The organism is Candidatus Phytoplasma crotalariae (assembly GCF_030586865.1).
Lineage (GTDB): Bacteria > Bacillota_I > Bacilli_A > Acholeplasmatales > Acholeplasmataceae > Phytoplasma > Phytoplasma citri.
On sequence record NZ_JAOSIR010000001.1, the window covers coordinates 1 to 40,516 of the forward strand.

Sequence of the window (40,516 nt, forward strand, 5' to 3'; positions counted from 1 at the left end):
TTAGATGCGTGCGACCTTGGAATATAAATCTATTAATAGTAATATCCGGATTCCCTTTATAGTTACGCATTTTTTTAATTTTATCCCAAGAGTAGACTTCCCATGGTTCGTATTGAGTCTTTCCTTTGTTAATATAGGAGATACCCCAAGTTTAAGTTTCTTTCGAACTCTGGCAATCGACGTTTTTCGTTTTCTTGCCAGCGTTTTCAAACAGCTATCTTCAGCTAGATAGTTTAGATAGGTTAAAACACCGAGATTGTTAGCCAAACAAAAGTATTGGATAATTCCTCTAACGATTGCTTTGTAGGTCCGGATTATCTCTAATTCGTCTCTATTCGCTAATGTTTCGTCGTGTTTTACCTTTCCCTCTTTTAACCAATTATATTCGTGTCCATATTCTTTGGCTCTCATTTTGGGAACTTGGATTTGAACTTTACCGTTTAAGGAATTCTTTGTAGATTTCCTTATACGAGTTTTATTGGTGGGATTCACCTTTATCATGTAGGATAAAAACCTTGTGCCTTTATTGGCTTTGACAATTTTTGATTTGTTCTTACTAATGGTAAGTTTCAAATCTTGTTTTAGCCATTGTGTTACTTGATTCTTAATCCTTTCGGCTTTGTCATACTCGCCCTTAACACCAATGATAAAATCATCAGCGTAGCGGATGTACTCAACTCTTGTCTTTGGGTTCAAATTAATACGACTATCGATCCCTAGTTGATGGTGATGGTTTTTAAGCCATGCTTTCCGATATTCTGGGTTGTTCTTCCTAATCGGCTTCCTTTCTTTGATCAGTTCCTCCATTTTTAGGTCGATGTCATGTAAATATACATTCGCCAACAGAGGAGAGATTATTCCCCCTTGAGGAGAACCTGATAAGGATTCGTATTTGATCCCATCTTTCATGAAGCCGACTTTCAACCATTTGTTAACGGTTGAGAGGACTTTATTCTTTCTGATGAATCGATTTAAGGTTCTTATGAGAATCTCATGATTGATGGTATCAAAGTAGCCTTTTAAGTCGATTTTGATAATGTAATCAATTCCTTTAAATCTTTGTTTGACGCGTTTGATGGCGTCATGACCAGATTTTTTGGTTCTGAATCCAAAGCTCCATTCTGAAAAAATATTTTCAAAATAGGGAGTTAAGAGTTGTTCGAGGCATTTTTGTATTAGTCGGTCTTTGATAGTAGGTAGCCCTAAGGGTCTGGTTCCTTTATTATCACTAGGAATGAGAATTCTTTTAACTGGTTTGGGGGTTATAACCATTATTGACGTATTCCTGATGGTACCTTTCTAGTTTTTCTAGATTAATTCCATCGATGGTTTCGTTGTTAATTCCGGGTGTTCCCACCCCTTTATTAGCAGCAATTTTATTGAACGCTGTTAACGTGTTATAGAAGTTATTCATTCCCTGCTGTAATTCTCTTTTTAGGGAGCAACCATTTGATGAACGATATTCTATGTTCGCGAAAGTTTAGTTTCGAGTGAAACAGTTGTTGACATAATATATCAACCCCTCTCTTGATACCATTGAATAAATAATAAATTACTATCTTCTTTCGCCCTATAAGAGTCGTTAACTCTCTTCTCGGTAAGGCGATTAACTAAATTATTCCAAATTTAGGTTTACCCTTACGACTACTAAAAAGATTCTTTATCCTTGACCATCCGGGCTTTTATCTCCGGATTAGTAAATTTAATTACTTCGTTTTAGGATTCTCCAAGTTACACTAGATTTCTACCTTAATTCCTTAGGGGAAGTACCCTCTTATGGAGGCTGATTCCAGGCTTCTTTGATAAACTACCCAATACATCCTTTTTATATTAGTAGACTCTGGACTGTCCGTTTAAGCAACTTCCGAAACAGGTCATGCTATTACATCAATTTTCCTTCTTAGGCCATCTCAGGCTTCTCCATGGAATTATTTGGTGGCGAGGTCTTCTTGACTAATTTGCTTTCATCGCAACCCGCTTTTATGGTCTGCTGTAATCTGACATTCTTTCGTTTGTTAGACCGACCATCTCCTTTCAGGGTTTATCGACCCTGGCTATTGGTTAAATAGCACGAAATTTAGGCTTCTTTTGGCGCCCAAGGATTAGCATTCATAATGATAGCAGATATATTATACGGATAGATTATTTGCGTTTCTTTGAAAGCTATCAAATATTACAAACAGCCCCCGTCCAAACGGTGCGAGCCAGTTTCCCAGCACACCGCTTTCCCTAATTTATCCCTTTTCCGGGTTTAACTTCATGTCACCACTAGTTAAATGTTTATTCTTGACCTAACCGGTTTCAGATTGTCTTGGTTATGAACATATTTTTGGTGATCCTTATTTAATGTCATTAAATTAATGTCACTTGTGGTTCTCCCATCAAATCCGACTGTTTCTTCCCCTTAGTTGACAGAACCCCCCCATTAAACATGAGGTAGGTGTTTATCTCTCACTTGAGTTCTTATTTTGTTGATGGACGTTGTTTTAAAGATTGGTCGTGAATCTTATTCATAGTTCGCGGAAGCTTAACTCCAAATCATCCCTAGCTTCCGCGGTCCCAATGCATAAACAATAAATTACTATCTTCTTTCGCCCTATAAGAGTCATTAACTCTCTTCTCGGTAAGCCGATTAACTAAATTATTCCAAATTTAGGTTTACCCTTACGACTACTAAAAAGACTCTTTATCCTTGACCATCCGGGCTTTTATTTTCGGATTAGTAAATTTCATTACTTGGTGTTAGGATTCTCCAAGTTACGCTAAATTTCGACCTTAATTCTTTAGGGGAAGTATCCTCTTTGGGAGGCTGATTCCAGGTTTCTTATCTGATAAACTACTCCGTGCTTCTGATATACACTAGTAGACTCTGGACTGTCCGTTGTAAGCAACTTCCGGAACAGGTCTCATTATTACCTCAATTTTCCTTCTTAGGCCATCTCAGGCTTCTCCCTAGAATTATTCGGTGGCGAAGTCTTTTTGACTAATTTGCTTTCGTCGCAACTCGCTTTTATGGTCTGCTCTAATCTGACATTCTTTCGTCTGCCAAACCGACCATCTCCTTGCAGGGTTTATCGGCCCTGGCTATTGGTTAGATAGCACGAAATTTAGGCCTCTTTGGCGCCCTCAGAAAAAACATAATGTTTTAAAATAATAAAATCATTCTTTTTTAACCAATCAAACAATAAATGTATTTTACTTTGGCAACCTAACAAACATGGTTTAGTAATTGGAGCATTTTTTAATATATTTATAATTGTATAAGCTCCTAAACCACAAATAACTGCTAAATCAAAATCTACAGAAATATTTTGAAAACCATCACTAACAAAAAATTGAACAGGATAATTTTCTAAATTTTTACGAGCTCGAGATAAAGCTTTAGCACTGATATCTACAGCAATTCCTTTACGAATATATCCTAAATCTAATGCTTTTTTTAATACTAATCCATGATCTGTACCGATATCAGCAACTGTATTATAATTTTTAATTAACGAAGCTATAAATAAAATTCTATTCATATTTATTTTCTATTGATATTTTTATATAAAATTTTTAATTTATTTTGCCTTGAAGGAGATCTTAAACGTCTTAAAGCTTTGGCTTCTATTTGGCGAATACGTTCACGTGTAACACCTAGTTTAGCTCCAACTTCTTCTAAAGTGTGTACTCTGTTATCTCCTTCTAAAATTCCATACCTCATTTTTAAAACAAGTTGTTCTCTAGGAGTTAAAGCTTCTTCTAATGATTCTTCTAAAGTTTTTTTTAAAGTTTCTTGTAACATATAATCATGAGGAGAAATAGCATTAGGATCGCTAATAAAATCCCCTAAAGAAGAATCATCTTCATCACGAATAGATGTTTCTAAAGAAATAGTTTCTTTTTCAATCATTTGCAAATCATTAATTTTTTTTGTTTCTAAGTTCATAGCTTTAGCTATTTCATGATTTTCTGCCTTTCGAGCTAAATCTTGAGTTAATTTCCCTCTTAAACGTGAAATTTTATTTAAAATATCTGAAACATGAACTGGGCACCTAATAGTACGAGATTGATCGGCAACAGCTCTAGTAATAGCTTGTCGAATCCACCAAGTTGCATAAGTAGAAAATTTAAAACCTTTGGTATAATCAAATTTATCTACAGCCCTCATCAATCCCATATTACCTTCTTGAATTAAATCTAAAAATTTAATTTTTCTGCCTATATATAATTTAGCTACTGATACTACTAAGCGATAATTAGCTTCAATTAATTTATTTTTTGCTATAACAGCTTTATTAATGGATAATTGAAGTTGTTCTAATTCTTCGTTAGTTAGAGATATTAATTTATTTTTAAAATCTTCTAATTTTTGTTTAGCTTTTACGCCTTCGTAAACTAATTTAGAATTTTCTTTTTCTTTTTCTAAAGTTAATAAGGGTATTTGTCCGATTTCTTTCAAATACATTCTTACCGGATCATCAACTTTAATCGAATTAGCAATTTTTTTTAAATTAAGATCTTCTTGTATATCTTCGGAACGAATAGTTTCAATATTAATATTTTCATCTTCTAAATCTTCTATGTCTATTGTATTATAATCAGAATTTTCTAAATAACTTTGAGATTTTATTGGTCTCATACTTTTAGATATTTTTTTATTTATTAACTTACTATTAATTAAAAAAAATTTAACCATTTTTTTATAAATATTATTTATATCTTTTATATTACAATTAAACCATTTTAATTCTCTTTTGAAAATATCAGCGAGAACTGTTTCACCTATTTTTTCAAATTGCAAAATTTTTTGTTTGTAGATTTTTTTAATTGTCATTTTTAGATTCATCACAAACTCCTATATTTTTCAACTTTAATAACTCTCTTTGTTTACGGGCTATTTCTAATAATATTAATTTTTTTAGATCATCATCTGTTTTGTTATTAGTTTTTATAATTTGTTCTGATAAATTTTGCAATTTATTTTTAAGAATTTTTAATTCTTGTCTCATTTGATCCATTAAATGCCTTTTTAAATAACAATAAAATTCAGTTAAATTTTCGGATTTTTGGATACGTATTTTTTTTTTAAATAAATAACTATTTTTAATTTCTAAAAATAAACCATAAATATCAATTTCTTTTGATAATTCTGATATAAAATCACCATAAATTTCCATAAAACGTTCTAAATCAATACCATCTTTTATTTCATTTTCTGTCGCATCCTTTTGATAATAAATATCAATTTGGTCTATTAATTTTAAAATATTTATATCCGAAACTACATAATCATAAATATCATGTTTAATTGATTTTAAATGTTCTGGATTTAATAAAATTTCAATTAAAATTTCTTTTTCTACAAGACTTACAATACTTTTAGTTGGTTTGGGAATTTCTTGAAAATAATTTTGACACATAAGTGTTTTATAATCTTGTAAATTCATAATTTTTGTATTATAAATATCATTAGCTATAAAAAGAGAATATTTTTTATAAATAATTTGAAAATAATCATTTTTAGTTTGTTCATCATAATATTGAATTAAATTTAAGATATTTTTATTTAAAATGGTTGTATCCAAACCTTTTTCTAAATATTTTTCGATCATATAAAAAACATAATCTTGAGAGTTTTGTAATAATTTTTCATAATTAAAATATTTTTGATTATCCGGATTAGACCAAAATTCATCTGGATCTTGATTATTGGGCGGATGCCAAATAAAAACACGCATTTTATATTTAATTAATAATTCAGCTGCTTTATATGTAGCTTCTATTCCCGGTTCATCGCCATCGAATGCAATTGTAATTTTATTGGTATTTTTTTTTAATAAAGTAATGTGTTCTAAAGTTAATTTAGTTCCTAGAGTAGCAATAGTATTATAAATATTAACCTTATAAAAAGCTATAACATCAAAAATACCTTCGCATAAAATAACATTTTGTTTTTGCTTAATAAATTCAAGACTTTCAAATAAATTATATAATACATTAGTTTTTTTGAACAAAATAGTATTGTTATTGAATAAATATTTAATAATATTTGGATTATCTTTTAATGAACGACCAGTAAAACCTATAATTTTACCATTTGAATTCGTCAAAGGAAACATAATACGATCACGAAAAAAACTATAATATTCTTCGGAACTATTTTGCGATTTGCTAACTAAACCTAACGTTAACAAATCTTCTATTTTAAAACCTTTATGTAATAAATGATTTTGAAGAGCCTGAGGATGAACATGTGCGTAACCTAAATGAAATTTATTAATTAATTCTAAAGTTAATTTGCGTTTTTTTAATAAATAATCAGAAGCATAATGATTTTCAATATTATGTAAAATATATTGTAAAGCGCTTGTAAAAAAATCTTGAGCATATTCCAAAATACTTATCAATTTATTTTGTACATAATCTTGAGGTGTATTTAATATTTTTAAATTAAATTTATAATTTAATTCATGCGCAGCTGATTCTAAAGTTATTTTTTTTAATTTAGCCCAAAAAGCTGTCGGACTTCCTCCTTCATGACAAGCCATACAAACAGCAATATTTTTTTCCGGAGACACAGAAAAAGAAGGAGTTTTTTCTTCATGAAAAGGACATAAACTCATAAAATTTTTACCTTTTTTTTTTAAAGAAAGGCCTGCTTGACTAACTAATTCGTAAATAGAAATTTTTTGATTAATTTGGTCAATAAATGATATTTTTTTTTTAATCTGATCCATATTTATTTTTATTTATTGTTATCCAATCGAGATTAATTTAATAATTTATTAAGTTATTAAAAAGATATTTTATCAATTAAGTAATTTTTAAGATTTTTCAAAGGTATAAATTCTTGTTTTAAAGAATCTCGATCTCTTATAGAAACAATATCTTGTTCTAAAGTTTGATGATCTATTGTACAACAATAAGGGGTGCCGATAGCATCTTGCCTTCTATATCTTTTACCAATACTTTTAGTTTCATCATAAATAACTTCAAAATAATTACACAAAAAACGTTGTATTTGTTTTGCTTTTTCTCGATGAATATTCTTAATTAAAGGCAAAACTGCTATTTTATAAGGAGCTAAAAATGGATGTATTTTGAATAAAATTCTTTCTGTTTGGTTTTCTAAATTCTCTTTTTGTAAACAATTCAACATAATAGCTAATAATAATCTTTCAACTCCTACAGAAGGTTCTATAACAAAAGGATAAAATTTATTACCTGTTTGTGGATCTAAATATCTTAAATCTATACCTGAATATTTATGGTGTTGTTTTAAATCAAAATCATTACGTACAGAAATACCCCATAATTCATCAAAACCCCAAGGAAAATTAAATAAAATATCAGTAGTATTACTAGCGTAATGACTTAATTCCGCATGATGATAATCTTTAAATTTTAAATTTTCTTTTTTTAAACCTAAATTAAGTAAAAAATCATAAGTATACTTTTTCCAAAATTCAAACCACTTTAGAGTTTCTTCGGGATGATAAAAAAATTCTAATTCCATTTGTTCGAATTCACAAGTTCTAAAAATAAAATTTCCCGGAGTAATTTCATTCCGAAATGATTTACCAATCTGACCTATACCAAAAGGTATTTTTTTTCTAAAAGTATTTAAAATATTTTTAAAATTCACAAAAATGCCCTGACAAGTTTCTGGTCTCAAAAAAATTATATTATTTTGAGATGGGACTGAACCTTGATGACTTTGAAATAATAAATTAAACTGTTTAACATGAGACCAATTGGAAGTACCTAAAAGACGATGGGTAATTAAATATTGTGTCATAGTTTCTAAAGACATTTCGTTAATATTTACATTCGGATTATGTTCTTTAATTAACTGATCCGCTCTATAACGTTTATTAGTATCCTTGTTTTCTGATAAAGGATCAGTAAAATTTTTAATATGTCCAGATGATTCCCAAATTTTCGGATTTAATATTATACAACTATCTAATAATAATGTATCTTCTCTCTCTTGAAAAAATTTTTTTTGCCAAGCTTTTTTAATATTTTGTTTTAACAAACACCCTAAAGGTCCGTAATCAAAAGTATTAGCTAAACCTCCATAAATTTCGCTTCCTGGGAAAATAAAACCATTTTGTTTTGCAAAACTAATTAACTCTTGTAAAGAAAACATTTACTTATCCTTTGCTATTTTTAATTAAAATTTAATGATATTCCGATTTTCCTTAAATAATGAATATTATTACGCCATTTTTTTTCAACTTTAACCCATAAATTTAAATAAATTTTTTTATTCAAAATATATTCAATATCTTTACGAGCTTCAATTCCTATTTTTTTTAACATATGACCTTGATTACCTATTAATATTTTTTTTTGATTATTTTTTTCGATTAAAATAAGGGCATAAATATTCATAATAGAAGAAGAATTAATAGGAAAAATATTTTCAATTAAAACAGTGGAAGCGTGAGGGATTTCTTGATGCAAATAGTAAAGAATTTTTTCTCTAATAATTTCAGATATTAACTTATTTTGGTTTATATTTGTTTTAATATCAGGTGGATAATAAATTTTTCCTTCAGGCAAAAATTCTAAAATATGTTTTTTCAAAATATTTATATTATTATTATGAATAGCTGATATAGGAATAACAGCATCAAAATGAAATTTTCGAACATAACTTAAGATAATTTTATCAATAATTATATTTTTATATAAATCCATTTTATTAACGACCAAAATAATTTTTTTATTATATTTTTTTATAATATCCAAAAAATTTTGTTCTTGATTATATTCTTGATCAACTATCAATAAAATAACATCGGCTTCATTTAAACTTCTCAAAGTAACTTGATGCATCATTTTATTTAATAAATATTTGCGATTAAAATGGAAACCAGGAGTATCAATAAAAATAAATTGATAAGAAGATGAAGTATCAATACCAATAATAGCATCACGTGTAGTTTGAGATTTAGAACTAGTTATCGATATTTTTTGATTAATTAAATGATTAATAAGAGTAGATTTGCCTACATTAGCATTGCCAATGATAGAAATAAATCCTGATTTAAACAAAAGATCCTCCTTTTTATTAATAAAATAGTTTAAAAATTTTTTTAATTTTAATAATCAAAATGTAAATTATGCTTTTTTAAAATTTTTTGTTGTAAATCGATCATTTCACACAATGATTCTTCCGTTTTATCATCATAACCTTTTAAATGTAAATAACCATGTAAAGCTAAAAAACTAACTTCTTGTATATCGGTAATATTATGTTGAATAGCTTGTTTAAAAGCTTTAGGTAAAGAAATTAAAATATCTCCTAATGAAATATCTTCGGTATAATCATTAAAAGCTAAAACATCAGTGGTATAGTTTTTTTTTAAATAAAAATTATTAACTTTTTTCATATAATCATCGTTAACAAAAATAATATTTATTTTTTTTCCTATATCCAAATCTTGAAATATTTTAATTAAAACAAGAATTAAATAATCAATTGCAAAATTAGTATTGTTTTCTATTTTAATATCCATAATTTAAATCTTATCTAAAATTAAAATTTGATAAATTTGTATAACAAAAAAGAAATTTTCAGAATTTACTTTTATTTATTATCGCAAATTATATTTATTGCAATTTTAATAAATAAAAATAAAAACTGAAAAAATTTTTAATTTATTTAAATTTAATATAAAAAAACATTTTTATCAAAATAAATATTTAATTTATTAACGTTTTTTTAATTGAAATTTTTTAGCACGCATTTTTCTCGCTACACTAGGTTTAATAAAAAATGCTCTTTGTCTAACTATAGCAGTAATACCAGATTTAGAAACTTCTCTTCTAAAACGTTTATATGCATCTTCAATTTGTTCATTTTCTCTCGTAATAACTTTTGGCATATATACCTCCTTTACATTTTTTTAGATTTAATTATATTCATAATTCATTTATTAAATTTTTTATTGTTTAAGTAAATCGTTTCATGTATACATGTTTATTAAAACAATTAAAATCATCCAATTAATATGTTGTCTTATTATAACATAAATTATAACAAAAAGATATAAAAATATAATAAAATCAATATTTTTTGTACATATCTATATTTATTTTATTTTTATTAAAATATAATTTTTCAATTATCATTAAAATGATTGTTGAATAAAAAATTGCAAAAAGATAATTAAAACTAAAATACTAATGAAACGATTAAATTTATCAATACTTTGATTGCTTTTATAAGTGCCATATTGTTCTGCAAATGCATCAGTGACATCTGTTTCAGATGAAAACAAAACACTAACAAGAATAATAACACAAATAATATAAATAACATAATTAGGTAATGCGAACATATTATCACCTTTTTATTAATTTTTAATTAAATACATTCATTGAAATTATGATAGATTAATGAATTTTCAATAGATTTTTTATTTATGATTTTATAATTTGATATTAATTATTTATAGAACCGGAAAAAATATTTTTTCCGGCATAAAAACTTTAATATCTTTGAAAGAGATTCTATTTAAACTATTTCAAATTAAAATTTAAATTAAATTTTTCTTTATCTTATTACTAATATCTTACCAAAATATTTCAAAATTAAATTCATTATTTGCCTTAAATTATTTTTGATAATAAAAATACTAACTATATATGCAAATTAATCTAATCTTTTTGGTATTTTTTTATTGTTAAAATAATTTTTAAATTAGTTTTAAAATTATAATTTTGAAAAAATTTTCAAATCAATAAATATTAAATATCCAAATTATTTTCATCTATTTGAAATTAAGAAGAAATAAAAGCTTCAGCAAAGATATCTTTAACATTTTGAATAGTTATAATTTTTAATTTACTACGAACTTCTTCAGGAATATCATCGATATCCTTAGAATTAGCTTTCGGAATAAAAACGATGTTTATACCTATTCTATCAGCGGCTAAAACTTTTTCTTTTAATCCGCCTATAGCTACTACATCTCCAGTTAATCTAATTTCTCCAGTCATTGCTATATTTTCTTTAACCTTTTGACTAGTCATTACAGAAAATAAAGATGTAGCTATAGTTACACCAGCAGAAGGTCCATCTTTAGGAACCGCGCTTTCGACAAAATTAATATGAAAATCTTTTTGTTTAAACATGTCGTAATCGATTCCTAATTTGTGAGCATTAGCTTTTAAAAAACTAAAAGCAGTAATGGCACTTTCTTCAATAACCTTTCCTAAATGACCAGTTAAAACTAACTTACCTTTGCCAGGATAACAAGTAGTTTCAATAGATAATACATCTCCTCCTACTGTGGTATAAGCTAATCCGTTAACAACACCTATTTGAGGTTTTTTTTCGGTTAATAAATCATAATAAATTATTTTTCCTAAAAACTCTTCCAAATTATTTTCGTTAATATTAGCGGAAATTATTTTTTTAATTAAAATATTTTTTATTGTTTTGCGAATTAAAGTAGCTATTTTTTGACTTAAATTTCTAATTCCAGCTTCTTTAGTATAATTCCTAATAATTTTAATTAAAGCAGAATCACTAACAGAAAATTTTGTTGCTTTTAAACCATGTTCTTTTAAAAGTTTCGGAATCAAATGTTGTTTAGCAATATTTAACTTATCTTTTTCTGTATAAGAATTTAATTCGATAATTTCTAATCTATCTCTTAAAGGAGCAGAAATATTACTAATATCATTAGCAGTAGTTATAAATAATACTTGCGACAAATCAAAAGGTTCAGATAAATAAAGATCTACAAAAGTTTTATTCTGATTCGGATCCAAAATTTCTAATAAAGAAGATTCCGGATTATGATGAAAATTATTTACTAATTTATCTATTTCATCTAACAAAAATACAGGATTTATAACTCCTACATTTTTAATACCATCCAAAATACGGCCAGGCATAGCTCCAACATAAGTTCTTCTGTGACCTTTAAATTCGCTTTCCTCTTGCAAACCTCCTAAAGATTGTTTAACAAATTTACGTCCTAAAGCTTCCGCTATAGAAATAGCTAAAGTAGTTTTACCTACACCTGGAGGACCTACTAAACATAATATCGTTTGAGCGTTATGTTTAGTCATAATTCTAACAGCAGCATATTCTAAAATTCGTTCTTTGGCTTCTTGTAAACCATAATGATTTTTTTCTAAAACCATACGAATTTTTTCTAAATCATTAACATCTTTACTTTTTTTACCCCAAGGCAAAGCTATTAAAAAATCCAAATAATTTCTAATCACAAAAGAATCAGCTACCGCTGAAGAAATTGATTGATAACGAGACAATTCTTGTAATGCTTTTTCTTTAATATTTATCGGCATTTTAGAATTTTTAATTTGTGCTCGTAAAGTTTCTATTTCTTCTTCTTTTTTAGCCCTATCACCTAATTCATTTTGAATAGCACGTATTTTTTCTCTAAGATAAAATTCTTTTTGATTTTCGTCAATACTACGTTTAACTTCTTCATTTATTTTATTTTCTAATTCGATAATATCAATCTTTTTATGAATATCTTGTAAAATATAAAATAATCTATTATTTAAATTTGTTTCTTGTAAATACTTATATTTTTCTTTTTCATCAATTTTTAAAGCAAAAATAATTAAATCAGCTATTTTTTCGGTATTAATACCATTTTGAATTTGTTCTAACAAATTATTTTCAGATATAAATAAAAATTGACTTGTATTAGAAGTTATTTGTTCCATAACTAATTTAATCAAAGCTTCTTCTTTTTTAATATCATCACTTAATTCAGTAGTTACTGGAACATATGTGGCATTAAAAAAATTATCTTTTTTCAAAATTGAAGTTGTTTTAATTCTTTTTAATAAACGGAATTTAACTTTATAAATAGAACTATTAAGAATTTTAACTGAAGCGATAATTCGAGCTAATACCCCATATTCTGCAATATCTATTATTTCAGGATCTTCTAGAGCAAATATTTTTTGAGGCAAAATAACTACATAAGGAAATTTACTTTTTTCGGCATGTTTTAAAGCGTTTATTGAAAAATCACGTCCTATTTCTATCCTAAAATCATTATTAGGAATAGGTATCACATCACGTACAATAATTGCAGGCAATTCATAAGGAACCTCAACACCTTCAATATATTCGAATTTATTATCGCCTTCTATTTGAGTTAATTTATTTTTTTTATTCATTATTCGCCTCTCTCTTGAAAATAAAATTAAACTTATTAATAATATAAAAATTAGCTAATATTTAATTTCTAATTTTTATAAAATAATTGAAATATTAAAAATAATTAAGAATTTTTATTAAAAGAGGAATTATTCCATAAAAAATCTATAACTTTATTATGTAATAAAGTTGTTTTAATATAGTTAAAGTCATATTTTTTTTGAAAATCTTCCAAATTATTAAAATTCGAACTATGAAATAAATTTTGATAAAAATTTTTAATTTCATCATCTAAAATACGAATATTCTCTTTAATAGCAATTTCTTCTAACAAAAAGGCTATCTTTATTTTTTTCACATTCTCTTCAATCATTTGTTTTTTAAAATCTGATTCTGACAAATTATTTTTTTGAAAATATTCGATTAAATTAGGATCTTTGTTTTTTAATTGTTGTTGAATTTTATTTTCTGTTATTGAAATATGATTTTGTAATAAATGTTGAGGTATATCAATACTTGAATTTTTTAACAAATATTCCACAATTTGTTGTATTTCTTGTTTTTTTAAAACTTCTTTTTTATTAAATTGCAATTGTTTTCGGAAATAATCGATTAAATTTTCAATTTTAGGAAAATTTTCAGATAAATGCAATTGATTAATTATATCCGCGTTCAAATCAATATCCGATATAACATTAATTTTATTTAAAAATAATTTTATTTTAACATTATTACCAGATAATTTTGAATTTGAAAATGTATTAGGAAATTTAATTTTTAAATTACGATATTCTTTTTCTTTCATTCCTAATATGCGAGAAGATAAATGTTCAATAATATAATTAAAATTGCCATTATTAAAATCAAAACAGATATTATTTTCTGTCAAAATAACTACATTTTTATGTCGTATTTCTAAATTAAAAAAGTATTGACAATATTTATTTTTTAATATAAAACCTTGTTCTCTAAATGCTATATTTAACCATTGTCGGATAGATTTATTGATTTCCTCTTCTGTTACTAAAACATCTTGATTTTTTTTGTTAATAGGGATGTTAATATTTTTATAATCACACAAATCAATTTTTGGCTTTAATGCAAATTTAATTATTAAAGAAAAATTATGATTTCGTTCTATTTTATTTAAATCAAAATCAACAATCTCGGGTTTTCCCATAATTTTATTTTCATCTTTTGTCAAAATTTCATTAATTTTTGATTCAACTAAAAATGTAATAGCTTTTTGATATAAAAATCTTTCGCCAAAATGTTTTTCAAATAATAATCTATTCACAAAACCTTTGCGAAAACCCTTAATTTTAATATCGTTTTTAATATTATCAAAAGATTTTTGTAAAAAAAATTCAAATTCTTGAGGATTAATATCAAAATTATATTTCACAAAATCATTTTTTATATATTCAATTTTCATTATTTTATCACCTAGTAAATCACTTTTTTAAAAAATTCATAGTAATATAAAGAAAAATTTTTTTAATCTTATTCATATAACAATAAATAATCAAAATTAAAATTGTAAATGTATTTTTTTAATATAATAAAAAAATTTATATAATTACAAATATAAATAGTATTTTTAAAAACCTTTTTATCTAATAATTATAATTAAAATATAAAAAGATTCAATAATTTAAAAAACATTTTTACATATTATTATTTTAATAATAAAGATTAATACATACTAAATTTTATCAAAAAAAATAATAATTCCTATTTTTTTTGATTCAATTACTTTTTGGTATTAAAAAATTTTGAAAAAAAATTAAATAACTTAAAAATAATTATTAATACACAATAATTTAAATTAATATTCAATTTATATAGCAATAATAAAATTTTTAATTTCTTTAAATCATTATAATATATAAGCGTAAATTAATTTTAATTTTTAAACATTAATTTACATAAATCTAGAGAAAAAATGAAATTCTCAAAAATAATTTTCACTAAATATATAAGTATGTTATATATTTATTAAAATTTAAGAAAGGATTCGAATAATAAATAATGCAAAATTCTATAGAAAATTTAGAGAAATTAATTGTTAAAAATAAAAATAAATTATTGTTAATTGATTTTTTTCTAACACATTGTCCTCCTTGTCAAAAATTAATGCCTCATCTGGAACAAATTAAAAAAGAAAACCCCAATATTGAAATTATCAAAATTAATGGGCACGAAAACTTTGCTTTAGCTAAAAAATATAATATTACAAGTTATCCTAGTTTACTATTATATAAAAATACTAAATTAATTAAAAAAAATGTAGGTTATTTATCTTTATCAGAATTATTCGCTTTTATAACAGATGATATAGAAGATTAAATAATATTTTTGAATTTTTAATATTGAATAAAAATAGGAAACAAAATATGATTTGTAGCAAAATGGAGGGATTTTTTTTAATAAATAAAACTTCTGGTATTTCATCACATGATGTTGTTAAATTTATCAAAAAAAAATTAAATTTAGAAAAAGCAGGACATACAGGAACTTTAGATCCTTTAGCAGAAGGTTTGTTAATTGTAATAATTAATAAAGCAACAAAATTAGCATTTTTATTTAACGATTTAGATAAACAATATCAAGGAACTGCCATTTTTAATAAAAATTATGATACCTTAGATGTTAATGGAAAATTAATGGACACTAAAAACATAATTTTATCTGAATCTATGATAAAAAAAAATTTTGATTTTTTTAATAACAAACAATATTGGCAAACTCCTCCGATTTTCTCTGCTGTCAAGATTAAAGGTAAAAAAATGTATAATTTAGCTAGAAAACAAAAATATCTAGAAATTCCTCCGCGACAAGTAACCATTTCAAATTTGAAATTAATTTCATATGATAATAAAGAACAAGAAGCTAAATTTCAAGTAGATGTATCTAAAGGAACTTATATAAGAAGTTTAATCAGAGATATTGGAAAAAATATGAATACTTACGGAGCATTAAAACAATTAAAAAGAACTAAAATTGGTTTATATGAACTAAAAAATGCTACTTTAATGAATCAAATTTCTTTATCTAATTTAATAGATATTAAAATTTTATTTCAAAATTGTAAAAAAATAATTTTAAACGATTATATGATTAAATTAATTCAAAATGGTATTTATTTAGATCAAAGACACATTATAACCCAAGAACCTTTTATAGTAATGAATAATAATAATAAATGGATTGCATATTATCAACCTATTCGGTTGGGCGCCAAAGAGGCCTAAATATCAAGTGAAATAACCATTCACCAGGAAGATAAATCCTGAAAGGATAAGAATGGTTTCTGAAAGGAAACAATCAGGAATTATAGCAGTTCTTAAAAGCGGGTTGCGATGAAGTAGTTAGTTAAAATGACGCCGCTACCGAATGGTTCTAAGGATAAACCTGAAATGGTCTAAGAAAAATAAGAAGATGAAATTGTATAACCTATCTCGTAAACTACTATCAGAGTAGTCCAGAAACTATCAATATATAACCGATTATTGGATATTTTATCAACAAAAAAATCTGGAATCTCACCGTTAATCTAATGGTCATTTCACCTAAGGAACCAAGGTTGATATTTAGAGTAACTTGGAGAATCCTAAAGGCAGAGTTATTAAATTAACCGATAATGAAATAAAAGTCATTAGGCCCAAGGATAAAGCGACTTTTTAGTAGTCGGAGGAGTAAAACTTAATTTGGAATCATTAAGTCAATCGTCCTCTCAGGAAGAAGGTTAATGACCTTTATAGGGCGAAAGAAGTCAGTAATTTATTGTTTATTCCCAAGAATTATTATGTTTATGCGGGCGCCAAAGAGGCCTAAATTTCGTGCTATCTAACCAATATCCAGGATATAAACTCTGAAAGGAGATGGTCGGTCTAACAAATGAAAGAATGCGAGATTACAGCAGACCATAAAAGTGGGTTGCGACGAAAGCAAATTATTCAAAAAGACTTCGCCACCGAATAATTCTAGGGAGAAGCCTGCAATGGCCTAAGAATAATTTAGCGTAACTTGGAGAATCCTAAAACGAAGTAATTAAATTTACTAATCCGGAAATAAAAGCCCGGAGGGTCAAGGATAAAGCATCTTTTTGGTAGTCGTAAGGATAAACCTAAATTTGAAATAATTTAGTTAATCGTCTTACTCAAAAGAGAGTTAATGACTCTTATAGGGCGAAAGAAGATAGTAATTTATTATTTATTCAATGGCAAGTTGATAACGATTTCACCAGCAACTAAACTTTTGCGAACAAAATTGTTCTTCCAATAGTTACTCTTTAAAAAGAGAATTCCAGCAGGGAATGAATAACTTTTATAACATGTTGAAAAATCACCGTTAACAAAAGGGGGCAGGTACTACTGGAATTGACAACAAAACCATCGATGGGATTAATCTTGGAAAATTAGAAAGATACCATCAGGAATATGTCAATAATGGTTATCATCCAAAACCAGTTCAAAGAATCCGCATTCTTAATAGATAATAAAAAAACCAGACCTCTGGGTCTACCCACCATCAAAAATCTGCTGATACAAAAAGGTCTGGAAAAATTCTTAACTCCTTATTTTGAGAAAATCTTTTCAGCATGAAGCTTGGGATTTAGAACCAAAAAATCTGGTCATGACGCCATCCAACGTGTCCAACCAAGATTAAAGGAATTAATTACCTTGTCAAAATCAACCTAACAGGCTACTTTGAGACAATCGACCTCAGTTTATCAAAAAGAATAAAACCCTCTTAACCATTCACAAATGGCTAAAGTCTGGTTTCATGAAGGATGGCATCAAATACGAATCTTTATCAGGTTCTCCGCAAAAAGGGATTATTTCCTCTTTGTTGGCAAATGTTATTTACATTACATCGACCTGATCAAATATAATAAAACATGATAATAAAATAAACAACTAACAAGTGGTGACATAAAGTTAGTCTTCGCAAGAAGATAAATTATGGCAAGCCGGATGCTGGGAAACTTGCTTGTCCGGTTTAGAGGGGGGCTGTTTGTAATAGATATCAGAAAGATAAAATCAATCTTGAAATCGAAACGCAAATAATCTATCCCTATATACCAATATGTACCAAAATATTTTTTTTAATATTATTTAATAAAAAAATTGAACTAATGATTTTAAAATTTTTAAAAAAAAGAAGTTAAATTTGCTAATCCTGTTAAATCATAATTATATAATTTTGTAGGTTTTTGAAATTTATATTGATAATAAGCCGCAATACCAATCATGGCAGCTTGATCTGTGCAAAAATTTAAGCTTGGAATTAATAATCTTAAATTAGGAAACTCTCGCAAAAATTGTTTTTTTAAACTTGAATTAGAAGCAACACCTCCTACTAAAATTAAATTTTTAGTAGGAAATTTTTTTAAAGCTCTTTTTATTTTAATTAATAAAACTTCAATAACTATTTTTTGAAAAGAAGCACATATATCAAAAACTAATTTATTTGACATATTATGACGATTTTTATTAATTAAATTAATAATTTGACTTTTTAATCCTGAAAAACTAAAATCTAGATTATTGTTTTTAACATAAGGTAAATTAAAATTAAAAACAGCTTCACCCTGGAGAGCAAGTTTTTCTATAATAGGTCCTCCTGGATAATTTAAATTTAAATTTTTAGCAATTTTATCATAAACTTCGCCAACAGCATCATCTAAAGTAGTTCCTAATTTTTGTATATCAAAGTGATCATTTAAATAAAGTAATTCGGTATGACCTCCCGAAACAATCAAAGCTAAAGCGGGAAATTCTATTTCATTTTCTATTTGAACAGAATAAATATGACCTATTAAATGATTAATGCCTATCAAAGGCTTTTGATAAATATAAGACCAGGTATTAGCAGCATTAACTCCCAATAATAATGATCCTATTAATCCCGGACCATGAGTTACAGCAACTAAATCTATATCTTTTGGTTTAATTTTTGTCTTAATAAAAGCTTTTTTTAAAAAATATGTTATAACTTCTAAATGTTTACGTGAAGCTATTTCAGGAACTACACCGCCATACTTTTGGTGACATTTAATTTGTGAAAAAGTTTCATTTGCTAATACTTCTTTTCCATCCCGAGTAATAGCAACACTAGTCTCATCACAACTAGTTTCGATAGATAAAATAATCATAATTAATAACCTTTTATATTTCTTTATAAACTTTTATTTTATTAACAACAAATAACAAATAAATAATCTCATTGTATTTAAAAAAATACATATCTAAATTATTTTTTTAATTTACAATGAGAAATTTTATTGATTTGTATTGAAAAATATATTACTATATTTTGATTTTACTTAAAATTAATTTCATTTACAAAAAAGATCTCGGAGTATTTAATCAAATTAAAACTAAAAACATTATTCTAAAAATAAAAAAATTCAAAAAAGCACTATTTAAAAGATTTATATAATTAATATTTTGATTTAAAAACTATTAAATTCTTAATTATTAAATTTATATAGTTTTTTTAATAATTAAGTAGAGTAAATAATTTAGCATTTGCAATTTTATATTCAAAAATTACTCTCAAATAAAAAATACTCAAATTTTCTCCATATTTTATATTTCATATTCAGAAATAAAATATGAAATTTTTTTAAATTATATCGAATTTGATATAACCTTTTATCTTGCACAATTTTGATTTCAATATTTTATAGGGATAGATTATTTGCGTTTCGATTTCAAGATTGATTTTATCTTTCTGATATCTATTACAAACAGCCCCCCTCTAAACCGGACAAGCAAGTTTCCCAGCATCCGGCTTGCCATAATTTATCTTCTTGCGAAGACTAACTTTATGTCACCACTTGTTAGTTTTTTATTTTATTATCATGTTTTATTATATTTGATTAAATAAATAGTCAAATTATTTCTATCTTTTAAAACCAACTAGAACAACAATAATTCGGAGACAATTCATGAGGATTATCAACAATATCCAAATAATTCAATATTTTAAACAAAGAAATTTTATAATTTAAAGAACTTAATAAAATATGATTGGGATAATTAAAAAGAAAATCCGAAGAATATCTTGATTCTTGTAAAATAATTTTGTTATTTCGGAAACTAATAGCATAAAAATGATCTAAATTAATTTTAATTTTCGGAGTCAAACAATTTCGATCAAAACCACTAGATAACAACAATAAACTACTAATCTTAAATAAAGGAATTTTTAATTCTAAAGCTAATAATTTCGAGGTTAAAACCCCTATTTTAGTACCAGTATAAGAACCAGGACCACAACCTACTATAATTTTCTTTATGTTAAATAAGTGTATAGAATTAGTTTGTAAAATCTTATTAATTAAGGGTATCATACAAGATACAAAACTTTTAGGTTTAATATTAATACTTATATCTAGAATTTCTTGTTCGCGCGTCAAAATAACTATTTGCATATCTGTTGAAGTATCTATAATTAAAATATTTTCTTTAAAGAATAATGGATAATTATATATTTTTTTTTCTATTTTATTCATCATAATCTTTTTTTATTAATTTTCAACATTTTTTTGTTCTATTGTGATTAACCTACTATTATATTTTAAAAATTTAATTTCAATTTTGAAATCACATAATTTTTCGATTTCATTATTTAAATAAGTCGATTCTATTAAAAGAATATCTCCTATACTTAAATATTCGAAGACTTCTTCTAATAAAAAAAATAATTTACTATTATTTTCAAAACGAAAAAGATCCATATGAAACAATTTATTGTTATTAAAGTTATAAATTTTAAAAAAATTAAAACTCGGACTATTAATCCTTAAAATTCCTAATTTTTGAGCAAAACCTTTGACAAAAATAGTCTTACCTATTCCCATTGATCCTTGAATGAGTAAAATATTTTTTTTTCTTTTATATAAGTTCGTAAATATAATTTTTTGGGCTAAAAAAATACCAGCCATTTTAGTTTGTATCGATTTTAAACATATTTTATTATAAATAATTTTCATTTTTAATTCCATTTTGTAAATTACGGTAGTATATTATCCAAGTTAACTTTAAAATAAAATTTATATTGTGATTTTAAAAAATATTTCCTTATAAAAACATATAAAAAATTTTTTCAAAATCCGATTTCTATCTTTAAACTAAATAAAAATTTTTTTAACTCTGATTCTAATTTTGTAATATTATATTTTTTAAAAATTGTATTAACTTATTTAAAAAATAAAAAAATATTAATCTAATTAAGCGATTATAAATGTTTAACCTATTTGTTGAACATCTTCTTGTTTTTGCACTACTACTACATTAATTAATTTATCATCTTCTTTTAATTTAAATAACCTATTGCCTTGAGTATTTTTGGATTTAGTAGTCGAAACTTTATTAGCTTCAATACGAATAACTTGACCTAAATGAGAAATTAAAATTAATTCTTCATTTGGAAAAATAGTTTTTAAAGTTACTAATTTTCCTTTTTTATCAGTAATTTTTAAAGTTTTAACACCTTTTCCGCCTCGTTTTTGAGGTTTATAAAAACTTGCTTGAGTTTTTTTACCATAACCAAATTCTGTTACTACCAAAATATCTTGTTCCGGATGAGAAACAACAGCTGCACCTACAATTTGCTCATTTTTATCCATACGCATACCGATAACTCCAGTACCTCTACGATGGGTAGTTCGAATAAAATTTTCTTTTAAACGAATAGATTTACCACCAGAACTAGCTAAAATAATATCTTGATGACCAGAAGTTTTCAATACTGCTAAAACTTCATCATCTTCTTTTAAAGCGAAAGCTATTTTACCATTAGATCGGATATTAGCATATTCTTGAATAAGGTTTCTTTTAATAAATCCTTTTTTAGTCACTAATACCAAATAATCTTTATTATTAGTAAATTCTGTTACGCTTGTTAAAGTAGTTAAAAATTCGCCTTTAGCCATAGGAATTAAATTAACCAAAGGGATACCTTTAGCATGACGAGAATAAGACGCTATTTCATAACCTTTAATCTGATATACTTTACCTTTATTAGTAAAAAACAATTGATAATCATGTGTGGAAGTTATAGCAAAATGCTCTACAAAATCATTTTGATTCATAGTAATCCCTATAACACCCTTACCACCTTTATTTTGTTTTTTATAAGTATTCAAACTTAAACGTTTAATATATCCTTTATGAGTAATAGTAATTAAAATCTTTTCTTTTTCGATTAATGATGCTTCATCTATATCTAAATTATTATTTTCTGTATTAATAACAGTTCTACGCGGATCTTGAAAAATTTTTTGTAAATTTAATAAATCTTGTTTTAAAATTTGTTCTTTTAAAGAAATAGAATTAATAATATTTTCGCATTCTGTAATTTTTAATGATAATTCTGTATTTTCTTGTTTAATTTTCTCTATTTCTAAATTAGTAATTCTTTGTAAACTCATTTCTAAAATAACTTTACTTTGCGGTTCATCCAATTGATATTTTTCCATTAATTGAATTTGTGCTGATTTGGCATTAGATGAAGCTTTAATCAATTCAACTACTTGATCAATATCATTTAAAGCAATAATTAAAGCTTTTACTAAATGTTGTTTTTTAAGAGCTTTAGATAATTCAAATTGTTTTTGACGTTGAATAACATTAATACGAAAATCAAAAAACTCTTTTAACATTTGTTTTAAATTAACTATTTTAGGAACCCCTTTTACCAAAGCAATCATATTAAAATTAAAGGAAACTTGTACTTGAGAATTTTTATATAAATTATTCAGAACTACATGAGGATTAATATCTCTTTTCAAATCAATAACAAGTTTAATACCTTTACGATTAGATTCATCCCTTAAATCTGTAATTCCATCTATAATTTTTTCTTTAGCCAATACAACAATAGATTCAATTAAACTACTTTTTTTAATTTGAAAAGGTATTTCAGTAATAATAATAGAATTTTTATTTTTATCATTTTGAATTATTTGCGCTTTAGATCTAATAAAAATACGTCCTTTACCAGTATCATAAATATGTTTTAAATTATCAGCACCTAAAATTTCACCTCCTGTAGGGAAATCTGGTCCTTTTATATATTTCATTAATTCCTTTACTTCTATATCCTTGTTATTAATAAAAGCAATTAAAGCATTAACAACTTCTTTAAAATTATGAGGTGGTATATTGGTAGCCATGCCTACAGCAATACCAGTAGAACCATTCACTAAAAGATTAGGAAATAAAGTTGGTAAAACAGTAGGTTCTTTTTCGTTACCATCATAAGTATCAATAAAATCCACAGTTTCTTGTTCGATATTACGAATTAATTCTAGAGCTATCTTAGACATTCTAGCTTCTGTGTAACGCATAGCTGCTGCTGAATCTCCATCAATAGAACCAAAATTACCATGACCTTTAATTAAAGGATAACGATAATTAAAATCCTGCGCCATACGAACCATAGCTTCATAAATACTATTATCTCCATGAGGATGACATCGACCCATAACGGCTCCCACTACAGCAGCAGATTTTTTAAAACGTTCTTGATTAGCTAATCCTAAATCGTTCATTATATACAAAATTCTTCTTTGTACCGGTTTCATACCATCTCTAATATCAGGAAGAGCTCTTCTAACGATAACACTCATAGCATAACTTAAAAAAGATTTTTTCACTTCTTCATTTATATCTACTATTTCAACACGATTAAGATTAATTTTAGAATCTAAGGGATTATATTCTTCATTTAAATGATCATTTTTTTTTATTTTTTTTAATATCATATTTTACGCCTTTTTTATTAATAATGGATTTGTTTTTTTATTTATTATTTTAAATCACCAGTAAATCTAATAATTACAAATATTAAATTAAATATCTATATCAGCATAAGTAGCATTTTCTTGAATAAAAATTTTCCTATTGCTAACCTCTTCGCCCATTAACATAGTAAAAATTCTATCAGCTTCTACCGCATCTTCTAATTTAACCTGTAATAACGTTCTAGTTGCGGGATCCATAGTAGTTTCCCAAAGTTGTTCTGCATTCATCTCACCTAATCCTTTATATCTTTGGACAACAATTCTTTGAGAATCATTTTTGCGATTTATAAAATTTTTTAATTCTTGTTCTGTATAAAAGTAAAAGATTTTTTTATTATTTTGTACCTTATATAAAGGGGGTTGAGCAAAATAAATATAATTATTTTCAATCAAAGGTCTGAATTGTCTAAACAAGAAAGTTAATAATAAAGTTCTTATATGAGCGCCATCAACATCAGCATCTGTCATAATAATAATTTTATGATAACGTGCTTTAGAAATATTAAATTCCTTGTCAAAACCTGTACCAAAAGATTGAATTAAAGAGAGAATTTCATTATTAACTAAAATTTTATTTAATCGAGCTTTTTCGACATTAATAATTTTACCTCTTAAAGGCAAAATTGCTTGAAAAGCAGAATCTCTGCCTTGTTTAGCAGAACCACCTGCAGAATCACCTTCAACAATATATAATTCTGCCAAAGCAGGATTTTTAGTGCGACAATCAGCTAATTTTGAAGCAAAACTTAAATTATCTAAAGGAGATTTTTTTCTAGTAATTTCACGAGCTTTTTTAGCTGCTACTCTGGCTTTAGCTGCTAATAAACATTTATCAATAATTTTTCTAGCTTCTTGTGGGTTCTCTAATAAATAATTTTCCAAAGCCAGACCAAAATTTTTAGAAACAAATTGTCTTATATCATAATTACCTAATCTAGATTTGGTTTGACCTTCAAATAAAGGATCATAATGTTTTAAAGCAATAATAGCTGTAATTCCTTCTAAAGTATCTTCGCCAATAAAACTAAAATCTTTTTTTAATAAATTTTTATCTTTAGCATATTTAGATAAAACTCTATTTAAAGCCATTTTAAAACCTTCCTCATGAGTTCCACCTTCATGCGTAGGTATATTATTTACAAAAGAATAAATATTAGAAATATAATTTTCATTATATTGAAAAGCAATTTCTAAAAAAATATTATTTTCCGAACTTTCTTGATAAAAAGGTTGATTTAAAACTTTTTTATTTTCATTTAAATATTGAAGATATTCTTGAATACCGCCTCTTGAATAAAAATTAATAATTTGAGAAGGTTGAAAGCGCAAATCTTCTAGAATTAATTTAACATTTTTATTTAAAAAAGATAATTGTTGTATTCTTTTTTTTAAAACATCTAAACTATAAGAAGTATCTTTAAGATCTTGAAAAATAGTTTCATCAGGTAAAAATGTAATAGTAGTTCCTCTTTTATTAGTATCTCCCATAATTTGTAAAGATGAAGTAGGGACACCTTTTTCATACTTTTGATAATATATTTTACCATTCAAAAAAATTTCAACAATAAACCAATTAGATAAAGCATTCACTACAGAAGCACCTACGCCATGTTGACCACCCGAATAACTGTAATTTTTAGAATTTGGAGTATTTTTAAATTTTCCGCCAGCATGTAAAGTAGTTAAAATAGTTTCTACGGCTGATTTGTTAGTTTTAGGATGAATGTCGACAGGAATACCTCTGCCATTATCAGAAACACTAACTACATTATTCGGAAAAATTTTTAAAATAATTTCTGTAGCATATCCTGCTAAAGCTTCATCTATAGAATTATCTATAATTTCCCAAATTAAATGATATGCTCCTTTCATAGTAACGGAATCAATATACATCCCTGGCTTTTTACGCACAGCTTCTAAACCTTCTAAAATTTCAATACTAGAAGCGCTATATTCATTTATATTTTCTTTATTTTTTTTATCATTTTTGCTCATTTTATGAAATTTAATTTTCTCCCTATTTATATTCATTTAATCCAATTAAAAAATATATTTAAAATTTATAGTTTGTATTTTTTGATCTCATACAAAATAATTTAAAATTTTTTTAATACTAAATTATTTTATTAATATTAATTTCCAAATTTTTAAATTAAAAAATGTGTTAATAATTATAACACATAACAATTAAAACTTATTAAAGCAGATATTTTTAGAAAATATAAAAAATATTTCCGATATAATCTTTTTTTAAAAAATTTAACATTTTACATTTACTTATTTTTCATACTTAAAATATAAAAACTAATCATTAATTATAATTATTTTTAAACCTAAAGACTCAAATTAATATTAAATAATATGAATTAAATTTAATTTAAAGAACTTAATTTATATTTTGTATCAAAATATCCTAAAATATTGAAACATTAATCGAAAAATGTTAAAATATTGATATAAAATTTATGATTTTTTAAATAAAAAAACATATAATTTTTGCATTTTATTTAAACAATTGAGGGAGAGAAAAAATGCTTAAAAAAATCCAATTAAAATTCATTATATTTTTGTTGTTAAATCTTGTAGTAGTTAATTTTTTCGGTTTATTTATAAATAAACAAGGTAATTTATCTAATTCTAAATTAAGTAATGTAAAAGCTCTTTTTAATATTGATATTAATTGGAATTTTTTTTCTAAACCAAAAACAATAACAAAATATCCGAAATTAATAACAGAACAAAGTTTACAAAAAAAAATAACTGAATACGAACAACATATTCAAAATCTAACTCAAACAATAAATGATACTTGTAATCAAACTAATTTATTTCTAGTCCAAATCAAATTAAAAGAAATACAAAAACAGATGAATGATTTAAATAATCCAAAAGAAAAATTTTCATTAACAACCAGTAATTATTCGAGTATTCTAGATAAGATAAATATAGATTTAGAAAATCTTAAGAACAGAATAAGTCGAATACAATTACAAGAAAATTCAAATCATCCAAACTCTGATTCTTCCGAAAAAGAATTTTTTATAAATACACAAAATAGATAATAAATAACCCTATTATCAAAAACCATTAACTAAATGTCTGATTATTATCAAAAAAACAGCATCTTATATTCATACAAAATAATTTTAATTAAACATATTTTTTTACTACTCAACGTTACCAAATTAATAAAATTTCAATAAATTGCTTCATTATTTTCGAAATTAACGCAATTAAATGATAAAAATAAATTCGAGATAACATTGTTAAAAACAATGATTATACAGAAGGTTGTGTCAATAATTTGATAATAAATATGATGATAAATATTAAAGAATGGTTAAATCGCTTTCCTTTTGAAAATTATTGGTGGATATATTTTTTAAGCATTTTTATGTTTTCAGAAATTATTAAAATAGTACTTAAAAAAATTTTAACTTTTCTATATCGTATTTTATTGTTAAATTTCAATTTTATTTTTAATATTCAAGAATATAAAAATAAAGATAATCAAAACTCTGAATTAAATTCAAAAACAGAAATTCCTCAATTTTCTATACAACATCCATTACCAAATGAATTATATCAAGATAAAAATTTAACCTTAATAGAATTAAAAATGCTAGAAATTAATCGAAAAGAAAACGAAAACAAAAATAAAGAACAAGCTTTTCGTCTTGAATTAAATCAATATAAAATGGAAACAAAAATAGAATTACAACAACAAAAAAACTATTTCGAACAAGAAATGCTTAAACAACAGATAAAAAATTTGGAAACAGAATTATTAAAAATTAATACAAAATCAAAAACTTATCATGAAAATTCATCAATACAAAAAGATTTAAAAAATAATAATTCAGAAAATAATAAAAATTTATCTCCAGATATATTAAAAAATATAGACTTAAAATTTATTGACGAGGCGCTTAAAAAACAAATACCCGAAAGCTTAAAAAAAATTTTTGACCAAATGGAAAATTTTTCTGAAATACAATTATTTATGTTAAATAATATGCCTATAGAAAATCGTAATAATTTTGCCAATGTATCTCATTCTTATTACGACTCGAAAAATAAAGCTTTATATATAGATCCCAAAGATTTAATATTTGTTAAATCATTATTAATAGAAAAACAATAGAAAAAGAAAACAGTTTAAAAAAATAAAACAATAATTTTAAAGTTATTTTGATTTATTTATTTCAATAAACATTAAATATATTTTTTTATTTATAATTCATGTATAATATGTAATGTTATTAACTTTTTTAATAATGAAAATTTTAATAATTTTTGTGGCGGTTGTGGCGAAATGGTTAACGCATCGGCTTGTGGCGCCGACATTCGTGGGTTCGATCCCCATCATCCGCCCCAAATTTAATTAAATTCTAAGTTAATCCAAAAATTAATCAAAATAATTTTGATTTTTTACATAGAAGGCCCATAGCCAAGTGGTAAGGCAACGGACTTTGACTCCGTCATTCGTTGGTTCAAATCCAGCTGGGCCTGCCATAATTTTTACTTTAATAATTAAGTTTATTAAAAAAATTTTTTTTATAAAAATAAATTACGATGTTGCGGGTGTGGCGAAATTGGTAAACGCACTAGACTTAGGAGGGCGCTAGTTCGAGCATAAATTAAAGAGGTTTTTTAGGCCCCTCACTTTTAATGGTAATAAAAGTACTTCGATGAATTAACCTGAATTCGAAAGAATAAAAGGGAAAATAGCATATTCATAAATGTTTAGTATATAAAAAGTAAAATCGTTAATTTTAATATTTATTAAAAAATATACACTAAACATAAGAAGAAGATAAAATAAGGTTGAATATTTAAGTGAAGAGCAAAGAATGGTGGTTTAGTTCTAAAGCTTTAGGAAGGTTAAACGATATATTCCAAAATACCTAAATAGATAATTAGATAATTACTCTCAAGATCCTAAAGTAATTATCATTACCAATAAAGAATAAAATATTTATTCAATTATCTACATCAAGGTAAATTTAATAATTTTACCTATTATAAGACTCCAACCGCTATTTATCATTAGCCTATAATTTATAGCTACCTAGGAAAACCTAAAATTATTTTTTTATTTTTTATAAAATAATTAAGGTTGCAGAGCTGACATAGTAGTCGGAGGTTTTTTTGGTCCTCTCAGGGAGAATAGGAAAACTATTTACAAGGCGAAGGGAAGCAGAAAGATTAAAAAATAATAAATATTTTTTTATCACTTTTTAAATGATAATTTTTATTTTGTTATGAAACAATTTATAAATGCGCAATATAAATTAAATAAAAAAAATATGTTTTTAATCTAAACAAATAAAAAAATTTATTATGTTGAATTCGGAAAGCCGGATGCATGGAAACATGCCTGTCCGGTTTGGATGGGGGCTAACCAAATATAATAAAGGTTTTCTATCCATATTCTAGCGCTTAAGCTTGCAGGTTCGAGTCCTGTCACCCGTACCAAATATTTTATTTAGGGATATGATGTTAATGGTAGCATAATGGTCTCCAAAACCATGAGTTCGGGTTCGAATCCTGATATCCCTGCCAAATTAAATAGCAAAATATTGAAAAAATAATCTAATTTAAATAAAAAAAGAAGGTGTATATATCCTTCTTTTTTTTTATTTAAATTAACAGTTATTTGGGAATTTTCAAATTTATGAAAAATTAAAAATTATAATCTTATGAGATAATTGGCAAAAATCAAAAAATAAAATCTTCATCTTTTAAACTTTCACTTTTCATTTTTTGATAACCATTACCTTTCATAGAAAAATAATCCATTGTTTTAGTTTCTGTATTCAATCCGTTTAAAATAACAGGATTAATGTCTTCGTAAGGAAAAATTTGTTCTAAACCTAAATTTAATAAAGCTTTATTAGCGTTATAACGAACAAATTTATTAACATCATCTACTAAAGTTTTTTTTTGATAAAGTTCGGAAGTTAACAATGTTTGTTCTTGATATAATTGGAATAAAAACTTTTCTAACCAATTATATAAACTTTTTTTTTGATCTACATTAAAAGTAGAATATAAATGTTTAGCTAATCTTCCGGTATAAACTCCATGAACACTTTCATCACGAATAATCAAATTAATGATCTCTCCGGCTTGCATTAATTTACCTTGACCATAAAAATATAAAGGATAATAAAAACCACTATAAAACAACCAAGTTTCCAAAAATACTGAAGCTACCAGAGCTTTCCATTTTATTTCGCAAAATTCATAACTATTTAAATAAACATAATTATTTTTATTAATAACTATTTTTTGATCTAACATTTCATAAACATTAATAATTAAATTTAAAATATTCTGTAAATTTTTTTGTTTCATACCCCAAGAAAATAAATCATCAATTTCATTTTTATTCAAAAAAGTCATAAAAATATTAGAATAACTTTTAGCATGAACAGCATTTTCCATAGCTCCCATAAAACTAAGAGTAGCTTTTTTTTGATGCTCTTCGGGTAAACAAGATCTAACCAAAACAGGCATGCCTATATCTCCTTGATAAGTATCTAAAAAAGTTAAAACTAACAAATTACGAGAATAAGTTTTTTGTTCTTCTTGAGATAAAGTATTCCAAATATGCAAATCACTTTGTAAACTAATATCTTCTGGACGCCAAAATTGACTTAAATTTTGTTCATAAAAATAATGTGTAAATTCATCATCTAAATTATTCCAATTAGCACCTTGATAAATTATTTTTTTTAAATTCATATATTTAAATTCATTCCTATCTTTTTTAAAATTATTAAAATTTAAAAAAATTTTAAAAAACTAATTAATTTTATAATTGTATAATTCAAATTTAAAAATTCTTCATAAATATTTTTAATAAAAAACTTTATTTTCCTTTACTAACATTTAAATTATAATATTGACGAATAGTTAATTCTAATTTATTTGCAAGATCTGAATTTTTCATTAAAAATTCTCGAGCCTTTTCTCTACCTTGGCCAATTTGTTGTTCATTATAGCTATACCACATACCATTTTTTTTAATTAAATTTAAACTTACTGCTAAATCTAAAATTTCACTAATTTTAGAAATACCTTTGCCATATAAAATATCAAAACTAACAGTTTTATAAGGAGGACAAACTTTAGATTTAACAATACGAACATTAGTTTTTACTCCAATAACTTGATCATTATCTTTAATTAATTCTGAGGTTTTTCGAACATCTAACCTAACAGATGTAAAAAATTTTAAGCCTTTTCCTCCAGGAGTAACTTCATTGTTGCCAAAAGTAATTCCTACTTTTTCTCTTAACTGATTAATATAAAGCAAAATAGAATTTGATTTAGAAACAATATAACTTTGTTTTCTTAAAGCTTGATTCATCATTCGAGCATGTATACCTACATAAGAATCGCCGACCTCACCATTTATTTCTGCTAAAGGAGCTAAAGCAGCTACAGAATCTATTACTATCAAATCAACAACATTATTTTGCATTAAAAAATTGGCAATATTTAAAGCATTTTCTCCGGAATCAGGTTGAGATATTAACATTTTATCTACATCCACTCCTATATTTTTAGCATAATTAATATCTAAAGAATTCTCGGCATCTATAAAAGCAACAATACCTCCAGATTTTTGAGCTTCTGCTATCGCATGCAAAGCTAAAGTAGTTTTACCAGCACTTTCAGGTCCAAAAATTTCTACAATTCTACCCTTCGGCAAACCTCCAATAGACAAGGCTATATCCAATCCTAAAGAACCAGTCGAAATAGATTCTATAGGCTCTACTTTATTAGAATTCATCTGCATAATACTGCCTTTTCCGAAAATTTTTTCTATTTCGCTAATAGTTTGCGTTAAAGGAGGTTTTTTAAATATCTCTTTATTCATTTACTAAACACCTCTTATATAATTTTACTAAAATTAATCATAATTATAAAAAAAGATAAATTTTTAATAATTTAAAAATAAATTAACTTCAAATTTTTTAGGATATAATCTATACCAGAAATCACAATTATAAAAATATTCAATACTAAAATAAAATTAATAATAAAATACATTTTTAAATTATATTCCGGAAATAATTGAGAAAAAAAACGTTCTAATTGAGCAGATAAAAGCATTATAATAATTGAAATAAAATTCAAAAAAGTTTTTAATTTACCACCAAAAGAAGAACTAATAATATGTTTTTTTTCAAAAGCTAATAATCGAATACCCATCACGATAAAATCTCTTATAATAGTAACTATCAAAAAACTTACAACATAATTAACAATTTTATCATTATCTTGGTGCAATAAATGATTATTTTGACATAAAATCAGTAAATAAAACGAAGAAATAATAACTAATAATTTATCAGCTATAGGATCAAAAAATTTACCAAAAACAGTTGTTTGACAAAATTTCCTTGCAATAAATCCATCTAAATAATCAGTTATAGATGCTACTATAAAAATAATATTAAAATAATTTTTAAAAATTTCTATTTCATGTTTTAATAATTTTAAATATAAAAAAGGTAACATACAAAAAACTAAAAAAATACGAAATATCGTCAATAAATTAGCTGTTTTTTTAATTATATTTTTCATATTCTAATCATCTTTCCAAAAATACAAAATAAATAATTCCAAAATAAATATTTTTATTATCAATTATATTTTATATCTTTAAACTATTTATTCCCATTAATAATAAAATTTATTATATTTATCATAATATTTGGTATTTTTATATATTATAATTTTGTTTATTAATAAAAAGTCAATTTTTAAAAACATTTCATTTTCATTTTTTTATATATAATATAACGTAATGAGAAATTTAAAAAATAATTATTCTAAATATCAAAAAAATAATTTAAATATTAAAAATAAACTTATCATTAATAATAACTTTTATTTTAACAAATTAATCTTATACTTTTTCATCTTTTAATATAAAAAAATTGAACTTAATAAATATTATTAATAATTAAATTAATTAATAATTAAAATTTAAAAATAAATTTTAAAAAAATTTTATATAATTATATAATTTGATTTTATCCAAATATATTCAAACATAATCTTTTCGAATATATTTCGAAAAATTCTACTCCATCACATATTTTAATGATCTTTATTATGTTTTTGTAAAACAACTTTAAGAATACCTAATATTTATTATTATATTATTTTTTGTTATAATTAGATTGCGTTTGTTTAAAATTTAAATTCACTTTTTTCATTTAGGATTGTGTATGGTTTATTATCACGAAGTAAGATTTTATTATATTTCTATAAATCATTAGAAAGTGAGATCAACTAAAACACATGAATTTCACCAGTGACAAAAATATATTATACAAAATATTATTATTTTTTATCATTTTCTTAATTTTATTGGGTCAAATTTTTTTTATTATGAATGTATTAGCTCATAATGAAGAAATAGAAGAAGAACATGAGAAATTATCTCAAACTCATAAACAACTATTAGAAAATTATAATAAAATTCAAAATAATAATAAAATAAAAATTGAACCTATTTCCGATAAAAACAATAATATTAATTCAAATAAAAATTCTTTAAAACCTATATTCAATTCTTTACAAGAAAGTATAGAATTGCAAAAAAAGTTTTTTCAACCAAAAACGAATTCCTTCGATTTTTCTTTGCAAAAATTAACTGATGAAGCTACCCAAAGTATTATAGTTTTTAAAAATAATAAAGAAGAAAAAATCGATCATATTAAATATTTTAATAAATTTGGAGAATTAATAAGTAAAATCTTTTTAAACAATGAAAATAATTATTATAAAAAAATAGAAGAATATCAAAATAATCAATTATTCAAAAAAACAGTTTTTGCTGATGATTATCAATCAGAATTAATTTCCTTTTATAAAAATAATAAAATTAAAACTGAAATATTAAATGTATATAACGAAAATACTAAAAGTTTCATAACACATAATATTTCAGAATTTGATGATGAAGAAAAATTAATAACAATGAGTTTCTATCAGAAAACTGCTCCTTATAAAATAGATAAAAAAATTTATTGGGATAATAAACAAAATCCGATAAAAATCGAACATTTTAAATATATTAATGATAGATTAAATGCTATAGAAGAATTTAATGCAAATCAACAAATTACTAAAATAACCATTTTCAATCCAAATCAACAAATATCTTCTATTAAAGAATTTAATTACATCACTAATGAAGTTTTAATTGAAACTAAATTTTTTGATAGCAACAATAAATTAACTGAAACAAAATTTGATGTTAAAGCTAATAAAAATGTCATATCCGAGCCTGATTTAATAGATACAAGATTCCGCATTATGTAAATATATCTCCAAAAATTATTATAAAAAATTAATTTTATAATCATTAATTAAAATTTCATTTATAAAATAAAAAATTAAAATCATTCTAAAAGTAATAAAATTTTCCTCATAAATGTTTTTAATTGAAAAAAATTCTCCAAATATAAAATATTAATATATAAATTTCTAAAATAAATTAGAAGAAATTATAAATATAATTTTAGTAATAATCTAATTTAACAAAAATAACGATATTAATATAACTGGATATTCAAAAATTAATTATCTAATCAACATATAACGATATATATTTAAATATGCATATTGTAAAATATGCATATTTTTTTAATCTTAGTAATATTTTTTAAAATTAAAATACCTTTAACTTAAAAATAAAATTTTAAAATATCAATTAAAAAAAGAACTAATACATTGTAATATTGAATACGGATAATAGATAAAAAATATGTTAGATATTATAAAAAAAATAAAACAATTAACTAAAAAAATAAATCAGGCGAATTATGAATATTTTAATTTAAATCAATCTTCTTTAAGTGATCAACAATATGATGAATTATTACAGGAATTGATATATCTAGAACAGAATTATCCGCAGTATAAATTAAAAAATAGTCCGACTGATAAAGTAGGTAGTTCCTTAGATGATAACAAAATACCTAAAATAACTCATAGTAAACCTATGTTATCTTTAGACAATGCCTTTGACATTACAAAAGTAAAAAAATTTTATACAAAAATAATGGAAAAATATCCTCATTGTAATTTTATTACAGAATTAAAAATAGATGGTATAGCTATTAATTTAAAATATAAACAAGGAATTTTAATGCAAGCTACTACAAGAGGAAATGGCTTAGTAGGAGAAGTAGTAACTCATAATATTAAAAATATCACAGATATTCCCTTAAAACTTTTACAACCAATAGATTTAGAAGTAAGAGGAGAAGTTTTTTTTAATTATGAAAATTTTAAAAAATTAAACGAACAACATAACAAAGAACAAAAAAAATCTTTTGCTAATCCACGTAATGCCGCGTCTGGAACCATTAGATTATTAAATCCTAATATTGTCGCTTCTAGAAATTTATCTTCTTTTTTATATAGTATCGTAAAAACTTCGTTAATTGTTCATACTCAAAAAGAAGTTTTAGAATTATTAAAAAAATTAGGTTTTTCTGTAAATCCATATTATCATATAATTAATTCTTGGTCTGATTTAATTAACTTTATAGATTATTATGTAGATTTAAAAACCTCTTTAAATTATGATGTAGATGGTATTGTTATAAAATTAAACCAACTCGATTTATATCCGAAAATAGGTTATACAAATAAATTTCCTAAATACGCTCTGGCTTATAAATTTAATTCCATTACAGGTGAAACTATAATCAAAAATATTTTATTTTATGTAGGCCGAACTGGCATAATTAATCCTGTAGCAGATCTTGAACCTATTATTCTTGATGGTAGTAAAATATCACGTGTGACCTTGCATAATTACAATTATATTCAAAATAAAGATATTCGTATTCATGATAGCGTAATTATTGTAAAGTCAGGATCGATTATTCCTAGAATTATTAAAGTCATTATTAATAAAAGAGTGGCTTCTGCAAAACCTTTTGTAATGATTACAAAATGCCCTTCTTGTGATTCATTATTAAAAAAAGAAAATAATGGAATTAATTATTTTTGTATTAATTCCGAATGTAATGAAAAAAAAATACAAAAAATAATTCATTTCGCATCTAAAGAAGCTATGGATATCCATATTTTAGGCTCTCAAACATTAACTATTTTATTTAAAAACAAAATTATCAACAAAATTTCCGATTTATATATTCTTAAAGAAAAAAAACAACAATTACTAAAATTACCTTTTTTTGGCATTAAAAAAATTAACAATATTTTGGAAGCTATAGAAAAAAGTAAACAAAAACCTTTCGATCGCGTTCTATTCGGATTAGGAATAAAACATGTAGGTAGTAAAATCGCTCAAATTTTAACTAATAAATTTTATAATATATATAATTTAAAAAAAGCTACAATAGAACAACTAACTAAAATAAACGAAATAGGACAAGAAATAGCTCATAGTATACATAATTTTTTTAATGATGAAAAAAATGTTCAAGAAATTATTCAATTAGAAAAACATCAATTAAATTTTTCTACTCAAAATATTATTAATAATGTGGATAATAATTTTTTTAAAAACCAAAAAATTATTATTACAGGAACATTGTCGCAATATACACGTGCACAAATAATTAAAAATTTATCAAAATTAGGAGCTTTAATAGTGAATAATATATCTAAAAAAACTAATTATTTAATCTGTGGGGCAAATTACAGCAAAAAAAAACTTGAAAAAGCTAAAAACATAAACATTACTATTATTCAAGAATTAGAATTATATAAACTTTTATCACAAACTAAAAATAAAATATAAAAAGGTAAATAATTATCAAAAATGAAAAATATCGGTATCGATTTAATTGAAATTAATAAAATTATTCAAATAGGATTAACCTCAATATCTAATCGTATTTTATCTATTTCAGAATATAACATTTATAAAAAAATAAATTCTTTAAAAAGTAAAAGTTTTTTTTTAGCAGGAAGATGGGCTGCTAAAGAAGCAATATTTAAAACTTATCAAAAAGGTAATTTGACCAATAATTATTGCGATTGGTCTATATTAAACGACGATAAAGGAGCTCCTTATATAATAGATAAATATAATAATCAATTTATGATATCTATTACTCATACTGAAAAATACGCTTTAGCTTTAGTTATTATGTTATAATCTTGAATTAATTTTTTAATTTTGATAAATATTAATTTCTTTTTTAAAATTATTTATCACAAATATAGTTGTAATATATTGAAAATTACTACTGTTTTTGAATTATCTTTTTATTAATAACTATTTAATTAAATATTTATATATTAATTCATCCAAATGAAACTAAAAATAATCTGTAAAATCAATTTATATTTTTTTAAAATAATCCAACATTAAACAAAATAGCATTCAAGAATAAAAAGATTCAAAAATGATATTAACAATAATTATTAAATAATTATTTTTGTAAATTTTTTTTCAATTTACCACTATAAATATTTAAATTCATATCAGGCGTTCCTAAATTTTTGGGTTGTAACAGACTAACTAACATATGAGTGGAATTAAATATATTTATTTTCTGAATTAAATGAGAAGATAATCAGGAAGATAGTTGATTTTGTTCTAATGAAAAAATTTCTACTCGATTATCTACCTTATTATAATCTAAAGCAAAGCCTAATTTTTTTCAAGATTATGATTTTTTATATATCAACGGATGTTTTGATCAATATGACAAGTAGCATCGTGTTTTTATTTAAACATTTCATAACTTTCTATTACTCCTGGAATCAAAAAATTACAAATTAATTTACTCGCGACATATTTCGTTGTTTGATTAATGCCAGTTTGTAAAATTTTTAAGTTTATTTGATTTTTAACTTTTTGAATTATTTAAGTTCTAATACGTTTTTTAAGAGAATCATTTCCAAGAATTTTTTGATAAAAATTTTGAAGATTAAGACCTAATTCAGCCATTTCTACCTCGGATGCTTCATTAAAAAATATATCTTCATAAGGCATTTTATCTACCTCGTTTTGAAAAAAAATTCTCTAATAAATCATAACTCATAGAAAATAAAGAATTCAACATCTCGCAATTGCAAAAAGTTATATCAACATAAGAAATTTCCTTTAAATGATCAGGATCCAAAAAAATATACCCTTTTCTAGACGATATTGAATAAAATATTTAACAAATTAATTAATAAAAGCAATTTGATCATCCGAATCATTAATATATTTATCACCAGTTACTTTTTGTACTGTATCTAAAACTTTAAATATTCTATTAACAGAGAATAATAAATTACTCACTAAAACAGTAGTATTTTTTATAATTTGTTTATTATTAGCAAATTCTTGATAAGTTTTACAAGGCATTCTTTTGAAAGGAAAAAGATTATAAAACACATAAGCTTTGTCAGAAAACATATGACCTTTTTTTCATGACGCCAATAAATAGCGTTATACTTTGTATTATAATCTTTTTCATAATTAGCAATATCAAAAGCACATAATAAAATTTATTTAATTTTAATAATTTCATATTTTTATAATCTCCATAACTTGGATTTGAAATTTAAAAAATTTTAATATTATGTATCTAAATTACAATAAATAACTAAGAAATATTAAAGATTAATATCTGTTTAATTCATATTCATAAATTTTTAAGATAATTTAATTTTCTTTTGAGTTTTTGGATAGCATTTTTACGTATTTTTTGAACTTCTTTAGGAGTTATTTTTAAAGAAAAAGCTATTTCTCGATAAGAAATTTTTTTATGACATGAAAAATTATTCAAGAAACCAAAACTTAAACCAATAATTTTAAATTCTGATGAATTTAAAGTTTTTCTTATTTTTTTAATCCAAAATTCCTAATCTGTTTGTTTTAACCAATTTTGATGAGGATTTAAAGAATAATTAGCGAAAGAATAATAAATAGTTTCTTGAAAATTAGTATTAATTATAAAATAATTTTTTTGAGGAACAACTGGAATATGACTATTTCGAATTAATTCGCGAATAACAAATTTAATAGTTGGTCTAGCATAAGCTATAAAATCATAACCTTAATCTTGATAATAACCTAAAGCGCCAATTAAACCTAAAAAGCCTTCTTGAATTAAATCTGATTTATTCAAAATAGACGGATAATATTTAAATTGATTAACAATTTTATAAACCAAAGGCGCATAAACTTCGATTAATTTATTTCTAATAGATAAGTTATTTTTATCTTTTAAAAAGAGTGAAAATAATCTTTTTCTTAGCATATAATTCCTTTCTAAAACATTTTTTAAGTTAATAATTAATCAAAAAATCTTGAAAAGATACTTTGTAAATTAAAAATTTCTTTTTAATAATTCAAGATTTTTATTATGTAATAAAAATATTTACCAAATAAACAAATTTCAATTAAAATTATCTTCTTATAAATTATCCAATTTGTTTTTTTTAATAATAAGAATATGCGAACATATAACTTATCGAAATTTATATTTTTGGTATATATAAAACATGTAAAATTAAATTTCATTTGTTCTTTATTTAGTTAGGTAAAAAAGTTTAAAATTTCTTATTAAAATAAAAAAACAATATTTTAAACATAAATATCGATATAATTACAAAGTCAAAATAATAATTTATTAAAAATTTATTATTTATATAAAAATTAAATAAATAATTAATACTATAAAAATTATTAATAAATTATTATTTTGGCATAAATAAATTATTAAACTATTGAAAAAACATTTTAATCAAATATAACTAATATATTCTGCTGAAATAACATATCACGAACCCTTTTATATGTTATAATTAAGTTAGATATTTTATATTTAGAATATTTTCTATTCATAAAATATCTTAATATTTTCCTTCAAAAGGAAATAAATGATAATTGAAAATGAAATTTGAAAATTTGAAAAAAAATTAAACATTATAAATTCACAAAATAATTAAAATTTATCTAACAAAAATATATTTATTACATATTTTTACAAATAAAAAAGAAAAGAGAATTAATAACTAATATAAAAATTTTTAATAAAAATAAAAAAAATATTTTATTATTTCAATATTTAATTCTGATCTTATTTTTTCTTAAATGTTTTTTTATGAATACAATTGTGGCTCAGATTTCTGATGATAATAATCAAAAAATAATAGATTTAAAAACTAAAATTTTTCAATATCGAATTATTTTAGATACAGAATTAAATCAAACACAAAAATTCAATAAAGAATTAGATACATTATCATTAGACGAAAAAGAAAAATTACAGATTTTTTTAAATGATATCGAAACACAACGAAAAACATATATTACGGAACTTAATAATTTTCAAATAAATAATTCTCAAGATAATAAAGAAGTAATTTTGTTAAACATTTTAGAAAAACAAGAAAAATCTTATATAGAATTAGGGCGCAAAAGATGCTCATAATTCTGCTATTTAACGCATAGCCTAGAGTGATAATCTCTCTAGAGGTCACGTAAACACCACAAGGTGGGCTTGATCAACTAGTTCGAAAGAAGAGTTGATAACAGC

General features: G+C 23.9%; 30 protein-coding genes, 3 tRNA genes and 1 pseudogene. 11 read left to right on the forward strand and 23 right to left on the reverse strand.

The features are described 5' to 3' along the window. From OC683_RS00005 to OC683_RS00055, 11 genes and pseudogenes are all read right to left on the reverse strand, one after another. A pseudogene (locus tag OC683_RS00005) lies at positions 1-1,509 on the reverse strand (reverse transcriptase domain-containing protein); the annotation flags it as partial. Positions 1,510-3,107: 1,598 nt separating this feature from the next. Beyond that, the gene (locus OC683_RS00010; protein WP_304514534.1) at positions 3,108-3,524 is read right to left on the reverse strand and encodes a tRNA (adenine(22)-N(1))-methyltransferase TrmK; all 417 of its coding nucleotides are present in this window, start codon (positions 3,522-3,524) and stop codon (positions 3,108-3,110) included. Positions 3,525-3,526: 2 nt separating this feature from the next. Then, positions 3,527-4,831, reverse strand: coding sequence for a sigma-70 family RNA polymerase sigma factor (locus OC683_RS00015; protein WP_304514535.1), 1,305 nt, complete (start codon positions 4,829-4,831; stop codon positions 3,527-3,529). Then, positions 4,809-6,722, reverse strand: a complete 1,914-nt coding sequence (gene dnaG, locus OC683_RS00020; protein WP_304514536.1) for a DNA primase — start codon at positions 6,720-6,722, stop codon at positions 4,809-4,811. Before dnaG ends, OC683_RS00015 begins: the two co-directional genes overlap by 23 nt. A gap of 56 nt (positions 6,723-6,778) precedes the next feature. After that, the gene (locus tag OC683_RS00025) at positions 6,779-8,137 is read right to left on the reverse strand and encodes a glycine--tRNA ligase (RefSeq protein ID WP_304514537.1); all 1,359 of its coding nucleotides are present in this window, start codon (positions 8,135-8,137) and stop codon (positions 6,779-6,781) included. A gap of 20 nt (positions 8,138-8,157) precedes the next feature. After that, on the reverse strand, positions 8,158-9,048 hold the full coding sequence (era, locus tag OC683_RS00030) for a GTPase Era (protein WP_304514538.1): 891 nt from the start codon (positions 9,046-9,048) through the stop codon (positions 8,158-8,160). Positions 9,049-9,095: 47 nt separating this feature from the next. Beyond that, positions 9,096-9,512 (reverse strand): rRNA maturation RNase YbeY, encoded by a 417-nt coding sequence (gene ybeY, locus OC683_RS00035; RefSeq protein WP_304514539.1) that lies wholly within the window; start codon positions 9,510-9,512, stop codon positions 9,096-9,098. Positions 9,513-9,707: 195 nt separating this feature from the next. Further along, complete coding sequence (gene rpsU, locus OC683_RS00040) at positions 9,708-9,881, reverse strand: 30S ribosomal protein S21 (protein WP_193622063.1); 174 nt, start codon at positions 9,879-9,881, stop codon at positions 9,708-9,710. A gap of 246 nt (positions 9,882-10,127) precedes the next feature. Beyond that, on the reverse strand, positions 10,128-10,337 hold the full coding sequence (locus OC683_RS00045; RefSeq protein ID WP_304514540.1) for a hypothetical protein: 210 nt from the start codon (positions 10,335-10,337) through the stop codon (positions 10,128-10,130). A gap of 442 nt (positions 10,338-10,779) precedes the next feature. Then, positions 10,780-13,167 carry an endopeptidase La gene (gene lon, locus OC683_RS00050; RefSeq protein ID WP_304514541.1) on the reverse strand — a complete coding sequence of 796 codons (2,388 nt, stop codon included), beginning with the start codon at positions 13,165-13,167 and terminating at the stop codon, positions 10,780-10,782. Positions 13,168-13,271: 104 nt separating this feature from the next. Next, positions 13,272-14,582, reverse strand: a complete 1,311-nt coding sequence (locus tag OC683_RS00055; RefSeq protein WP_304514542.1) for a trigger factor — start codon at positions 14,580-14,582, stop codon at positions 13,272-13,274. Positions 14,583-15,178: 596 nt separating this feature from the next. On the opposite strand from OC683_RS00055, the gene OC683_RS00060 reads away from it, so the two are divergent. Next, positions 15,179-15,496 (forward strand): thioredoxin family protein, encoded by a 318-nt coding sequence (locus OC683_RS00060; RefSeq protein WP_304514543.1) that lies wholly within the window; start codon positions 15,179-15,181, stop codon positions 15,494-15,496. Positions 15,497-15,558: 62 nt separating this feature from the next. Then, the gene (gene truB, locus OC683_RS00065; RefSeq protein ID WP_304514560.1) at positions 15,559-16,401 is read left to right on the forward strand and encodes a tRNA pseudouridine(55) synthase TruB; all 843 of its coding nucleotides are present in this window, start codon (positions 15,559-15,561) and stop codon (positions 16,399-16,401) included. Between the two features lie 1,901 nt (positions 16,402-18,302). Here the strand turns inward: truB and tsaD are convergent. The 5 genes from tsaD to OC683_RS00090 form a co-directional block, all read right to left on the reverse strand. Then, positions 18,303-19,307, reverse strand: a complete 1,005-nt coding sequence (gene tsaD, locus OC683_RS00070) for a tRNA (adenosine(37)-N6)-threonylcarbamoyltransferase complex transferase subunit TsaD (RefSeq protein WP_304514544.1) — start codon at positions 19,305-19,307, stop codon at positions 18,303-18,305. A 759-nt stretch (positions 19,308-20,066) separates the two neighbouring features. Then, positions 20,067-20,672, reverse strand: coding sequence for a tRNA (adenosine(37)-N6)-threonylcarbamoyltransferase complex dimerization subunit type 1 TsaB (gene tsaB / locus OC683_RS00075; protein WP_304514545.1), 606 nt, complete (start codon positions 20,670-20,672; stop codon positions 20,067-20,069). A gap of 15 nt (positions 20,673-20,687) precedes the next feature. Continuing rightward, positions 20,688-21,152, reverse strand: coding sequence for a tRNA (adenosine(37)-N6)-threonylcarbamoyltransferase complex ATPase subunit type 1 TsaE (gene tsaE / locus OC683_RS00080; protein ID WP_304514546.1), 465 nt, complete (start codon positions 21,150-21,152; stop codon positions 20,688-20,690). A 255-nt stretch (positions 21,153-21,407) separates the two neighbouring features. Further along, positions 21,408-23,927, reverse strand: a complete 2,520-nt coding sequence (gene gyrA, locus OC683_RS00085; protein ID WP_304514547.1) for a DNA gyrase subunit A — start codon at positions 23,925-23,927, stop codon at positions 21,408-21,410. An 87-nt stretch (positions 23,928-24,014) separates the two neighbouring features. Then, positions 24,015-25,961 (reverse strand): DNA topoisomerase subunit B, encoded by a 1,947-nt coding sequence (locus OC683_RS00090; RefSeq protein ID WP_304514561.1) that lies wholly within the window; start codon positions 25,959-25,961, stop codon positions 24,015-24,017. Between the two features lie 536 nt (positions 25,962-26,497). On the opposite strand from OC683_RS00090, the gene OC683_RS00095 reads away from it, so the two are divergent. From OC683_RS00095 to OC683_RS00115, 5 genes are all read left to right on the forward strand, one after another. Continuing rightward, entirely contained in the window at positions 26,498-27,028 is a 531-nt protein-coding gene (locus OC683_RS00095) for a hypothetical protein (protein ID WP_304514548.1), read from the forward strand. A 242-nt stretch (positions 27,029-27,270) separates the two neighbouring features. Continuing rightward, positions 27,271-28,110 carry a hypothetical protein gene (locus OC683_RS00100; protein WP_304514550.1) on the forward strand — a complete coding sequence of 280 codons (840 nt, stop codon included), beginning with the start codon at positions 27,271-27,273 and terminating at the stop codon, positions 28,108-28,110. Positions 28,111-28,267: 157 nt separating this feature from the next. Then, positions 28,268-28,343, forward strand: a tRNA-His gene (locus OC683_RS00105). Between the two features lie 63 nt (positions 28,344-28,406). Beyond that, positions 28,407-28,481, forward strand: a tRNA-Gln gene (locus OC683_RS00110). 975 nt (positions 28,482-29,456) lie between these two features. Continuing rightward, positions 29,457-29,531 (forward strand) — tRNA-Trp (locus OC683_RS00115). Positions 29,532-29,687: 156 nt separating this feature from the next. Here the strand turns inward: OC683_RS00115 and nrdF are convergent. The 3 genes from nrdF to pgsA all read right to left on the reverse strand — a co-directional run bounded on the left by nrdF (position 29,688) and on the right by pgsA (position 32,567). Then, positions 29,688-30,716 (reverse strand): class 1b ribonucleoside-diphosphate reductase subunit beta, encoded by a 1,029-nt coding sequence (nrdF, locus tag OC683_RS00120; RefSeq protein ID WP_304514551.1) that lies wholly within the window; start codon positions 30,714-30,716, stop codon positions 29,688-29,690. 127 nt (positions 30,717-30,843) lie between these two features. After that, a complete protein-coding gene (gene recA, locus OC683_RS00125; RefSeq protein WP_304514552.1) occupies positions 30,844-31,857 on the reverse strand; it encodes a recombinase RecA in 1,014 nt (337 codons plus the stop codon). A 71-nt stretch (positions 31,858-31,928) separates the two neighbouring features. Continuing rightward, positions 31,929-32,567: a CDP-diacylglycerol--glycerol-3-phosphate 3-phosphatidyltransferase gene (pgsA, locus tag OC683_RS00130; protein ID WP_304514553.1), complete on the reverse strand. Its 639-nt coding sequence runs from the start codon at positions 32,565-32,567 to the stop codon at positions 31,929-31,931. 723 nt (positions 32,568-33,290) lie between these two features. On the opposite strand from pgsA, the gene OC683_RS00135 reads away from it, so the two are divergent. From OC683_RS00135 to acpS, 3 genes are all read left to right on the forward strand, one after another. Next, positions 33,291-34,316 (forward strand): hypothetical protein, encoded by a 1,026-nt coding sequence (locus OC683_RS00135; protein WP_304514554.1) that lies wholly within the window; start codon positions 33,291-33,293, stop codon positions 34,314-34,316. 445 nt (positions 34,317-34,761) lie between these two features. Continuing rightward, complete coding sequence (gene ligA, locus OC683_RS00140) at positions 34,762-36,774, forward strand: NAD-dependent DNA ligase LigA (RefSeq protein ID WP_304514555.1); 2,013 nt, start codon at positions 34,762-34,764, stop codon at positions 36,772-36,774. Between the two features lie 21 nt (positions 36,775-36,795). Next, a complete protein-coding gene (gene acpS, locus OC683_RS00145) occupies positions 36,796-37,134 on the forward strand; it encodes a holo-ACP synthase (RefSeq protein ID WP_304514556.1) in 339 nt (112 codons plus the stop codon). Positions 37,135-37,848: 714 nt separating this feature from the next. Here the strand turns inward: acpS and OC683_RS00150 are convergent. From OC683_RS00150 to OC683_RS02460, 4 genes are all read right to left on the reverse strand, one after another. Further along, entirely contained in the window at positions 37,849-37,977 is a 129-nt protein-coding gene (locus OC683_RS00150) for a hypothetical protein (RefSeq protein WP_304514557.1), read from the reverse strand. Between the two features lie 177 nt (positions 37,978-38,154). Then, the gene (locus OC683_RS00155) at positions 38,155-38,388 is read right to left on the reverse strand and encodes a hypothetical protein (protein WP_304514558.1); all 234 of its coding nucleotides are present in this window, start codon (positions 38,386-38,388) and stop codon (positions 38,155-38,157) included. A 229-nt stretch (positions 38,389-38,617) separates the two neighbouring features. Next, the gene (locus tag OC683_RS02455; RefSeq protein ID WP_320411925.1) at positions 38,618-38,761 is read right to left on the reverse strand and encodes a hypothetical protein; all 144 of its coding nucleotides are present in this window, start codon (positions 38,759-38,761) and stop codon (positions 38,618-38,620) included. A gap of 270 nt (positions 38,762-39,031) precedes the next feature. Further along, entirely contained in the window at positions 39,032-39,235 is a 204-nt protein-coding gene (locus OC683_RS02460) for a sigma factor (protein WP_320411926.1), read from the reverse strand. An 846-nt stretch (positions 39,236-40,081) separates the two neighbouring features. Here OC683_RS02460 and OC683_RS00165 point away from each other — a divergent pair. Further along, the gene (locus OC683_RS00165; protein WP_304514559.1) at positions 40,082-40,411 is read left to right on the forward strand and encodes a hypothetical protein; all 330 of its coding nucleotides are present in this window, start codon (positions 40,082-40,084) and stop codon (positions 40,409-40,411) included. Positions 40,412-40,516 lie beyond the last annotated feature (105 nt).

Bases quoted from the DNA above. Each gene is read 5' to 3' on its own strand.
- OC683_RS00010 (WP_304514534.1), bottom strand. From the start codon at position 3,524: ATGAATAGAATTTTATTTATAGCTTCGTTAATTAAAAATTATAATACA.
- OC683_RS00015 (WP_304514535.1), bottom strand. From the start codon at position 4,831: ATGAATCTAAAAATGACAATTAAAAAAATCTACAAACAAAAAATTTTG.
- dnaG (WP_304514536.1), bottom strand. From the start codon at position 6,722: ATGGATCAGATTAAAAAAAAAATATCATTTATTGACCAAATTAATCAA.
- OC683_RS00025 (WP_304514537.1), bottom strand. From the start codon at position 8,137: ATGTTTTCTTTACAAGAGTTAATTAGTTTTGCAAAACAAAATGGTTTT.
- ybeY (WP_304514539.1), bottom strand. From the start codon at position 9,512: ATGGATATTAAAATAGAAAACAATACTAATTTTGCAATTGATTATTTA.
- rpsU (WP_193622063.1), bottom strand. From the start codon at position 9,881: ATGCCAAAAGTTATTACGAGAGAAAATGAACAAATTGAAGATGCATAT.
- OC683_RS00045 (WP_304514540.1), bottom strand. From the start codon at position 10,337: ATGTTCGCATTACCTAATTATGTTATTTATATTATTTGTGTTATTATT.
- lon (WP_304514541.1), bottom strand. From the start codon at position 13,167: ATGAATAAAAAAAATAAATTAACTCAAATAGAAGGCGATAATAAATTC.
- OC683_RS00055 (WP_304514542.1), bottom strand. From the start codon at position 14,582: ATGAAAATTGAATATATAAAAAATGATTTTGTGAAATATAATTTTGAT.
- OC683_RS00060 (WP_304514543.1), top strand. From the start codon at position 15,179: ATGCAAAATTCTATAGAAAATTTAGAGAAATTAATTGTTAAAAATAAA.
- truB (WP_304514560.1), top strand. From the start codon at position 15,559: ATGGAGGGATTTTTTTTAATAAATAAAACTTCTGGTATTTCATCACAT.
- tsaD (WP_304514544.1), bottom strand. From the start codon at position 19,307: ATGATTATTTTATCTATCGAAACTAGTTGTGATGAGACTAGTGTTGCT.
- tsaB (WP_304514545.1), bottom strand. From the start codon at position 20,672: ATGAATAAAATAGAAAAAAAAATATATAATTATCCATTATTCTTTAAA.
- tsaE (WP_304514546.1), bottom strand. From the start codon at position 21,152: ATGAAAATTATTTATAATAAAATATGTTTAAAATCGATACAAACTAAA.
- gyrA (WP_304514547.1), bottom strand. From the start codon at position 23,927: ATGATATTAAAAAAAATAAAAAAAAATGATCATTTAAATGAAGAATAT.
- OC683_RS00090 (WP_304514561.1), bottom strand. From the start codon at position 25,961: ATGAGCAAAAATGATAAAAAAAATAAAGAAAATATAAATGAATATAGC.
- OC683_RS00095 (WP_304514548.1), top strand. From the start codon at position 26,498: ATGCTTAAAAAAATCCAATTAAAATTCATTATATTTTTGTTGTTAAAT.
- nrdF (WP_304514551.1), bottom strand. From the start codon at position 30,716: ATGAATTTAAAAAAAATAATTTATCAAGGTGCTAATTGGAATAATTTA.
- recA (WP_304514552.1), bottom strand. From the start codon at position 31,857: ATGAATAAAGAGATATTTAAAAAACCTCCTTTAACGCAAACTATTAGC.
- pgsA (WP_304514553.1), bottom strand. From the start codon at position 32,567: ATGAAAAATATAATTAAAAAAACAGCTAATTTATTGACGATATTTCGT.
- OC683_RS00135 (WP_304514554.1), top strand. From the start codon at position 33,291: ATGAATTTCACCAGTGACAAAAATATATTATACAAAATATTATTATTT.
- ligA (WP_304514555.1), top strand. From the start codon at position 34,762: ATGTTAGATATTATAAAAAAAATAAAACAATTAACTAAAAAAATAAAT.
- acpS (WP_304514556.1), top strand. From the start codon at position 36,796: ATGAAAAATATCGGTATCGATTTAATTGAAATTAATAAAATTATTCAA.
- OC683_RS00150 (WP_304514557.1), bottom strand. From the start codon at position 37,977: ATGCCTTATGAAGATATATTTTTTAATGAAGCATCCGAGGTAGAAATG.
- OC683_RS00155 (WP_304514558.1), bottom strand. From the start codon at position 38,388: ATGTTTTCTGACAAAGCTTATGTGTTTTATAATCTTTTTCCTTTCAAA.
- OC683_RS02460 (WP_320411926.1), bottom strand. From the start codon at position 39,235: ATGCTAAGAAAAAGATTATTTTCACTCTTTTTAAAAGATAAAAATAAC.
- OC683_RS00165 (WP_304514559.1), top strand. From the start codon at position 40,082: ATGAATACAATTGTGGCTCAGATTTCTGATGATAATAATCAAAAAATA.